46 protein-coding genes and 1 pseudogene (2 of these 47 running past the window's edge) are annotated in these 57,671 nt (G+C 62.4%); 33 read left to right on the plus strand and 14 right to left on the minus strand.

Going from position 1 to position 57,671, the window contains the following annotated elements; all coding sequences use genetic code 11:
- The 3 genes from OW493_RS06245 to OW493_RS06255 form a co-directional block, all read right to left on the minus strand.
- Positions 1 to 617, minus strand: partial view of a cytochrome c gene (locus OW493_RS06245; RefSeq protein ID WP_218015077.1) — the start only. Its footprint begins 925 nt before the window's first position; 617 of the gene's 1,542 nt are visible here — the first part of the coding sequence; the start codon lies at positions 615 to 617; its stop codon lies beyond the left edge, outside the window.
- 2 nt (positions 618 to 619) lie between these two features.
- Positions 620 to 2,233, minus strand: coding sequence for a GMC family oxidoreductase (locus OW493_RS06250; RefSeq protein ID WP_077376139.1), 1,614 nt, complete (start codon positions 2,231 to 2,233; stop codon positions 620 to 622).
- Positions 2,234 to 2,342: 109 nt separating this feature from the next.
- A complete protein-coding gene (locus OW493_RS06255; RefSeq protein ID WP_077376136.1) occupies positions 2,343 to 2,927 on the minus strand; it encodes a sugar dehydrogenase complex small subunit in 585 nt (194 codons plus the stop codon).
- 319 nt (positions 2,928 to 3,246) lie between these two features.
- Between OW493_RS06255 and OW493_RS06260 the strand changes: the two genes are divergently transcribed.
- The 4 genes from OW493_RS06260 (at position 3,247) to OW493_RS06275 (ending at position 7,173) form a co-directional block, all read left to right on the plus strand.
- A complete protein-coding gene (locus OW493_RS06260; RefSeq protein ID WP_271302535.1) occupies positions 3,247 to 3,789 on the plus strand; it encodes a carboxypeptidase regulatory-like domain-containing protein in 543 nt (180 codons plus the stop codon).
- Positions 3,790 to 3,863: 74 nt separating this feature from the next.
- The gene (locus tag OW493_RS06265; RefSeq protein ID WP_271302534.1) at positions 3,864 to 4,595 is read left to right on the plus strand and encodes an AraC family transcriptional regulator; all 732 of its coding nucleotides are present in this window, start codon (positions 3,864 to 3,866) and stop codon (positions 4,593 to 4,595) included.
- Positions 4,596 to 4,771: 176 nt separating this feature from the next.
- Positions 4,772 to 5,992, plus strand: a complete 1,221-nt coding sequence (locus OW493_RS06270) for a DMT family transporter (protein WP_289863613.1) — start codon at positions 4,772 to 4,774, stop codon at positions 5,990 to 5,992.
- Positions 5,993 to 6,192: 200 nt separating this feature from the next.
- Positions 6,193 to 7,173: an EamA family transporter gene (locus OW493_RS06275; RefSeq protein WP_289863614.1), complete on the plus strand. Its 981-nt coding sequence runs from the start codon at positions 6,193 to 6,195 to the stop codon at positions 7,171 to 7,173.
- Positions 7,174 to 7,297: 124 nt separating this feature from the next.
- Here OW493_RS06275 and OW493_RS06280 read toward each other — a convergent pair whose 3' ends face one another.
- From OW493_RS06280 to OW493_RS06295, 4 genes are all read right to left on the minus strand, one after another.
- Positions 7,298 to 7,627, minus strand: a complete 330-nt coding sequence (locus tag OW493_RS06280) for a HigA family addiction module antitoxin (protein WP_077376121.1) — start codon at positions 7,625 to 7,627, stop codon at positions 7,298 to 7,300.
- 14 nt (positions 7,628 to 7,641) lie between these two features.
- A complete protein-coding gene (locus OW493_RS06285; RefSeq protein ID WP_289863615.1) occupies positions 7,642 to 7,935 on the minus strand; it encodes a type II toxin-antitoxin system RelE/ParE family toxin in 294 nt (97 codons plus the stop codon).
- A 170-nt stretch (positions 7,936 to 8,105) separates the two neighbouring features.
- Complete coding sequence (gene codB / locus OW493_RS06290) at positions 8,106 to 9,407, minus strand: cytosine permease (RefSeq protein WP_289863616.1); 1,302 nt, start codon at positions 9,405 to 9,407, stop codon at positions 8,106 to 8,108.
- Positions 9,408 to 9,954: 547 nt separating this feature from the next.
- A complete protein-coding gene (locus OW493_RS06295) occupies positions 9,955 to 12,405 on the minus strand; it encodes an FdhF/YdeP family oxidoreductase (RefSeq protein ID WP_289863617.1) in 2,451 nt (816 codons plus the stop codon).
- A gap of 341 nt (positions 12,406 to 12,746) precedes the next feature.
- Here OW493_RS06295 and OW493_RS06300 point away from each other — a divergent pair, with 341 nt between their 5' ends.
- Positions 12,747 to 13,187 carry a hemerythrin domain-containing protein gene (locus OW493_RS06300; protein ID WP_077376112.1) on the plus strand — a complete coding sequence of 147 codons (441 nt, stop codon included), beginning with the start codon at positions 12,747 to 12,749 and terminating at the stop codon, positions 13,185 to 13,187.
- A gap of 268 nt (positions 13,188 to 13,455) precedes the next feature.
- Here OW493_RS06300 and OW493_RS06305 read toward each other — a convergent pair.
- Positions 13,456 to 14,136 (minus strand): annotated as a pseudogene (locus OW493_RS06305) (hypothetical protein); the annotation flags it as partial.
- Between the two features lie 658 nt (positions 14,137 to 14,794).
- Between OW493_RS06305 and OW493_RS06310 the strand changes: the two are divergent.
- The 4 genes from OW493_RS06310 to OW493_RS06325 all read left to right on the plus strand — a co-directional run bounded on the left by OW493_RS06310 (position 14,795) and on the right by OW493_RS06325 (position 18,886).
- Entirely contained in the window at positions 14,795 to 15,154 is a 360-nt protein-coding gene (locus OW493_RS06310; protein WP_077376109.1) for a hypothetical protein, read from the plus strand.
- A gap of 222 nt (positions 15,155 to 15,376) precedes the next feature.
- Positions 15,377 to 16,231 carry an SDR family oxidoreductase gene (locus OW493_RS06315; protein ID WP_289863618.1) on the plus strand — a complete coding sequence of 285 codons (855 nt, stop codon included), beginning with the start codon at positions 15,377 to 15,379 and terminating at the stop codon, positions 16,229 to 16,231.
- 333 nt (positions 16,232 to 16,564) lie between these two features.
- Positions 16,565 to 17,587, plus strand: a complete 1,023-nt coding sequence (locus OW493_RS06320) for a patatin-like phospholipase family protein (protein ID WP_289863619.1) — start codon at positions 16,565 to 16,567, stop codon at positions 17,585 to 17,587.
- Between the two features lie 90 nt (positions 17,588 to 17,677).
- Positions 17,678 to 18,886, plus strand: a complete 1,209-nt coding sequence (locus tag OW493_RS06325; protein WP_289863620.1) for a hypothetical protein — start codon at positions 17,678 to 17,680, stop codon at positions 18,884 to 18,886.
- Between the two features lie 80 nt (positions 18,887 to 18,966).
- Here the strand turns inward: OW493_RS06325 and OW493_RS06330 are convergent, their stop codons facing one another.
- Positions 18,967 to 20,433, minus strand: a complete 1,467-nt coding sequence (locus OW493_RS06330; RefSeq protein WP_289863621.1) for a PLP-dependent aminotransferase family protein — start codon at positions 20,431 to 20,433, stop codon at positions 18,967 to 18,969.
- 416 nt (positions 20,434 to 20,849) lie between these two features.
- Between OW493_RS06330 and OW493_RS06335 the strand changes: the two genes are divergently transcribed.
- The 9 genes from OW493_RS06335 to OW493_RS06375 all read left to right on the plus strand — a co-directional run bounded on the left by OW493_RS06335 (position 20,850) and on the right by OW493_RS06375 (position 32,205).
- Entirely contained in the window at positions 20,850 to 22,274 is a 1,425-nt protein-coding gene (locus OW493_RS06335; protein WP_084208603.1) for an APC family permease, read from the plus strand.
- Positions 22,275 to 22,432: 158 nt separating this feature from the next.
- Positions 22,433 to 23,926 carry an NAD-dependent succinate-semialdehyde dehydrogenase gene (locus OW493_RS06340; RefSeq protein ID WP_084208602.1) on the plus strand — a complete coding sequence of 498 codons (1,494 nt, stop codon included), beginning with the start codon at positions 22,433 to 22,435 and terminating at the stop codon, positions 23,924 to 23,926.
- 152 nt (positions 23,927 to 24,078) lie between these two features.
- Positions 24,079 to 25,350 (plus strand): 4-aminobutyrate--2-oxoglutarate transaminase, encoded by a 1,272-nt coding sequence (gene gabT, locus OW493_RS06345; RefSeq protein ID WP_084209701.1) that lies wholly within the window; start codon positions 24,079 to 24,081, stop codon positions 25,348 to 25,350.
- A 308-nt stretch (positions 25,351 to 25,658) separates the two neighbouring features.
- Positions 25,659 to 27,083, plus strand: a complete 1,425-nt coding sequence (locus tag OW493_RS06350; RefSeq protein WP_289863622.1) for an amino acid permease — start codon at positions 25,659 to 25,661, stop codon at positions 27,081 to 27,083.
- Positions 27,073 to 28,068, plus strand: coding sequence for a homocysteine S-methyltransferase (gene mmuM, locus OW493_RS06355; protein ID WP_289863623.1), 996 nt, complete (start codon positions 27,073 to 27,075; stop codon positions 28,066 to 28,068). The genes OW493_RS06350 and mmuM overlap by 11 nt, the downstream gene beginning before the upstream one ends.
- Before the next feature lie 280 nt (positions 28,069 to 28,348).
- Positions 28,349 to 29,002, plus strand: coding sequence for a DsbA family oxidoreductase (locus tag OW493_RS06360; RefSeq protein WP_289863624.1), 654 nt, complete (start codon positions 28,349 to 28,351; stop codon positions 29,000 to 29,002).
- Positions 29,003 to 29,167: 165 nt separating this feature from the next.
- Positions 29,168 to 30,103, plus strand: coding sequence for a pyrimidine-specific ribonucleoside hydrolase RihA (gene rihA / locus OW493_RS06365; protein WP_289863625.1), 936 nt, complete (start codon positions 29,168 to 29,170; stop codon positions 30,101 to 30,103).
- 16 nt (positions 30,104 to 30,119) lie between these two features.
- Positions 30,120 to 31,805: a GMC family oxidoreductase gene (locus OW493_RS06370; protein WP_289863626.1), complete on the plus strand. Its 1,686-nt coding sequence runs from the start codon at positions 30,120 to 30,122 to the stop codon at positions 31,803 to 31,805.
- 172 nt (positions 31,806 to 31,977) lie between these two features.
- On the plus strand, positions 31,978 to 32,205 hold the full coding sequence (locus OW493_RS06375; protein ID WP_289863627.1) for a glutaredoxin family protein: 228 nt from the start codon (positions 31,978 to 31,980) through the stop codon (positions 32,203 to 32,205).
- Between the two features lie 309 nt (positions 32,206 to 32,514).
- On the opposite strand, the gene OW493_RS06380 is transcribed toward OW493_RS06375, so the two are convergent.
- Both OW493_RS06380 and OW493_RS06385 read right to left on the minus strand, forming a co-directional pair.
- Positions 32,515 to 34,011, minus strand: a complete 1,497-nt coding sequence (locus OW493_RS06380) for a hypothetical protein (protein ID WP_289863628.1) — start codon at positions 34,009 to 34,011, stop codon at positions 32,515 to 32,517.
- A gap of 534 nt (positions 34,012 to 34,545) precedes the next feature.
- The gene (locus OW493_RS06385) at positions 34,546 to 35,211 is read right to left on the minus strand and encodes a GntR family transcriptional regulator (protein ID WP_289863629.1); all 666 of its coding nucleotides are present in this window, start codon (positions 35,209 to 35,211) and stop codon (positions 34,546 to 34,548) included.
- Here OW493_RS06385 and OW493_RS06390 point away from each other — a divergent pair.
- From OW493_RS06390 to madM, 5 genes are all read left to right on the plus strand, one after another.
- Positions 35,204 to 35,476, plus strand: coding sequence for a hypothetical protein (locus tag OW493_RS06390; protein WP_289863630.1), 273 nt, complete (start codon positions 35,204 to 35,206; stop codon positions 35,474 to 35,476). The genes OW493_RS06385 and OW493_RS06390 overlap by 8 nt on opposite strands.
- A 156-nt stretch (positions 35,477 to 35,632) precedes the next feature.
- Complete coding sequence (locus OW493_RS06395; protein WP_354670134.1) at positions 35,633 to 37,114, plus strand: malonyl-CoA decarboxylase family protein; 1,482 nt, start codon at positions 35,633 to 35,635, stop codon at positions 37,112 to 37,114.
- Positions 37,115 to 37,278: 164 nt separating this feature from the next.
- Positions 37,279 to 38,838: a malonyl-CoA synthase gene (locus tag OW493_RS06400; protein WP_289863631.1), complete on the plus strand. Its 1,560-nt coding sequence runs from the start codon at positions 37,279 to 37,281 to the stop codon at positions 38,836 to 38,838.
- A gap of 322 nt (positions 38,839 to 39,160) precedes the next feature.
- Positions 39,161 to 39,634: a malonate transporter subunit MadL gene (gene madL / locus OW493_RS06405; protein ID WP_077376063.1), complete on the plus strand. Its 474-nt coding sequence runs from the start codon at positions 39,161 to 39,163 to the stop codon at positions 39,632 to 39,634.
- A gap of 10 nt (positions 39,635 to 39,644) precedes the next feature.
- A complete protein-coding gene (madM, locus tag OW493_RS06410) occupies positions 39,645 to 40,406 on the plus strand; it encodes a malonate transporter subunit MadM (RefSeq protein ID WP_084208591.1) in 762 nt (253 codons plus the stop codon).
- A 142-nt stretch (positions 40,407 to 40,548) separates the two neighbouring features.
- Here madM and OW493_RS06415 read toward each other — a convergent pair whose 3' ends face one another.
- Entirely contained in the window at positions 40,549 to 41,424 is an 876-nt protein-coding gene (locus tag OW493_RS06415) for an alpha/beta hydrolase-fold protein (protein WP_289863633.1), read from the minus strand.
- 155 nt (positions 41,425 to 41,579) lie between these two features.
- On the minus strand, positions 41,580 to 43,751 hold the full coding sequence (locus OW493_RS06420; RefSeq protein WP_289863634.1) for a TonB-dependent siderophore receptor: 2,172 nt from the start codon (positions 43,749 to 43,751) through the stop codon (positions 41,580 to 41,582).
- Positions 43,752 to 43,885: 134 nt separating this feature from the next.
- On the opposite strand from OW493_RS06420, the gene OW493_RS06425 reads away from it, so the two are divergent.
- The 9 genes from OW493_RS06425 (at position 43,886) to OW493_RS06465 (ending at position 55,140) form a co-directional block, all read left to right on the plus strand.
- Positions 43,886 to 44,890 (plus strand): AraC family transcriptional regulator, encoded by a 1,005-nt coding sequence (locus tag OW493_RS06425; protein ID WP_289863635.1) that lies wholly within the window; start codon positions 43,886 to 43,888, stop codon positions 44,888 to 44,890.
- 190 nt (positions 44,891 to 45,080) lie between these two features.
- Positions 45,081 to 46,388: an aminotransferase class I/II-fold pyridoxal phosphate-dependent enzyme gene (locus OW493_RS06430; RefSeq protein WP_289863704.1), complete on the plus strand. Its 1,308-nt coding sequence runs from the start codon at positions 45,081 to 45,083 to the stop codon at positions 46,386 to 46,388.
- A gap of 364 nt (positions 46,389 to 46,752) precedes the next feature.
- Positions 46,753 to 47,745: a DctP family TRAP transporter solute-binding subunit gene (locus OW493_RS06435; protein WP_289863636.1), complete on the plus strand. Its 993-nt coding sequence runs from the start codon at positions 46,753 to 46,755 to the stop codon at positions 47,743 to 47,745.
- 2 nt (positions 47,746 to 47,747) lie between these two features.
- The gene (locus tag OW493_RS06440; RefSeq protein WP_289863637.1) at positions 47,748 to 48,341 is read left to right on the plus strand and encodes a TRAP transporter small permease; all 594 of its coding nucleotides are present in this window, start codon (positions 47,748 to 47,750) and stop codon (positions 48,339 to 48,341) included.
- Complete coding sequence (locus OW493_RS06445; RefSeq protein ID WP_084208586.1) at positions 48,338 to 49,627, plus strand: TRAP transporter large permease; 1,290 nt, start codon at positions 48,338 to 48,340, stop codon at positions 49,625 to 49,627. The genes OW493_RS06440 and OW493_RS06445 overlap by 4 nt, the downstream gene beginning before the upstream one ends.
- Positions 49,628 to 49,630: 3 nt before the next feature.
- Entirely contained in the window at positions 49,631 to 50,410 is a 780-nt protein-coding gene (locus OW493_RS06450; RefSeq protein WP_289863638.1) for an aldolase/citrate lyase family protein, read from the plus strand.
- Between the two features lie 125 nt (positions 50,411 to 50,535).
- Positions 50,536 to 52,272, plus strand: a complete 1,737-nt coding sequence (locus OW493_RS06455; protein WP_289863639.1) for a thiamine pyrophosphate-binding protein — start codon at positions 50,536 to 50,538, stop codon at positions 52,270 to 52,272.
- 1 nt (position 52,273) lies between these two features.
- Positions 52,274 to 53,611, plus strand: a complete 1,338-nt coding sequence (locus tag OW493_RS06460; RefSeq protein ID WP_289863640.1) for a Zn-dependent hydrolase — start codon at positions 52,274 to 52,276, stop codon at positions 53,609 to 53,611.
- Positions 53,608 to 55,140: an aldehyde dehydrogenase gene (locus OW493_RS06465; protein WP_289863642.1), complete on the plus strand. Its 1,533-nt coding sequence runs from the start codon at positions 53,608 to 53,610 to the stop codon at positions 55,138 to 55,140. Before OW493_RS06460 ends, OW493_RS06465 begins: the two co-directional genes overlap by 4 nt.
- Positions 55,141 to 55,301: 161 nt before the next feature.
- Here the strand turns inward: OW493_RS06465 and OW493_RS06470 are convergent, their stop codons facing one another.
- The gene (locus OW493_RS06470) at positions 55,302 to 56,306 is read right to left on the minus strand and encodes a LysR family transcriptional regulator (protein ID WP_289863643.1); all 1,005 of its coding nucleotides are present in this window, start codon (positions 56,304 to 56,306) and stop codon (positions 55,302 to 55,304) included.
- Positions 56,307 to 56,493: 187 nt separating this feature from the next.
- Between OW493_RS06470 and OW493_RS06475 the strand changes: the two genes are divergently transcribed.
- Positions 56,494 to 57,671, plus strand: the 5' portion of a protein-coding gene (locus OW493_RS06475) for a sodium:solute symporter family protein (protein WP_164850310.1). 250 nt of this gene lie beyond the right edge of the window; 1,178 of the gene's 1,428 nt are visible here — the first part of the coding sequence; the start codon lies at positions 56,494 to 56,496; its stop codon lies off the right edge, out of view.

The raw sequence follows: 57,671 nt of genomic DNA on the forward strand, positions 1-57,671 counted from the left end.
GGCGAGAAGATCTCTTCCCACAGCGCCATCGGCCAACGCATGTTGAGCGGGAACGGAATCTCGCTCTCACGGTTCGGCGTGGCGCTCGGCGTCACGTCATGCATGTTCCAGGCATAGAGTGACTTGATGTCGTCATCGGTCAGACGTGCATAGGATGGGAACGGCATCGCCGGATAGAGATTGTGGCCATCGGCCGCCTCGCCTTCGCGCAGTACACGGGTGTACTCCTCGAGGGTGTAGTTGCCGATGCCGTGTTCGGTGTCCGGGGTGATGTTGGTGGCGAAGATCTTGCCGACCGGCGTCTCGAAACCGAGGCCGCCGGCGTACTCTTCACCATCTTGCGTACTATGACAGGCAGCGCAATCACTGGCGCGTGCCATGTACAGGCCCTTCTCGATCAACGCCGGATCATTGGTGGCGGCCTTGTCGGCCTCCACCTGCCTGGCGTGCTCATCTTCACCACTGCCACAGGCGCTGAGCAACAGCGCACTGGAACCGGCAATGGCAGCAAGACGAATTGCACGGGCCAGACGCGCGGGACGGGCCGTGAGGCGGGCACCTCGGGCATTCTCATCAATGGCATCACGAATGCCAGCAGTACGGGCGTGCGGGACCATGCTTATATTTCCTGTTCGAGCAGATCGGCAATACGAAGAGACAAGGCGGCAATCGTCAGAGTGCAGTTGACCGAGCCGACTGTCGGCATGCTGCCGGAGCTGGCGACGAACAGATTGTCGTGGCCATGCACTCGGCAATCGCGGTCCACCACGGATTGCGTCGGGTCATCTCCCATCAGGGTCGTACCGCAGATATGCTGGTTGTTGGAGAACTCATCACGGAACGCGATGTCCGTGCCTCCCATCAGCTTGGCGATGCGTGCATATTGCTCCCGCGTATGCACGGCGCTGCGCTTGACGTAATCATCGATAGCATAACGGAATTCCGGGCGCGGCAGACCAAGTGCGTCACGTTTTTTTGACGGCGTGATGCGATTGGCTGGCTCGGGCAGCAGCTCATGGAAGCTGTCGAACTGCACATAACGGCTGGCACGATTGTCGATCTGCGCCTGCAGGTCCGCGCCCAGCCTCAGGGGTGTCTCCGCCAGCACCTCGGTGGTCATCTGCTGAGTCCGGGCGATGTTGGAAAGGTGCAGCTTCTTGGAGGCAAATTCACGGCGGAAATCCCCGTCACGCCAGGTGATGATGGACGTCATCTCCTGGGGGCCACGGCCGGCCCACAGTGCCTCATCGGCCAGAAAGCTCACACCGGTACCCGGGTGATCCATCAGATGCCGGCCGACCATGTCGTTCTGGTTGCCCACACCATCGGGGGTATGCGCATTCACCGACATCTGCATCAGCTTGGGCGTCTCGATGCCATTGGCCGCCAGCACCACTTTGGGTGCGCTCAGTCGATGCTGCTTGCCTTGCGGGTCGAGATAGCGCACCTCGCGAATCTTGCCGCTGGCATCGCTTTCCAGATGATGGACGATGGCATTGTCGATCAGTCGGGCACCGGCGCGCTCCGCCTTCTCGACGTGAATGATGCCGGAGTACATCGCCCCGATCGGGCAGATCGGCATGCAGTTGTTGTTGCCGCAGCAGGTCGGGCGGTCATCGTAGGGGCGGCTGTTGCGCGCCACCGGCTCGGTGACCATGTCAAAACCGTGGGGATTGATGCGCTCGCTGACCCGCCGTTCGTTCCACGACAGCGGCAGAGGCGCCATCGGATACTCGGCGCTGCGCGGGCTGCCGAGATCGACATCATTCGGCCCCCAGACACCCAGCGCCACCTCGGCCCGGAAGTAGTAGTCTTCCAGGTCCTCATAGGCGATCGGCCAGTCGAGACCTACTCCATATTCGCTCTTGAGACGGAAATCGCTGGGCAGGAAGCGCCAGGCCGAGGCCGCCCAATGCCAGGTGGTACCGCCGACGGCACGGATATACTGCGCGTCATAGGGCTGCTCACCCTTCTGGACGAGATAGTCGGCATTGTCGCCATGCAGCATGGGATGCGGTGCCGCCTTGCTGGCGGGATACGGCCCCATGAAGTCCATCTTGTCGGCCTGATTGCGAAAGCGCTCCACGATCTGCCAGCGCTCCAGGCGCGGGCCGGCTTCCAGCATGATGACCGCCTTGCCGGCTTCGGCCAGACGATGCGCGATCAGGGCACCGGCAACGCCGGAGCCCACCACGATCACGTCAGCGTCATACGTACGAGCTTCCTCAGCCATGCGGGGTTCTCCTCAAGGTGCTTTGCGTCACCACAGCGGGACTGCGATGTCGTCAGGGCATTCGTTGCCGCCCGCTCTCATGGCGATGCTGGCAGATGAACGAGTGGGTTCAGGCAGGACGCTCGGCCCAGAAACCGGGACGATTCGGGCAATAGGTCCGCACGACCTGGACATCGCGGGGGCCTGCATACATGCCGGCATGTTCAAAGGCGATCACCTCGGCCTGCGGGTCGGTGGCAGATTGCCCCACCGTCCCCAGCATCCAGGCCTGCAGCACGCGGCGCACCAGCGCCATCTCAGCTTCGCTCACGTCATCCTCGCGCAGATATTCACGCTGCTCCCCCAGGGCCAGGAGACGATCTCTCAGGTCCACCAGCGTGCCAAGGCCCGGCACGCCATCGACGGGCGTGCGCGCCAGTGCCTCGAAGAACCGCTGCCCGAGGCGCTCATTGAGGACTCTGTCACTCAAGAGCCATGCCGAGAGGGACATGAAGGCGGCAAAGGCGCCATCCTCATCCGTCTCCCGGGCACTGCTGGTGACCGTTTGCGCCAGCGCCGACAATGGCAGGCTGGTCAGTGTCGCGGCACCGACCCCGAGCAGACCACGCTTGAGCAGGCGACGCCGGGAAGCATCGACGCGTGCGATGTCATGAGTCGAATCAGGCAAGGCATCGGTCTCAGGCGAAGTCGTCATGGGGCTCTCCGGGCAATCATGGGAACAGATACGCACACTCGAGCACGCTGGCAGGCCAGCAGCAGGTCAAGCGGGAAACATTAACATTGGGTGAATGGTAACAATTGGCACCCCCTCATAGACGAAAGACTAATGAATCGTGCGTTCGCACTTGCGCAACCCTGTCATCGCGCTCGATGCAACCCGAGCGAACGCGGCAGGCCCCACCCCTCGCCCCGGGAGCGTGGCTTACGTCTTTCGCGGCGGCTGACGTTTTCAGTCATCTCGCGGCACAGTAGGATGTGGGCTTGATCCCTTCGTCATTCCAAGGATGGCCATCATGCTTCGCACCCTGCGTACCCCTCTCGCGTTGATTCTCACCACCACTCTGCTGGCAGGTTGCGAGAGCGCGTCCCGTATCGCCGACAGCATTTCCCTTCCGGACTTCGGCAGCACCACTGCCTCCGAGGACGGCGATCAGCGCGTCAAGCGGACAGTGGCCTTCCCGGAGGCGGAGTACGCCAAGCTCGACAAGACGGGAACCTCGGTCATCAAGGGCCGCATGTCCTATGACTGGCAGGGTCAGACGATCCATGCCAACCGAGCCGGCATCTCCATTGCCCCCGTCACCACCTACTCCGCGGAAGCCGCGGAACTGGCACTGGCCGGCAAGACGGCAGAGCGCGCCGACCCGCGTGCCCAGGCCTATACCCATATCGTGCGCACCGACAGCAATGGCTACTTCAATGCCACCGGCCTGCCCGCCGGCACCTTCTATGTCGCCGGCGTCATCAAACTGCCCGATGGCACCCGCAGCCCGCTCATCCTGAGCCAGGTCCAGGTCGGGCGTGGTCAGACACGCAACATCGAACTGAGCCGCTGAGCGTGCTGAGCCCAGACTCCCGCGAGCCCCGGGCCTGTCACCCTGAGGGATGATCGACGAATGACCACGACACCATGACGGCACTCTCGTTACGTTCCTACACGCCACGCGCCGATGTGCATGATCACGAATATCCGCAGCTGGTGCTGCCGATCCGGGGTCATCTCGACATCCAGGTCGGCGGCTACACCGGTACCGTGGTCACAGGCGAATGCGTGATCATCCGCTCGGGCGAGACCCATCAGTTCCAGGCCCATGACGCGGCACGCTTCATCGTCGCGGACCTGGATTACCTGCCCGACAATCTCGCCGCCACTCGGCGCGTGGTGTTCTCCATCAGCACCCTGCTGATGAACTACCTGCTGTTTCTCGAAGCCCAGCTGCAGGGCAAGGTCGATGCCCGGATCGACCGGCTGGCCATCGAGCTGTTTCTGGGCCTGCTGGAGCGGCAGACCTGCGACAAGCGTGTCGATCGGCGTCTGCTCAGAGTGCTGGATGTCATGAACGAGCAGCTGGATCAGCCGCATGACGTGGCATCACTGGCGGCCCTGGCGCATCTGAGCCCTACCCAGTTCCACAAGATCTTTCGTGACAACCTGGGCGTCAGCGTCAAGCAATACCTGACAGCGCGGCGCATGGAGCGCGCCCGTGCGCAGTTGATCCATTCCGACCTCAGTGTCCAGCAGGTCGCCGAGGCAGTGGGCTATCAGAACCTGTCGGCCTTCACGCGGCGCTTCTCTCACCATTTCGGCATGACGCCGCGCGAGATGACTCGCCAGTACTCCAGCCTGACCATCTCCAGCTGAGCGTCTTCCCCTGACCTTCTTCAGCACCTCTCCCGCCCTTGTCACGGCGTTTCAGACGCCTGCTGGCTCACTTGGCTGTCTCCAGCAGAACGAAGCGTAGTTTCAGCACAATATCGATTCGCAATGAAGCGTAATCTCGTGGTCACCGAATCACCTTTCATTGCGAGCCATCAACCATGCAACACCGCATCGCGAACGCTTCGCTCTCCCCGCTGCTCCAAGGTCAGACCGGCAACCTGTGCGTACTGCTGGCTGCCTGCCTGTGGGGAACCACCGGCACGGCCGCCCACTTCAATCAGGGTGTGAGCCCGCTGGCCACTGGCGCCTTCGCCATGGGGGTGGGCGGCGTACTCCAGGCCATCCTGTCACGCCGCCACCTTCGCGCCGAGGCACACAAGCTGCTCGCACAGAAACACCTGGTGGCCTGGGGCGCTTTGTTCATCCTCTGCTATCCCCTGGCCTTCTACTCGGCCATGGAATACACCGGGGTCGCGATGGGGACCGTCATCACCATCGCCACGGCCCCCTTGGCGGCCGCCGCACTGGAATATCTGCTGGACCGCAAGAAGGTCACTGCCAGCTGGTATGCCGCGCTGACGCTGGGAATGATCGGCGTCGCGCTGATGGCCATCGGCGAGACCGCGTTGCCTGAGGCCACGCCACTGCTGGAATCGCGTGGTGAGGGGGCGATGCTCATGGATGAGCGCAAGCTCATCGGCATCGCCCTGGGGATCGTGGCCGGCGCAAGCTACGCCACCTATTCGCTGCTCGCCAGACGCATGATGTTGCAAGGCACCCACGGGCGTGCGGCGATGGGCTGCCTGTTCGGCACCGCCGGTGTGGTGCTGCTGCTCGGCCTTGGAGCCGCCAGCCTCATCCACGACCCGCGACTGTTCGCCACGCCGGTGAATGCCAGTGTCGCCATCTACATGGCGCTGATTCCCATGCTGCTGGCCAGTCTGGTCTTCGGGCGTGGGCTGGCCAGCGTGCCCATCAGTCGCGTCACCATGCTGACCATGTTCGAGCCGCTGGTGGCAGGCGTTCTGGCGGTCGTGGTGGTCGGCGAGCAGTTCACCATGATGGGGGCGGTTGGCATGCTGTTGATCATGACCTGCCTGATGCTGCAGCTTCGCTCCCGCGCCCCCAGGACACCGACGGCCAGTCCGCAGCCAGCGCCCACCGCATGGGCAAGGTCCTCCCACGCATCACGACGCCCTGACCTTGAGGCAGAGCGGGCGTCTGATCTGGAGACTGACCTGGCGACGGGGCTCTGGACTGGCAGCGATAGCGGGCAGGAGTCCGTCTGCGAAAGCGTCGCAATGCTCGACTACCCCGCAGAGAGCCAGCACGGCTGGTCCCATGCGGCAGTGGAGTCCGGCGACAGGACACCACGTTGAACGGAACTCACTGAACGGATCTCACTGAACTGGCCTCACTGAGCCGGTTGCGCTGAGCTGACGACGGGGCGCAGACCGCAGTGACTCGCCGCGTTGTCGTGATCATGACAGAAAGTGGTTTCAGCACACTCTGCGTGCTCGCGGCATGCATGGCGAGCCGACGAGAAAGAGCGCACCTCTCACGCCAAAGGAATGCCTGGATGACAACGATCTCTCCTCTGACCACCCAACCCTCGAAGTCGGGAGTGCTGGGCAGCCTGGCGGTGCTGTTTGCGGCGCTGCTGTGGGGCACCACCGGCACGGCGGCCCACTTCAATCAGGATGTCAGTCCGCTGGCGACCGGTGCCTTCGCCATGGGGATCGGTGGGGTGTTGCAGGCGTGGGTGGCACGCCCGAACATCACTGATTGCCTGGGGCTTGTGTTGGCGCAGAAGCGCTGGGTATTGCTCGGCGCCGTATGTGTCGTCATCTACCCGCTGGCCTTCTACTCCTCGATGCACCTGGCCGGCGTTGCCATCGGCACGGTGATCACCATCGCCACGGCGCCCCTGGCGGCCGCGATACTGGAGCGCCTGTTCGGTCACCATCGACTCACGCCGAGCTGGTATCTCAGCCTCGCGCTGGGCATCGCCGGGGTGGTGATGATGGCATTGGGCGAAACGGGCCATCAGGGCATGACGACACCCCTCGCCGCGGGGCAGAGTGCTGACGGTCACCTTGCCTTCACTGATGAACTGGCGCGCCTGGCAGGTATCGCGCTGGGCATCATCGCCGGGGTGACCTACGCCGCCTACTCGCTGATCGCACGGCGCATGATGGAAGGTGGTATCCACGCTCGCGCGGCCATGGGCAGCCTGTTCGGCGTCGCCGGCATCGCGTTGATCGCAGGCCTGGGCCTCAGCATGCTGGTGGCAGACCCGCGCCTGTTCGCCACTGCCGGCAACGCAGGCGTAGCACTCTACATGGCACTGGTACCGATGTTCCTCGGCTATCTCGCCTTCGGCTATGGCCTCAAGACCATCGCCGCCAGCAAGGCCACCCTGCTCACGCTGTTCGAGCCGCTGGTCGCTGCCCTGCTCGCCGTCACCATCGTCGGCGAGCATATCGCCCCGCTCGGCTGGCTCGGCATGGTACTGATTACCGTCTGCCTGGTGATTCAGGTGAGGCCGAAAACGACCTGAGGAATGCCTGGAGCCTGAACAACAGAAAGCCCCAGCCTGAGGATCAGGCTGGGGCTTTCTGTGTTACTGGGCATGCACCCACGGGATTACGCCGTCTCGATCACTCGCCGTGAAGCGTGCGACGTCAATGCGAGGCAAGCTCGGCGGCATCAACTTGCGGCGTTATGCGGCGTACGCCCTTGGCATCCTGCGCGTAGGCACGATGGCGCACATCCCAAAGCTCCACAGCATGCTGGATGTTGAGCCAGAACTCCGGCGTATTGCCTAGCGCAGCCGCCAGCTTGATGGCCATCGGGGCCGTCAAGGTCCCCTTGTCATGTACGATACGGCTCAGGGTATTTCTGTGCACTCCCATCGCCTCGGCCAGTGTGCGGATGTCGATCTCCATCGGCTCCAGAAACTCTGCCGTCAACATCTCGCCTACCGTCAGTGGGCGCCGCTGGGTGTTTCTCATCGCTGCTACCTCCCCTAGCCCTTGTAAGCATGCGGGTCTAGATATGTTTGATGGGCAATCCCTGCCTCCCATCGAAAGATGAGTCGATACTGCTTGTTGACGCGAATCGAGCAATAACCTGCGAGATTGCCCTGCAGATACTCGAAACGATTGCCTGGCGGAATCCTCAAATCAGACTCCTGGCTTGCGGCATCGAGAATCTGCAACTTGCGATAGAGCGAACTTGAGAGCGCCGCAGGTATCTTGCGGTGACCAATATCTTGCTCGTAGAAGCTCTCGAGCCACACATCCCTGAATTCCACCGCCATGGCAGCACCTTTTCCCCTCATTCTATGCACAACCCCGTTGTGCATCAAGTGACTCTCCCCTGAGGTGGCTCTACCCTGACGTTTCTCTCCCCCATGAAAAACGCCCAACGAGTCCAGAACTCGTTGGGCGTGTCGTATTCCTCTGCCCTTCACATCAGGCGATCAGTCACTCATGCCGCCGTCTTGTCGGCCAGTTCGACCTTGGCAAGCTTGATCAGCCCGCCGTAGACGACGAAGGCGACCACGACACCCACGACCGGCGGCATGAAGGGGGAGCTCCAGGCACACAGGCAGGCGATGGCGTAGGCGGCGAGGCCCGGCCAGTGGAAATCCACCTTGGGCATCTCGGCGAGACGCGGATACTGGCCTCTGTGGCCGAGCCAGAAGTTGGCCATGATCACGCCGCCGATCGGTGGAATGAAGGTGCCGAGCAGAATCAGGAACGGAATCAGCCACTCATACATGCCGAGTACCGCCAGCACCGTGCCGATGGCCGCGCCGCCCAGGGTGACACGCTGACGATGCGGCGTGCGCAGCAGATTGCAGCCGGCGATGGCGAAGTTGTAGATGGTGTTGTCCTGGGTGGTCCAGATATTGAGAAACAGCATCAGCACCGCGAGGCTGACCAGCCCCTGGGCAATCATCACATCGACGATATCGGCCTGCTGATAGATCATCGCGCCGAGCGCACCGGTCAGCACCATCAGGCCATTGCCGACGAAGAAGGCCGCCAGGGTGGCGATCACGGCGATCTTCGGCGAGCGTGCGAAGCGACTCCAGTTGGTCGCCTGGGTGCCGCCACTGATGAAGGTACCAATCACCGCCGTGATGGCGGCTGTCCAGCTCATGGAATCCGTGGGCGTCAGTGCCGCGAGACCCGCCATGCCACCGACATCGACCATGCCGGTATAGAGACTGAACAGGATGAACAGCAGCATGGCCGGCACGGCAACCCGCGAGAGCATGTCCAGGCCGCGATAGCCGATCATCGCCGTCAGGCAGAAGGCGAAACCGAAGATGACCATCAGCGGCGTGGTCAGCCATTCCGGCAAGCCGAGTGTCTTGACCAGCACGATGGCGATGGTCGCGGTGCCCCAGGCGTACCAGCCGATCTGGGTGAAGCCGAGCACGAAGTCCGACAGACGGCTGCCCTTCTCGCCAAAGCACAGCCGGCCCATCAACACCGAGTTGAGGCCGCTCTTGCAGGCGATGTAGGCCAGCGCCGCCGCATAGCTCCCCAGCAGCAGATTGCCGATCACGATGATCCACATCAGCTCATTGAGTTCGAAGGCCGCGCCCAGTGACCCACCGGCCCACATGGTGGCGGTGAAGAAGGTGAAGCCGAGCAGCACCATTGAAGTGGAGAGCAGCCCACGTCGTGCCGAAGCGGGGACTTCGCTCAAGGGATAGTCATTGCCTGCGGCCGAAGCCAGCGGTGAGGTCTGTGAAGTTGATGAGCGGTCATCTGCCATGCGGGGTATCCCTCGGACTCGTGCATCGCGCCGAGTCTCTTCGTGTGAGGCCGTGTCAGCCGGAGTAAGGTGCCATGCTCTCTCGCCACCTGGCAGGTCGCTCTCATGGAACGCTGCGCTCGACGGGCAGCGCGTCGGTCGATGAGAGCCTGCCAACCGCTGGCGAAGTGCGGATGAGCGGGACTGGCGGTCGCCACCCTACCACCACGCAAGAAACGCGCCAGTCATTGAGATGCCCGCGTACCTGTCCGCGGACTGCCTGGCGCCATAACTTGTCCCTGGCGTCAGGATCTCGCGCTGGAGGGGGTGTGAGGCAGTCATTGGCGCAGCAATGCCCTCTCTGGCGTATCGCTTGCGTCACTTGGCCGGTGATGGCGCAAGATCCCCGTAAGATGCCCTCAATATGGCAGTGATCCACAAAAACGCCACGCGGCGCACTCTTTCAGTGCAGCGCGTGGCGTTGATCGCATCGTCCTTCCTCCACGCCATAACCTGACGCCAAGTGCAGGATGCAAATTTTTTCAGACATTCCCGGTCAGAGGCGTCCTCAAGCGCTTGCCAGCACTCCTTCACTGGCATTGACCTCTTCGCTGTCCATCAGACGCAATCTGACAGGCACCGATTTCGAGGCCGGCGTATTGCTGCGCGCATCACGGTGATCCAGCGGAATCAGGTCATTGGTTTCCGGGTAATACGCTGCCAGACAGCCGCTCGGGATATCGTAGGCCTTGAGCTTGAAGCCGGCCATGCTGCGCTCGACACCATCCTCACTCACGGTTTCCATACGCACGCGCTGGCCCTCGGACAGGCCGAGCGTTTCCAGATCCTGCGGGCTGATCATCACCACCATGCGCGTCCCGTAGACGTCCCGATAGCGGTCATCATTGGAATAGACGGTGGTGTTGAACTGGTCATGGCCCCGCATGGTGCTGAGCAGGAAGGTACTGTCCATGTCCAGCGTCTCGTGGGTGACCTTGTCGAGGCCCTGTTCATCGGTGCCAAGTCCCTCGGGGAACAGGAAGTTGGCGCGCCCGGAGTCGGTGTGCCAGATGCGCTCACGCGGGGCGATGCGGATGTGGAAGCCACCCTGCGCCAGGCGGGCATTGTAATCCGGGAAGATCTGCGGGAAGACCTGTTCGATACGGTCGCGAATGCGCGCGTAATCCGCCTGCAACCAGTCCCAGTCCAGGGTGGGATGCGCCGGCAGAGTGGCCTTGGCCAGCTGACAGGTGATGGCGATCTCGGAGTGCAGGCTGGCATCCGCCGGCGACATCACGCCGCGCGAGGGCGAGACGTTGCACATGCCGTCCTCGACACTGGTGGTCTGCTCCGCGCCCTCGCCATCGGCGCCGGCCTGCAGGTCCCGCTCGCTGTGACCCAGCGTCGGCAATACCCAGCCGTGCTTGCCGGGATGCAGATGGCTGCGATTGAGCTTGGTGGCGATATGCACCGTCATGTCCAGCTCGTGCACCTTCTCCACGATGCGCTTCTGGTCCGGAATCGCGCGGAAGAAGTTGCCGCCCATGCCGATGAAGGCCCGTGTCTCACCGCGCAGAATCGCTTCACAGCATTCGGCGACATCATGGCCGTTGTCCCGTGGGCACTGGATGTCGAAGACACGGTCGAAGGCATCCAGCATCGCGCCGTTGGGCAGGTTCTCGATACCGACGGTACGATCCCCCTGCACGTTGGAGTGGCCGCGCACCGGACAAGGCCCGGCGCCGGGCTTGCCGATATTGCCGCGCAACAGCAACAGATTGACGATCTGCTGGATGGTATCGCCGCCGCGGGCATGCTGAGTGATGCCCATCCCCCAGCAACAGATCACGCGCTCGGCCTCAAGATAGGTCTGCGCCGCCTGCTCCAGTGACTCCCGTGACAGGCCGGACATCTCGACCAGATCCTGCCAGTCGAGCTTGCGGCAGTGATCGGCGAAGGCCTCGAAGCCGTGGGTGTGCTGGGCGATGAAGTCATGATCCAGCAGCCCCACCGCATGAGGATTGCGCTCACGCAGCGCATCGTCGGCCTCGATCACGTACTTGCACATCGCCTGCACGGCAGCGAGGTCACCGCCGATGCGCAGCTGATGGTACTGGGTGCTGATCTCGACGCCCTTGCCGCTCAGCATGTCCCTGGGCGATTGCGGGTCGGCAAAGCTCACCAGCGCCCGCTCGCGCAGGGGATTGAAGCTCACCACCTCAGCACCACGGCCACGCGCCTCGTGGAGATCGCCCAGCATGCGGGGACTGTTGGTGCCGCTGTTCTGACCGAAGATGAAGATGGCATCGGCCTGCTTGAAGTCCTCGAGATTCACCGTGGCCTTGCCGATGCCGATGGACTCCGGCAAGGCCCGGGAGGTGGTCTCGTGACACATGTTCGAGCAGTCGGGGAAGTTGTTGGTGCCGTACATGCGCCCGAACAGCGAGAACAGGAAGGCCGCCTCGTTGGAGGTGCGCCCCGAGGTATAGAACTCGACCTGGTTCGGGTCGTCATACTGTTTGAGACGCTCACCGATCTCGGCGTAGGCCGCCTCCCAGCTGGTCACCTCGTAACGGTCCTGCTTGGCGTTGTAGCGCAGCGGGTGCGTCAGGCGCCCTTCCTTCTCCAGATGATGATCCGTCCACTCGCGAAGCTGGCTCACGGTGTTCTGAGCGAAGAGTTCATCGCTGACGCGCTCACGCGTCGCCTCCCACGCGAGCGCCTTGGCACCGTTCTCGCAGAAATTGGCCCCCTTGGGCTTGTCACCATTCGGCCAGGCGCAGCTCGGACAGATGAAGCCATCCGGCTTGTTCATCTTCATCAGGCTGACATGCCCGGCGATCGGCAGGTGCTCCTGCCAGAGGAAGGTCTCCACTGCCTTGAGCGATGGCCAGCCGCCGCCCGGCGGACGATCAAGCTGGCTGCCGGAAAGCTCGCGGGAAAGGTCAGGCGCATGGGACCCCTTGTGGCCGAAGGTGCTGGAAGAGGCGGGCCGGGACGTAGGCGCGTCGTGTGACATGTCAGAACTCCTGCGCGGTGCGTGCTCGATCAAGAAAGAGAAAGTAGCAGGCAAGATATGAGCGATACCTCATCTCTTGCTCTCGCGCGGGGGATTTTCAAGGGCAGCCGGCGTTGCGCCCTTGAAGTTCTTTCGATCCGCCACCAGAGTTGTACATACCTGACACAATGAGCTCGAGAAAATGCGCTGACACGGCGAGCCCCTGACAGACGTGAGCCGTCTTCTGGAATGCTGGAACTCCAAAAGCTTGAAGGGAGAAGCTGAGAGTCCGGCAAGAAGAGAGACAGGCCACGCGTCTCGCCCAGCCACTCGACAAGCTGACGCTGATGAGGAGCCCGAACATGACCATCTTTGAAGCCCTGCGCGAGACCCACGACGAACAACGCCGCCTGCTGGACATGCTGCTCAAGACCGAAGGTGACAGCGAGCCTCGCGATGACCTGTTCAAGCGCCTCAAGGAATCGCTCACCAACCATGCGGGAGCTGAGGAGCGCGCGCTCTACATCCCGATGATGGAACACGACATGACGCAGGAAAAGGCGCGTCACAGCGTGGCCGAGCACCATGAAATTGATGAGCTGGTCGAGAAACTCGAGACGACGGACTACAGCTCGCCGGGCTGGCTGGCCGCCGCCAAGCAGCTTGAGCATCTGGTGACTCACCATCTGGACGAGGAAGAGCAGGAAGTCTTCCAGCTGGCCGGTCGCGTCTTCGATGACGCCACCAAGCAGCGACTCGCCGATGAGTACCTGAAGGATATGAAGGCACGCGAAGCGGCCTGATATGTCGCCTGATGCCTGGCGCCTGACGCTCGACAATAGCCAGGCAGGAGATGACACGGGTTGGCCACATGACGTGGCCAGCCCGTTGTCGTTGATGGCGGTCGAGAAGTTGAGCGAAAGAGGCTGACGCCCCGGCCGCACGACATTACCGGCGGCGGCTGCCTTTCGCCCCGGCCCCCTTGAATGAACCGCCAGCACGCTTGCCCTTCTTCTCTCCCTTGCCCGCCCCTGGCCCGGACTCGGAGGTCGCGGAACGTCCGACATGACGTGCGATCCAGATCGTATGCCTGGCTCCGGACGTGCCATGGGCATACACCTGACGTGCCTCGGCCTTGAAACCGGCCCGCGACAGACGCTGAGAGAAGCGCGCATCGGCCGTGGCCGACCACACTGCCAGAATGCCGGCAGGACGCAGTGCCCTGGCGCATACCGCCAGCCCTTCCGCGCTGTAGAGCCAATCATTGTCGTCAGCGGTCAGCCCCTCCGGGCCATTGTCCACATCCAGCATGATGGCATCGAAACCGCCAGGTGCTTCGCGCAGCACCTCGGCCACATCGCGATTCTCGACGGTCGTGCGCGGATTGCGGATCGGATACCCCGCCTTGGCCCCCAGCGGGCCGTCATTCCAGGTGATCACGCCCGGCACCAGCTCGGCGACCACCACCTCGGCATCTGCCTTGAAGTGCGCAAGCGCCGAGGCCAGCGTGAAGCCCATGCCCAGACCGCCGATCAGGACACGCTGCGGCGCCGACGGCGTTCCGCGACTCTTCAGCAGGCCAGCAGGAATCTCTGCCAGCGCGTCTTCCGAGCCATGCATGCGGGTATTCATCAGCTGCCCCCCCTTGCCGCTCTCGATCTTGATGACGAAGTCCTCGCCATACTCGAACAGACAGAGCGAATCCGTGGTACCGGGGATCGGAGCGGTATCGAGCAGCACAAAACGTTTCATGGCATATCCAGGCTAGAAGAGATCACGCGACAATCGATACCTGCAGGCAACTCCAGCCGGGGCGACGCGCATTGACGCAATATCCCGCTGGCAGGCATCTGCATGATCCAGAGGAGCGTTATCCTACCAGCCATGCGCGTCATGGCGATAATGAGCCAGTCACTCCACAGGGATACCTGCCAGAAAGGACAACAGCAGTGGCAACGGTTGAGAGACAACAGAGCCTCTGCAACAGAACTGGCACATTCTCGTGGTATCTCTAATACTGGCTAGGTGGTTACGAAAATCCACAATCGTTAATCAATGGAAGTTGCATAATGCAAAACGCTGGCGCGAAGGTGCCAGACACGCGGCAGCGATGCTCTCTGGCTTGAGCGCCAGCCAGACCACGGCCTGCTCGGGAGATCGTGCCCGCCAAGCACGTCACTCGGATCATTGCCTGACCCCGCCTTGAGGCGACACACTATGGGGAAAGGCGGTCTGCGGGACAGGCGAGAGGGTGATTTCGCACGACGATTCACGCACGCAAACAACGACACCTATAACAGCGACGCCTGACAGAAAGACACTCTCACGTGGCGGCAGACGCCGTCATGACCAGCGAATGACACGCATCATCCGCACTCGGGACACCGAGTGCCATCTAGGGGAACCACCGATGCCACACACCAACCCAGAGCAACTGGCGACCATCAGTGCCGAAAAGGTAGAGGAACGCTTTCGCGGTCTGCATCCCATCGTCGCGCTGGTGTCAGCCACGCGACTGATGCAATACCTGGAGCGTGAGGGCCTGATGCTGCAGGCACACCGCCGCCTGTGTGCCTGCATCATCCGAGAGGCCCTGCCCACGCTGGAAGCCGGTCCGGGGCATGACCCCGAGAACCTGCCAGAGCTCAATGTCCAGGCCTCACCCCTGCAACGGGAGCAGGCGCTTGCCCCCGCCGTGGCCTCCGTCTCGCCCCAGGGGGCCCCCACCCCGGCGACCGTGCACGACAAGCCACAGGGCGTCGTTTCCTGAACCGCTGACACCTGGCCTGAGCCGAAGATGACACCCCCGCCCGTTGCTTTCCCCTGAGCAACGGGCGTTTTCATTGGTGGCATGACCCCGCCCCACATGAACATCAAGTTTTTTGAATGTAGGGGTTTGAATCCGCACGAAGATCCACATGTCATTCAGGTAGGCGTTCGCGTCTGAAGGCGATTGCGTCGTCATCATGATTCACGGACAAGGAGTGACAGCATGAGTCAACTACAACCCCCGCAGCATCAGGATCATCAACCGGGTGATGAACATCGCATGCAGCCTCGCCCCGAATATATCCGGGAAGTCTATCAGGGCAGCGGAAAGCTCAAGGGCAAGGTCGCCGTCATCACCGGAGGCGACAGCGGCATCGGGCGCGCCGCCGCCGTCCACTTCGCGCGCGAAGGGGCCGACTGCATGATCACCCACGTCGGCAGCGAGGAAAAGGACGCCGAGGAAACCCTCCGACTGATCGAGGCCGAAGGTCAGAAGGCCAGCCGCATCGCCGGTGACATCGGTGACCCGGCCTTCTGCCGCAAGGTGATAGAAGGCACGCTGGAGGAATTCGGCAAGCTCAACATCCTGGTCAACAACGCCGCCGAGCAGTACGACTGGAATGACGTGACCGAGATAGATGACGAGCAGCTCGAACGCACCTTCAAGACCAATCTCTTCAGTCACTTCTATCTGATCAAGGCCGCCGTCCCGCATCTTTCCAAGGGCGACTCCATCATCGCCACCTCCTCGGTCAACGCCTTCAAGGGCAATGACAGCCTGATCGATTACAGCGCCACCAAGGGGGCCATCCAGGGACTGGTACGCTCCCTGTCCGGCACGCTGATGGACCGCGGCATCCGCGTCAATGCCGTGGCCCCCGGCCCGGTCTGGACCCCGTTGATCCCCGCCAGCTTCGAGGATGACAAGGTCGCCGAATTCGGCAAGCAGGTGCCGATGGAGCGCCCCGGGCAACCCAGCGAGATGGGCCCGGCCTACGTCTATCTGGCCAGCGACGATTCAAGCTACATGTCGGGACAGACGATCCACCTCAATGGTGGCGTCGTGCTCAACACCTGATCACGATGCGTCCCTGAACGCTTCACTGCGCCAGTGGCTGGTGATCACTGCCCTGCCAGCGACGAGACGATCACCAGGCAGCAACACCAAAGGCCACCCGATCCGGGTGGCCTTTTTCACATTGCCATAGGGGTCTGCTCAAGGAATGCGTACCGCGTCCCAGCGCTTGTGCCGCGTTCGAATCACCTCTTCTTCCTGCCAGTATCAGGCCCTCCTGTCGGTCCGTATCAGGCATTTCACACGGCTGTAAAGCGTTGGCCTCTCTATTCTGGTAGCAGCCCAGGGAATGCCATGGGCAGGAAAGGAACGTCACTCGCGCTGCAGGAGGCCTGCATGTCCAAGCTGATTCTCTCGCTGGATGGTGGCGGCATACGTGGGGCGGCCACCGCCCGGTTTCTGATGCATGTCGATGCGTCACTCAAGCGCGACCACCAGACCACACTGCGCGACTGCGTCGATTTCTACGCAGGCACCTCTACCGGCAGCCTGATCGCGCTGGCGCTGGCTACCACCGACATGAGCCTCGAGGACATCAACGGGCTCTACAGCGCAACCAATGCCAGGAAGATCTTCGTCGACAACCGCGGCTGGTTCGAACTCGATGGCATCAATGCGCCCAGGTACGAGGCCAAGGGCAAGAGCGCGATGCTCAAGAAGCATCTCGGCCAGGCCAAGCTCCGGGATGTCCCTGACGGCAAGCAGGTCCTCGTCGTCACCTACGGGATCGAGAGACGCCGCCCGCATGTGCTGAAGTCCAGCAAGCGCGAGCATCACAAGCTGCTGGCCTGGCAGGTCGCGGATGCCTCGAGCGCCGCGCCGACCTACTTCCCGACCCGCGACATGAAGCTCGGGCCGGACAACGAGCAGACCTGGCTGATCGATGGCGGCGTCATCGCCAACAACCCCACCATGTGCGCCATCGCCGAAGCCTGTCGCCTGTGGCCGCATGAGCCGCGTCGCGTGCTGTCGATCGGCACCGGAACACGCACGCGCAAGATCAATGGCCCGGATTCGCAGCACTGGGGCGCAGTGCAGTGGGTACTGGAAGGCAGCCTGATCGACGTGCTCTCCGATGAGAAGGTGGTCGGCTATCAGGCCATCACCATCTCGCCGCCGGGCAGCTACATCCGCGTCAACGCCGAGATGCGTCCGCAACCGGGATTGCCCAAGGCGCCTGATGACGCGATGGACGACATCAGCGTCACCAATATCCAGCGCCTCAAGGGCATGGGCGACTTCTGGTTCGCGCAGTACGGCGAGGCAGCGGTGGCGCTGATCATGGACCACTATCGTGGCCCGTCGCTGGACCGCATCGACCCCGCCACCGGCAAGCCCGAGGCCTATGAGCCTCACTGAGCACGCCTTGCAAGACGCGAACTCGGAGACGCCTGTCAGCGATTTTGCTACTCTGCGCTGCCATGCTCCACGCCGACCCGAGTGTCCCCGATGCCCCAAGGTAGTTCGCCAGTGTCTCGCCGCCCCGCCACCCGCCTCCTGGCAGCGCTCAGTCTGTCATTGGCGACCCTCGCGCCCACCCTGACGCCGGGTCTCGCCCTGGCAGCCGATGACATGCACTTCGACCAGCCGGAAGCCTTCGCCACCTTGAAGAAGGCGGTCGGCTATTTCGATGAGATGGACACCTTGCCGGAAGAGGCCTGGATCAGCCGCGATCAGGCCTCCGCGCGCAGCGATATGGACGAGATGATCGAGGAAGCCATGCAGGCCCTCGACGTGCCACAACTCTCGACACTGCGCAGCACCTATCGACAGGTCGAGGACAAGATTCGTGAATCGCGCCGTGAGATTTCCGAGTTGAAGGAAAAGCGTATCCTGGCGCCCGACACCGAGGTCTCGACGCTGACGCGTTTCACGCCTACCGATACCCTGCGCGAATTCACCGCCAGCACACGCGGCGATTATGACCTGCTGATCACCGCGCATGAGAAGAACATCACCGCCTATCAAGGCGAGCTGACCACGCTGGAAGGCAAGCTGGCCGCGCGGCTCGAGGAGATCGGCATCATCCTGACGCCGGACCAGGTCCAGGTGTGGCTGTCCTCGGTGGTCGGCGACGACGTGCTGACCATGAGTGTCGTGTTCGCCAGCATCAAGTCAGTGGCCCAGCAGCTCGCGGAGCTGACCCGCGACAGTGGCGAGAATCTGGAGTACGCGCGTCGCTACTACGGCATGGTCGTCATGCTCCACCGCATGATCGTGACCATGCAGCAGGACTTCATCGCCCGCGTGGATGACGAGGTATTGCCGCAACTGCAAGGGTTCGCCGACGAAGCCCAAGCCACCACGCGCGAAGCCCGCACGCTGATCAAGCAAGGCGGCTCACGTGAGAGTCTGGAGAACAACATCCGCGCCAATGCGCTGACGCTCAAGACGATCAACCTGTATCGCTCGCTGGTGAGCGAGCAGCGCGACCGCGTCAAGACATCACTCACCAAGAGCCAACGCGAACTTGCGGTGGCGACCAATACCTATCGCACCGTCAAGCTCAGCGCGCATGTCGCCGACCTGATCCGCCAGGGCGTCAAGACCTTCGACACCCTCGCCGGCCTGCAGGTACCGGTCGCCACCAGCTTCGAGAACAGCGCCATGCGTGAGGAATTCCGCAAGCTGACCGAGCGCATGCAGCAGGCAAAGTAGCACTCGCGTTCAGTGTCGATACCACGCCTTCGCCCTACCGGGCGGAGGCGTTTTCAGTTCTGGCGCTGCTCAGTGCCGCCCTACCGGATGTCGCGCATGGTCAATATGCTCTCCAACGTGCGTCTGAGCCGGGCCACCTCACTGACCAGACTCTCGCCCGCCAGCATGCCGACCCCCAGCACCAGCCCGCGCCGCGAGTCCTCGCTGCTGCAGACCATGCTCAGTGGCCGCACGATCAGATGTTCCTTGACCATCAGTTGCGCGACACGCTTGTCATCGATCTCGGGGGCGAACTGCACGCACAGGCTGATGCCGCGCGAGGGCGGCGAGACGCTGATCACACCCTTCACCTGACACAGCTGGTCATGTACCACCTGCTGTCGGCCCAGATAATCGCGCTGGATGCGCTGATACCAGGCATCGAGATCCCCATCGGCGATGAACTGCGCCAGCACCGCCTGATCCAGCATGCGCCCCTCGCGAAACACCTCGCTGCGCAGCCGATTCATCGGCCCGGCCAGCGCGCGCGGTACCACCAGATAGCCCAGCCGCAGGCCAGGAAACATCAGCTTGGAGAACGAGCCGACCAGCAGGCGATTGTCGGCGTCCGGGTCAAACAGCAGCTGATCATGGTCATCGCCACTGAACTCGTAGTCATCCTCGAGGATATAGGCGGGCTGACAGGCCTCGCAGAGCGCCAGCTTGTCACGCCGTGAGGTAGGAACACTCAAGGGATAGTGATGCGAGCCGGTGAAATAGGCGATCTGCACCGGGCGACGCTCCAGCAGGGCGATCTCGTGGCCCGGGGCATCGGCGGTGTCATCCCGGGGCCGCCAGGGAATCAGCTGGGTCTCGAGTCCGGCGGCCAGAAAGACATTGCGTGCCCCCCAGTAGCAGGGAGACTCCATCACCACCTGCTGGCCGGCGTCCGCCAGCGCCAGCGCACACAGCTCGATGCCGTGGTGGGTGCCCTCGGTGATGATGATCTGCTGGGTATCGCAATCGATGTTGCGCCAGCGGCGCAGAAAATCCCGAATCTCCCGCTTGAGCGGGCCATAGCCACCGCTGGAATACGACAGCAGCAACGCGTTGTGGGGCACCGTGACGCTGGCATACAGCTGACGCCACTTGCGCATCGGAAAGCGCGCGATATCCGGAATGCCCGGCACGAAGGCGCCACTCTGGATCAGGCTGGCCCCCTGCCCGCCCAGCACCCGGCGTGCGCGAGTGGAGAGCGGCAGTGGCGCAGGTGCCTCGGGCGAGGCGCTGCCGGGTCTCGCGGCATGCGGGCGGCGCGTCCAGGTGCCCTGCCCCTGCCCGGTGTGCAGATAGCCTTCCTCGATCAGCGACTTGATGGCCAATGACAGGGTGTTGCGTGCCACGCCCAGCGCCTCGCACAGCTTGCGATGCGCAGGCAGCCGTACCCCCACCGGCCATTGCTCACGAATCATCTCGAGCAATGCCTGCTCCAGCCGCACCTGCTTGCCCAGGGCCTGCGACTGGCGGCGATAGCACTCGATCAATGGCTCAAGCGTGGCCAGTTCCATGCAGGTCTCCCGATATCGTTCATGTAGCACGTAACGTCCATACGCTGCATAGATCACGTGAGCAACCAGCCTGGCTGGCGGGGTACAGCGCCCATTCATCCCTGATTATCCGCAGTCCACCAAGATTGGTCCAGTCAAACGCTCAATTGGTCTATTCGCCTGAACAGTGGCCGCTGATAGCGTGTCCCTCAGGCGCTGCCTACTGACTGATGCTCACAGCCCACGATGGCTGGATCGCTCCTGCGATGTCGACAGGAGCGAATTTTTCCCACAAGCCTCAGCCAGCGACAGGACTAACCTTGCACCTGCCTACCCGCCAGAACGTTCGGCACAGGACAGCAGACGCACACGAAAGACATCAGCAGGTCCGGCACCGCCATATAACAAATTCCAAGATCGACTCGGACGCATCCCCCATGACCCAAACAACTCCCCCTGCAGAACAACTTGTCAGAGTCCTCGCCCGCGGCGACGTTCTGGCCCTCGCCTTCGGTGCCATGGTCGGCTGGGGCTGGATCGTCCTGACCGGCGGCATGATCCAGAATGCCGGCAGCATCGGCGCCATCATCGCCTTCATCATCGGCGGCATCGCCGTCGTGCTGATCGGCCTGACCTATGCCGAACTGGCCGCCGCCATGCCCAAGGTGGGTGGCGAACACGTCTACAGCTACCGTGCCATGGGACATTTCTCGTCCTTCCTGTGCACCTGGACCATCATTCTCGGCTACCTGAGCGTGGTGTCCTTCGAGGCGGTGGCCCTGCCGACCGTCATCGAGAACCTCGCACCCGGCTATGCCGTCGGTCACATGTGGACCATCGCCGGCTGGGACGTCAAGGCCACCTGGGTCGCCGTCGGTGTCGGCGGGTCTCTGGCGATGATGGCCATCAACTACGTCGGCATCACTACGGCAGCGCTGCTGCAGAAAGTCGTGACCGGGGTGATCCTGATCGCCGGTGTCCTGTTCGTGACCGGCGCCCTGTTTGAAGGCGATGTCGCCAACATGACGCCGCTGTTCACCCAATCCGAAGGTGGCGTGACGGCTGGCATCATCGCGGTGCTGGTGCTGGTGCCCTTCCTGTTCGTGGGCTTCGATGTCATCCCCCAGGCCGCCGAGGAGATCAATCTGCCCTACAACGCCATCGGCAAGGTGCTGATGATGTCTGTGGTACTGGCAGTGGTGTGGTATGCCCTGATCATCCTGGCCACCAGCCTGGCACTGGATCACGACTCCCTGCTGGCAAGTTCACTGAGCGTGCCGGATGCCATGCAGGCACTGTTCAACACGCCCTGGGCCAGCAAGCTGATGATCCTTGCAGGTATCGCCGGCATCATCACCAGCTGGAACGCCTTCTACATCGGTGGCTCACGCGCCATCTACGCCCTGGCGCATGCCGGCATGCTGCCGGCCGCCCTCGGCAAGCTGCACCCGAAACACAAGACACCGACCAACGCCGTACTGCTGATCGGCCTGCTGTCCTGCATCGCGCCCTTCTTCGGTCGTCCGGCACTGGTGTGGATCGTGGATGCCGGCGGGCTGGGTATCGTCATCGCCTATCTGTTCGTCGCGATCTCGTTCCTGATCCTGCGCATCCGCGAGCCGGACATGCCGCGCCCGTTCCGCGTACGTCACGGCAAGCTGTGCGGTGTGCTGGCCATCCTGCTGTCCTTCGCCATGGCCTGTCTGTACCTGCCGGGCAGCCCTTCCGCACTGACCGGCACCGAGTGGATGATCTTCGGCGCCTGGATGGCACTGGGCCTGGTGATGTACGCCATCGCCCTCAAGCAATTCGGCCGTGAATACAGCGACCGCATCATGGCACCGGCCTTCACCGCTCACTGAGCAAGGGCCTCGTCATGTGACCGCCGGGCAGGTCCGTCCGCCTGCCCGGCCCCATCGGACTCGACTACCGCGAGCCGATATCAGGACAGTCCGCGCGATTCTCCAGCGCTGTCCACTCAATGAATGCACTGCACGCCAGACCGCCATAGGAGCTCCACATGTCCCGTATTGCACTCCCGACCAGCGACTTCCTGAAGCGCTACGTCAACTCGGAGAACAGCCGCGACGTCTTCGTCCCTGCCTTGATCGGCAGCGAGCGCCGCGAGACCGGTACCACCTTCAACGTGACCAATCCTGCGACTGGCGAGCAACTGGCCCGTGTCGCGGAAGTCAGCGCCGAGGATACCCGTGACGCCGTCGCCGCCGCCGAGATCGCCGGCAACGCCTGGAAGAAGGTGCCGGTGAAGGAGCGTTCTGCGCTGCTGCGCCGCTGGTTCGACCTGGTGCTTGAGCACCGGGAAGACCTCGCCCAGCTGATGACTCTGGAACAGGGCAAGCCGCTGGCGGAATCGCGTGGCGAGGTGACCTATGGCGCCTCCTTCATCGAATTCTTCGCCGAAGAAGCCAAGCGCATGGCCGGTGAGACCCTGCCGTCCCACGGTGCCGACAAGCGCCTGATGGTACTGCGCGAGCCCATCGGTGTGGTGGCAGCCATCACGCCGTGGAACTTCCCGCTGGCGATGATCACCCGCAAGTGCGCGCCGGCGATCGCCGCAGGCTGTGCCGTGGTCATCAAGCCGGCCGAAGCGACGCCGCTGACCGCGCTGGCACTGGCGGATCTGGCACTGGAAGCCGGCCTGCCAGCAGGTCTGATCAGTGTCGTCACCGCCATGAAGCCGATCGCCATCGGCGAAGTGCTGACCACCGACCCGCGCATCCGCAAGGTCTCCTTCACCGGCTCCACCCCGGTGGGCAAGACGCTGATGGCGCAGTGTGCCTCCACCGTCAAGAAGACCGCCATGGAGCTGGGCGGCAACGCGCCGTTCATCGTCTTCGATGATGCCGATGTCGATGCCGCCGTCGACGGTGCCATCGCCTCCAAGTTCCGCAATGCCGGCCAGACCTGCGTATGCACCAACCGCTTCCTCGTCCAGGACGGCGTCTACGATGCCTTCGTCGAGAAGCTCGCGGCGCGGGTCGCCGCCATGCAGGTCGGCGATGGGCTGGTCGATGGCAACACCATCGGTCCGCTGATCAACGGCGCTGCCGTCAGCAAGGTGCAGAGCCACGTCGATGACGCCATCGGCAAGGGCGCGCGCCTGGTCACCGGTGGCAAGCCGCACGCCCTGGGCCACAGCTTCTTCGAGCCCACCGTGCTGGCCGATGTCACCACCGAGATGGTGGTGGCGGATGAGGAGACCTTCGGGCCGCTGGCACCGGTGTTCCGCTTCCACAAGGATGAAGACGCCATCGCGATGGCCAATGACACGCCCTTCGGCCTGGCCGCCTACTTCTACGCCACCGACTACCGTCGCATCTGGCACACGCTGGAAGCGCTGGAATACGGCATGGTCGGGGTCAATGAGGGCATGATCTCCACCGAGCTGGCGCCCTTCGGCGGCATCAAGGAATCCGGTCTGGGTCGTGAAGGCTCCCATCACGGTCTGGAAGAGTTCACCGAGCTGAAGTACGTCTGCATCGGCGGTCTCTGATTTTGTGTGGACGCCTCGCTAGGACGCCTCGCGACAATGCCTCGAGAGGACGTCTCACAACGTTATCCCACCACGTTTACTAGACAACGGTGGCATGGCTCGCGCCATGCCACCGGCAACAAGAAAAGGAACCTGACATGAGCCACTCCCAGCTGAGCAACGAACAACTCGACGTCCTCAAGCACAAGTACGTCGCCAAGGGTGCCGTCACCGCCACGCCGCAGTTCGCCGACACCGCGCTGAACGCCGAGATCTGGGATGCGGACGGCAACCGCTGGATCGACTTCGCCGGCGGCATCGGCGTGCTCAACCTGGGTCACCGTCACCCGAAGGTCGTCGCCGCCGTCAAGGCACAGCTCGACAAGGTCATGCACACCGCCGCGGGCGTCATCTCCTACGCCCCGTACGTGCAACTGAGCCAGAAGCTGGCCGAGCTGACGCCGGTACGTGGCCCGGAACGCAAGACCCTGCTGGTCAACTCCGGCGCGGAAGCGGTCGAGAACGCCATCAAGATCGCACGTGCCGCCACCGGCCGCAGCGGTGTCATCACCTTCGACGGCGCCTTCCACGGCCGCACCATGATGACCCTGGCGATGACCGGCAAGGTGCTGCCGTACAAGAACGACTTCGGCCCGATGCCGGGTGACATCTTCCGTGCGCCCTACCCGAACCCGATTCACGGCATCAGCGAAGAGCAGTCCCTGAACGCCATCCGCACCCTGTTCAAGACTGACATCGCACCGCATCGCACCGCCGCCATCGTCATCGAGCCGGTGCAGGGCGAAGGCGGCTTCTACATCGCCTCGCCGAGCTTCCTCACCGCGCTGCGTGAGCTGTGTGACGAGCACGGCATCCTGCTGATCGCCGATGAAGTGCAGTCCGGCTTCGCGCGTACCGGCAAGCTGTTCGCGATGGAGCACAGCGGCGTCGAAGCCGACATCATGACCATGGCCAAGAGTCTGGCCAACGGCATGCCGCTGTCGGCTGTCGTCGGTACCGCCGAGGTGATGGATTCCTCCGGCCCGGGCTCTCTGGGCGGCACCTACAGCGGCAACCCGCTGTCCTGCGCCGCGGCCCTGGCCGTCATCGACGTCATCCGCGAAGAGAACATCCTGGAGCGCAGCACCCAGATGGGCGAGCAACTCGCCGCGCGTTTCGCCCAGTGGGAAGAACGCTTCGCGCATGTCGCGCACTCACGCAACCAGGGTTCCATGGCGGCCTTCGAGCTGGTGGATGCCGATGGCAAGCCGGACCCCGCCGCGACGGCGGCCGTATGTGCCAAGGCCAAGGAGCTGGGGCTGATCCTGCTGTCCTGTGGCTTCTACTCCAACTCCATCCGCGTGCTGGTGCCGTTGACGGTCGAGCCGGAAGTGCTGGAAGAAGGTCTCGACATCGTCGAGAAGGCGCTGGAAAGCCTCGTCTAATTCACGGCCTGTCATGAGACAGGCAAGCCAACCAACGGCCACCTTCGGGTGGCCGTTGTCGTTACCAGCGCCACTCGCTGCGCTGGAGGGAAACCCTGGGCCGAGAAATGAATCGCAAGCTCATTACCCATCTAACCATATAGCCAATCAACCCAAGCAGCCTTTTGTGGCAACTAATTGATTAAATTATGATATTCGCTGCATTTCTGCGTATTCCCGACCGATTCTCGCCATGCCACACGCCATCGTGAACGACGGCTGCCAGAGAGAGACCTTTCTCATCGGCAGCACCTCGAGTGACCCCTACCATGACTGACAGCAACGCCCACGACTTCAAACGCAGCATGCAGCAGCGCCACCTGGTGATGTTGTCCCTCGGCGGTGTCATCGGCACCGGCCTGTTTCTCAGCTCCGGCTATACCATTCAACAGGCCGGTCCGGCGGGGGCGGTGCTCGCCTATCTGATCGGCGGACTGGTGGTCTATCTGGTGATGATGTGTCTCGGCGAGCTGGCCGTGCACCACCCGGAACCCGGCGCCTTCAGCGCCCATGCCACCCGCTATCTTGGCCCGGCCACCGGCTATACCGTCGCCTGGCTCTACTGGCTGACCTGGGCCGTGGCACTGGGCTCGGAATTCACCGCCTCCGCCGTGTTCATGGGGCGCTGGTTCCCCGGTGTCGAACCCTGGATCTGGTGCGGGCTCTTCTCGCTGATCGTGTTCGGCATGAACATCGTCTCGGCACGCTTCTTCGCCGAATCCGAATTCTGGCTGTCGTTGATCAAGGTCGCCGCGGTGATCGTGTTCATCGCCGTGGGCGCCGCCGCCATGTTCGGCTTCACGTCACTCTCGGGCAACACCGAGGCGCCGGGCGTCACGCGCATCCTGCAGGAGGGGGTGTTCGATCACGGCGTGATGCCGATCCTGATGACACTGCTGGCCGTCAGCTTCGCCTTCTCCGGCACCGAGCTGATCGGCATCGCCGCCGGCGAAAGCGAGAACCCCGATAAGAACGTGCCCCTGGCGATCCGCGCCACCCTGTGGCGGCTGATCATCTTCTTCATCGGCACCATCATCGTCATCGCCGCCCTGCTGCCGCAGGACAGCGCCGGTCTCAAGGAAAGCCCCTTCGTGGCGGTCTTCCAGCTCACCGGCATCCCCTACGCGGCGGACATCATGAACTTCGTGATCATCACCGCGCTGCTGTCGGCGGCCAATTCCGGTCTCTACGCCGCCTCGCGCATGCTGTGGACCCTGGCGGACCAGAAGACGCTGCCCCGCGTGTTCAGTCGCGTCAATCAACGCGGCATTCCAGTGCCCGCACTGCTGATCACCATGCTCGGCGGCCTGCTGTCGCTGCTCTCGAGCGTCTATGCCGAAGACACCCTGTATCTGGCGCTGGTGTCGATTTCCGGGCTTGCCGTGGTACTGGTGTGGATGGCGATCGCCGCCAGTCAGTTCAGCTTTCGCCGCCAGTGGCTGAAGGCCGGCCACAGCGCCAGCGAGCTGACCTACCGCGCGCCGCTGTACCCCATCGTGCCGATTGCCGCCTTCCTGTTCTGCGCGCTGGCCTGCATCGGCATCGCCTTTGACCCCAACCAGCGAATCGCGCTCTACTTCGGCGTGCCCTTCGTGGCGCTGTGCTATCTGGTCCACTCTCTGACCCATCGCTCGTCTACCGACGCCGCCAATTCCCCGACTCCGACCCCGCAGGAGGCCCTCGATGCCCGCTGAAGCCACCCGCAATCCGCTGAGCGCCATCACCGCCCAGCAGCCCTTCCTGATCGTCGATGGCGCCCTGGCCACCGAGCTTGAGCGTGCCGGATTCGATCTCAACGACTCACTGTGGTCGGCCAGGGTGCTGGCCGATGAGCCGCAGGCGATCGTCGATGTGCACCGCGCCTACTTCGAGGCCGGTGCCGATGTCGCCACCACCGCGAGCTACCAGGCCACGCTCGAGGGCCTGATGGCGCGCAGCCTGAGCGAGACCCAGGCCAGCGCGCTGATCCAGCGCTCTGTCACCCTGGCCGCCCAGGCCCGCAGCGAGTACCTGGCCACGCACCCGGAGCGTCTGGACTGCCCGCCGCTGGTCGCGGCCTCCGTCGGCCCCTATGGCGCATATCTCGCCGATGGCAGCGAATACCGTGGTGGCTACGCGCTGGACCGCGCCGGCCTGCGCGACTTCCACCGTGCCCGCCTCGCCACGCTACTCGATGCCAAACCGGACGTGCTCGCCGTCGAGACGCTGCCGTGTGCCGAGGAAGCACTGGCCGTGTGTGACCTCCTGCGCGATGACTTCCCCACAGCGCGTGCCTGGATCGCCTTCAGCGCGCGCAACGCCACCGAATTGAGCGACGGCACGCCGATCCGAGAGGCCGTGCGCGCCATCGCCGACTGCGAGCAGGTGGTCGCCATCGGCGTCAACTGCACCGCGCTTGAGCACATCGAATCGCTGGTGCGCGAGATTCGCGGCGAGACGGACAAGGACATCGTCATCTACCCGAACTCCGGCGAGGTCTATGACCCGGTCACCAAGACCTGGTCTGCCGCCTGCGCCGTCTCGGTTGAGTCTGATGGCGACGGCTCTGACCACGACCATGACCTCGCCGGCTGGACACCGCGCTGGCTGGCCGCAGGCGCCACGGCCATCGGTGGCTGCTGCCGCACCGGCCCGGACGATATCCGCGCGCTGGCGGATCTGCGCAAGGCGCTGAGTTGATTGAGTTGCTGAGTCCGGTGCAGTGAATACGCAGCACTGAACTCCAAGCACTGAGCTCCAAGCGCTGAACTCCAAGTACTGAATTATTAGCGCTGTACACGAACGCCCTGCCCGGTCATGACACATGATCGGACAGGGCGTTTTCGGTAGCGTCCCAGGCCCAAAATCTCTAGGATGGCAGGACACTGATGAGCGATTGCTCAAAATCATTCCGACGTGCTCTCACAGCGGCCTTCAAGCTGCAATGAGGAGCGCGTGAGATATCAGCAGGAGAATCCCCATGTCACAGCTCGATATCCAGGTCGCCTACGACGTGGTCTGCCCCTGGTGCTGGATCGGCAAGCGCCATCTTGATGACGCCATCGCGCAACTCGACTTCAAGGATGAGGTGCGCGTCAGCTACCTGCCCTTCCAGCTCAATCCGTGGGTGCCACGTGAAGGCATGGCGCGCGCCGACTACCGCGCGCAGAAGTTCGGCAGTGTCGAGCGTGGCGCGGAGCTGGATGCCCAGGTGGCCCAGTCTGGCGCGCAGAGCGGCGTCACCTTCCGCCACGCCCTGATGGAGCGCACGCCCAACTCCACCGATGCCCAGCGCATCGTCTGGCGTCAGCAGTCCGCGGGCCTGGTGGAGCGCCCGTTGCTGGAAGCGCTGTTCACCGCCTACTTCCACGATGGCAAGGATGTGGGAGACCGTCAGGTGCTGGCCGAGATCGCAAGCCAGCACGATGACGACCTGAGCATCGAGCAGGCGCTGGACTTCCTTGATTCCGACGCGGGCGAACAGGAAGTCGCCGCCCAGCAGGAGGCGCTGCGCAACGCCGGTATCCAGTCGGTGCCCAGCACCATTGTCGGCCAGTACTACGTGCCCGGCGCCCAGCCGGTGGAAGTGCTGGTGCAGATGCTCAATGAGGCGCGTGCCCAGCAGACGGATTGATCTGCCACGCACTGACGCCACGCACTGACGCCAAGCGCGAATGCCATGAACGGACAGACGACACACCTTTCGCAAGGATGGCGTGTCGTTTTGCGTTCAGGCATAAAGGAAAGGCTGATTGAAGCAAGTCACGACAACAATACGACTCACGACAAGGACTGCTGCATGCCGCGCCCCATCATTCTCGATTGTGATCCCGGCCACGACGATGCCATCTCGCTGATTCTGGCCCTGAGTTCAGACGCGCTCGACGTGCTGGCCGTCACCACCAGCGCCGGCAATCAGACCCCCGACAAGACCCTCAACAACGCGCTGCGGGTACTCACCCTGCTGGGGCGGCATGACATTCCGGTCGCCGGTGGTGCGCCCAAGCCGCTGGCGCGTGAGCTGATCATCGCCGACAACGTGCATGGCGAAAGTGGCCTGGATGGCCCCAAACTGCCGGCCCCCGCCTTCGCCCCCGTCACCCAGAGCGCCATCGAGCTGATGGCCGAGAAGGTCCGTGCCTGTGAGCAGAAGGTCACGCTGGTGCCCTCCGGCCCGCTGACCAATATCGCGCTGTTTCTCTCAGCCCATCCGGAGCTACACCACAAGATCGACAGCATCGTGCTGATGGGGGGCGCGGCAGGTGTCGGCAACTGGACCCCCACCGCCGAGTTCAACATCTTCGTCGACCCCGAAGCCGCCGACATGGTGTTCAAGTCCGGGCTGCCCATCGTGATGTGCGGGCTGGATGTCACCCATCAGGCGCAGATCATGGATGAGGACATCGAGCGCATTCGCGCCATCGACAACCCCGTCGCCCAGTGTGTCGCCGAGCTGCTCGACTTCTTCATGATCTACCACCGTGACCCCAAGTGGGGCTTCAGCGGTGCACCATTGCATGACCCCTGCACCATCGCCTGGCTGCTGAAGCCTGAGCTGTTCACCGCTGTCGAGTGCTGGGTCGGGGTCGAGACACAGGGCGAGCATACCCAGGGCATGACGGTGGTCGATCGTTACCAGCTCACCGGCAAGCCGCACAACGCCAGGGTATTGTTCGATATCGACCGCCAGGGTTTCGTTGACCTGATCGCGCAACAGCTCAAGCACTATCAATGACTACCGATGACTATCGATGACTACCGCTGATCGCCACGCCAGTGCCACTGCGCCACAAGAGCACGGCTATGGCTTCGACTACGACTACGACTACCTGATCGTGGGCTCGGGCTTTGGCGGCTCGGTGTGCGCGCATCGCCTGACCGAGAAAGGCTATCGCGTGGCTGTCATGGAACAGGGCAAGCGCTGGACGCCGGACAACATGCCCCGCTCCAACTGGCGTCTGAGCCGCTGGCTGTGGCGGCCGATGCTGGGACTGCGCGGCTTCTTCACCATGAGCTTCTTCCGTCACGTCATCGTGCTGCATGGCAACGCGGTGGGCGGCGGCTCCATCACCTATGCGCAGACACTGCTGGTGCCGCCTGCCAAGATCTGGGACAACGGCCAGTGGGCGGGGCTCAATGACTGGCATGCGGTGATGCCTGAGCACTACGCCACGGCGCAGAAGATGCTCGGCGTGACGACCAATCGAATCATCGCGCCGGCGGATGACGCCCTGAAACGCATGGCGGAAGTCGCCGGCTGCGAGGACACCTGGTACCCCACCGAGGTCGGCATCTTCTTCGGCCCCGAGGGCGAAAGCGGCACGCCCGACGCCGGTAGCACTCATCCAGACCCCTACTTCGCTGGCGAAGGGCCTGAACGAAAAAGCTGCATCGGCTGTGGCGGCTGCATGATGGGTTGCCGTCATGGCGCCAAGAACACACTCGACAGGAACTATCTGTATCTGGCCGAAAAGCACGGTGCCCAGGTGCACGCCGAGACCAAGGTGATCGACGTCGTGCCGCTCAATGGCAAGACGGATGGTGCCGATGGCTATGCGGTGACGACGGTGCCCTCCACCTTCGCCGGGCTGTATCTTGGCCTGGGCAAGCGCCGCGTCACCTGTCAGTCCATCGTCTTTGCAGGCTCGTCGCTCGGCACCCAGGAGTTGCTGTTCCGCCTCAAGGACAAGGGCTCATTGCCGAACCTCTCGGATGCGCTGGGCAAGCGGGTGCGCACCAATGCGGAGTCCTTGATCAGCTGCCGCATGCCGGGAAGTCGCGATGACATGTCCAAGGGCATCGCCATCGGCTCCGGCATCCATATCGATGAGCACACCCATATCGAAGCCACGCGCTATCCGGCGGGCTCCGATTTCATGGGGCTGCTGTTCACCGCGATGGCCAGGGGCAAGCCCGGCTGGACACGCCCCTTTTCCTGGCTGAGCGCGATGGCGAAGCTCTTCCTCGCCAATCCACTGCGCGCGCTGAGATTCCAGCTGCCGTGGGGCTTCGCGAAGGAGACCATCATCTTCCTGTGCATGCAGACGGCGGAGGGCCACCTGGACATGACGCTCAAACGCCTGTGGTACTGGCCATTTCGCAAGGCGCTGGTCACCGAAGGCAAGCGCATTCCCACCTTCATCCCCGAGGCGAATGACTTTGTCACGCGTGGCGCCAAGGCTATCGGCGCCATCCCCGGCAGCAGTATCCCCGAGATACTCTTCAACATCCCGACCACGGCGCACTGCATGGGCGGTGCCGCCATGGCGGCCTCCCCCGAGGACGGCGTCTGCGATGGGCAGAATCGCGTCTTCCATTACCGCAACATGCTGATCTGTGACAGCTCGATGCTCGCCGCCAATCTGGGCGTCAATCCCAGCCTGACCATCACCGCCCTGGCGGAACATGCAATGAGCCATATCCCGCGCAAGGACTGATCTTCACAACGCCCGGTGTGGAAAGTGCTGGTGCAGGAAGTACTGGTGCAAGAGGTGCTGGCGCAGGAAGTGCTGGTGTAGAGAGAATGCGACGGCTGGTATCATTGCCCGCCAGAATTCTCAGGCTATGTGCCTACAACGCGCGGGATCGATCAACACGGGAGCAACAGCAATGAAACGGGTGTCACTCTTCACCATGGCGAACTGCCCACACTGCAAGACAGCCAAGCAGTATCTCGAGCAGCAGAAGATCGGCTTCCGCCTGGTGGATGTCCGCTCCCCCGCGGGACAGAAGGAATTCGCCAAGACAGGCTTTCGCAGCGTGCCTGTCCTGAAGATTGGTGATCAGTTCTTGAAGGGTTTCAGCGTAAAGGGCTTCAATGAGTTTTATAAGGATTGAATTGGGTGCTCTCTATCTTAACCACCTCGGAAACTCTCAATTATTCTTCTAACAACACTTCAATATACAATAATAAGCAACTAGCAATTCACAACTTTATCTTTCAACACTACAGAACACTTGATTCGATAATTCGGCTCACACCACTTACTGGCTGACAGACTTCTTGACGACATAATATATAACAAAAACTTAGATATACAAAACCACCTTAGACTGCACCATGATATATACCTCTGGCTAAAAATTACGGCCTACTTTCTAGAGAGTAGCCAGAGATATATCATCTACACTCTTACAAATCAAACTTCATGAGTTTGACCTTTGGCTTGGCCTGCTCTCCAATAGACTAAGCTTATGCTTTAAGGACGGGTGAGTTTTAAAATCTTTACTTTGGTTCATGAGCAATCTTAAATTATTATATCTGAAAACCCAGCGACCATGATGCTTTTGTCCGATAATTGAATTTTCAAATAGGAACTTTAAGCTTTTCATCATATCAGCAGCAGATGATTCCGGAAAAGCAACTCTATATTGCTTTTCAAAAGCAGCTTTATCGAAAGTCTCATATTCTATTAGCTGAAGAACTCCAAGCAAGTCTTCAATTTCCGGATAGAGGGCTGACCATTCATCTATCAGCTCATTATAAATACTCGTTGATGCTTCTATTTCTGCCGAATAAAGCTCAGCGGAGCTATATAAACCAGCTCCTTTATTTTCTTCCCGTACGGCTCTCAGCTTATTAAAGTAAACAATAATATCTCGTGGCCTATTAAAAGACCTTTTAATAATATGCTTAAAAGGTGGTGTCTTCTGTCTAGCCATCTTGAAGCTAAAAACACAATTTGACTTCAATGTTTCGTCTAGCCCAGAGCTAGGTGGAGCATATTTTCTGATTCTCTCATAGAACATATCATTTAATGAATCATGATCCCATTCAATAGTTACAGATGGGCCTTGGATCAACTTATTTTTATCATTGAACTTTAAGGTTTGATATATATCAGTTCGCAAGAACACAACCACCTTGAGATTACTATTTAAGTCCGGATCCAACGACAGGGAGCTACATACGTTAAGGAGATTTACGAGCATTCTACTATACTCTTCGATCTCTCCCTCTAGCCAATTTTCATCAAGTTGATCCAATGCAATCAATATTTTATAGTCTCCACTGTTATTCCTAAAAACAGATTCAAAATATTCCAATAAGGTGAAAGCATTCGTCCTAAGTCTAGACTGCAATTCTTCACTAGATGCAATATCATCAATAGTGAATTCTCCTGCCTCTAACGTTAAATCATCCAGGCCTGCACTAGGGCCTCTAACAGACTTTAAACGAATCACTTTCGATAGCAATACTTCTTTTAAAGTTGGATTAGGACTCCCATATATCTTCTCGATATAAGATTTAGCTTTAACGAGCTCTTTGGACAGCTTTTTACCATCTCTACTTTTAAGCTCAATAAGTTTAGAAAGAGCTTTAACTGTAATTAGGTAACTCCAGCTTTTCTGATAAGCTGTATTCAGACTGCCTAATGCTTCTTTATAAATCTGATGTGCCGGCCATGGATAATGTCTAAAGTTAATGCAGAGAGACTCTTGATTGTCAATATTTTCAGATTCAGTAGACTTAAGATATTCATGGATAGCCGTCTTGCCAGAGCCTTTTTTCCCTAATACCAGCCATGCCTTACCAAACACCACTTTGTTGATTTCAGGACGTTGGATAAAATATTTTAAAAGCTCGCCATCCGTTTCAGCAGAAATCTCAAACTCTGGAAGCCAGTCTACGACATTGTGCATTAAATCCCCCTTAAATATAAAATATTACCGCCTCGTACAAATGCAACATACAACCCTCAAGCAATGTTAGAAATCACCATAGATATTGACCTTTAACATCCCTATCCTTTCTGGAGTATTAGATGGATACCCCATTCAAGACTGAGAAAGCCAACATCAGGTATTAAAACTACCTTTGAGAGGCTACTCCACATCACCAAACCCACATTAGTACGACAAGATTCTGTTATTCGCAAGAAAAATGTGGGACTCGGGAAAGGCCGGTAGGCGTACAGACTAAACTTAGTGTGTAGTAATAGTGGAGGGCATTAGATAACAGCCATCGATAGAAATTAAGTAGTTTGTCATTGTCACTGGAGCGCTTCAATAAAACCAGTATGGCTGCAAGCGCTAGCCAGTAATCGGATACTTGAGCCTCAATCTCTCTTCAAAGACACTCCTCCTTGCTAAAACTCACCCTCACCGAATCTCATCTTCAACACAATTCAGCCTCTCAATCAAGAACATCACGTCATATCGGCCGATGTAGAATGCTCATGCAGAATTATGCAACCTCTCAATATTCGCCACTAGATCGGTAAATCTCTCTCCCTGGATATGCACATGATCCTTCAATGCCTGCTCGGCAGCAGCGGCGTCGCCGGCTTCGATGGCGGCGACGATGGCTTCGTGTTCGGCGTAGGAGCTGTGCATGCGGTGGCGGACGTGGAGTTGCAGGCGGCGATAGGGCTTGAGGATGGCGTGCAGGCGCGTGGCTTCTTCGGTGAGGAAGGCGTTGTGGCTGGCGCGGTAGAGACAGTGATGAAAGAGGCCGTTCTCGTAGTAGTAGCCATTGGCGTCGTCGGCTTCCAGGCGTTCTCGGCAGGCGGCGTGGGCGTCCTTGAGTTCCGAAAGCTCCTGCGTGGTGATGCGCCGCGCGGCGAGTCGGCCGCACATGGCTTCCAGTTCCGCCATGACTTCAAAGCGTTCCACCAGCTCCGAGACACCCAGCTGCGTCACGAAGGTGCCACGCTTGGGCACCACCTTCACCATGCCGGAGGCCGCCAGCTGCTGCAGCGCCTCGCGGATCGGCGTGCGGGAACACTGATACTCGCGGCCTAGCGCTTCGGGGTCGAGCTTGGTGCCCGGCGGGAAGCGCCCTTCGACGATGGCATCTTCCAGCAGGTCTCGCAGGCGTTGCGCATGAGACATCTTGATCATCATCGTCGTCCTTGTGCTGTGGCCTGACGGCGCTTCTCTCGAAAGCGGCCCCTTGAATCCCTGTGAGCCTGAGCGCTGGAAAACTGAAGAGCCTGAGAGCTCGAGAGCCTACAAGCTCGAGCGCGACGGTCTCGTCATTGCGATGATGCTTGATGAGCCGTCATTGATTCACCGCAACCCCGCCCAGCACCACGCCGTTCTCGCAGCATTCTGCCCTCGCTCTCCTGCCTTCATTGAACAGGGAAGTGGCCGTGCAGGAAACTGACTTTAGTCTAGTCATGCATGGGATTCCTTGACGCTACCACACGATGCGCCTATCTGTTGTATACAACAAGACGACGCAAATATTTAAGCCTCAGACGCCATACTGAGAGCTTGAGCAGTGAACACGTCGCTTCGTCCCGCGCCTTGAGGAACCGCCATGAACATCAATCTGAGTTTTCTGCAGGATCTGCTGACCCATGTCGGCCAGCGTGCCCGTCAGCAGGTTGGCCTCTCGCCCGGCGCCGGCAATGAAGACACCGCCCTCGCCCGCCTGACCGAGAGCTGCCACAGCCTCACCGAGAGCAGCGGTGAAGCCTCGCGCATCATGATGGCCCAGCGGGCGCTGGAGGATTATCAGCAGCTGGATCACGAGCAGCGCCTCGCCTTCTTCCAGCTGCTGGCCGAGCATTACGCCGCCGATGAAGACCGTATCCACGCTGCCTACGCGGCCTATCGCGACTCCCCGGACAACGCTAATCTCAGTGCGCTGTTCGCCGCCAGTGAACCCAGACGCCAATCGTTGCTGCGCCGCCTGAACCTGTGCCCCGGCGGCACCTATGAAATCGTGCGCATGCGTGCCGACCTGCTCAAGCTCATCAAGCAGCATCCGGAATTGAAGCCGCTGGATGCCGACTTCGCGCATCTGTTCGCCTCCTGGTTCAATCGCGGCTTCCTGATGCTGGAGGCCATCGACTGGAACACCCCCGCGGCGGTGCTGGAGAAGATCATCCGCTACGAGGCGGTGCATGCCATCCAGGACTGGAGCGATCTGCGCGGGCGCCTCGACCCCGAGGACCGCCGCTGCTACGCCTTCTTCCACCCGGCCATCGGCGATGAGCCGCTGATCTTCGTCGAGGTGGCGCTGTGCAAGGGCGTGCCCAACAACATCCAGCATCTGCTCGCCAACAGCGGCCAGACCACCGAACGCGAGGCGGACACCGCCGTCTTCTACAGCATCAGCAATTGCCAGAAGGGCCTGAAAGGCATCTCGTTCGGCAACTTCCTGATCAAGCAGGTGGTGCAGGAGCTGCAACGCGAACTGCCCAATCTCAGCCGCTTCGTCACCCTCTCGCCGGTGCCCGGTTTCAGTCAGTGGCTGACACGCGCGCGTGATGAGGAAGGCCTGGAAGTCTCCGACCTGCTGGCCCATCACCTGCAGCACGATGACTGGATGAATGACGAGGAGGCCCAGCAGAAGATGGCACCGGAACTGCGCGCCCTCGCCGCCCACTATCTGGTCAACGTCAAGCACCGCAGCGGCCAGCCGATGGACCCGGTCGCCCGCTTCCACCTCGGCAACGGTGCCAGCCTGCATCGCCTCAACTGGCCGGGTGACACCTCCCCCAATGGCCGCCAGCAGGCCCACGGCCTGATGGTCAACTACCTCTATGAGCCACACCGCATCGAGCAGAACCACGAGGCCTTCAGCCGCAACGACAGCGTGGTATGCAGCAGTGAGGTCAAGAAGGAATCGAAAGCCAACAAGGAGCTGGCCAAGGCACCGAAGCGTGAGGCCAGGAAGGAAAGCGATACCCTGTCCAGTTCGCCCCTGCCATCAAAAACAGCCGAACAGCCACCCACACCGAAATCGGCCTCGGATGCCAGCGACAGCAAGCCAACGCCGTCACTCGAGAAATAAGTCACTCGAGGAAAGAGTCACACAAGGAATGAGCCACTCGGCAGGCACGCCACCTGCCGGAGCACGCCGGATCAGAACGTCGCCTTGCGTCAACGCCTCATGACAAGACAAGGCTCATGACAAGACAACGCCTCACGATAAAAACAACGCCATTGGAGCCAACGATGTCTCACGCCAACCACGACAACCTCTATCTGCAATTCGCGCGCAACTTCGATGAGCGCCCGGATGCCACCTTCCTCGATACCATCGAAGGCCACGGCTACACCTTCGCCGAGGCACGCAGCGCCGCCGGTCAGATGGCCACTGCGCTACGCGAGCTGGGCGTGGCACCGGGCGACCGCGTCGCAGTGCAGATCGACAAGAGCTGCGAGACCGTCATCCTGTATCTGGCCTGCCTGCAGGTCGGCGCGGTCTATCTGCCGCTGAATACCGCCTACACCGGCGAGGAGATCCGCTACTTCCTGGGCGACGCCGGGCCGCACCTGTACGTCTGCCAGCCCAAGGTGCTGGAGACGGCACGCGCGCTGGGCAAGGAATGTGATGTGCCGCGTGTCGAGAGTCTGGGCACCGAGCAGGACGGCACCCTGATGGAGCAGGCCCGCCAGTGCAGCGCAAGCAGTGAAGTCGAGCCACGCGCCGCCGATGATCTCGCCGCTATCCTCTATACCTCCGGCACCACCGGGCGCAGCAAGGGCGCGATGCTGACCCACGCCAATCTGGCCTCCAACTGTCAGGCGCTGGCCGAGACCTGGCGCTTCACCCGTGATGACCATCTGATCCACGCCCTGCCCATCTTCCATACCCACGGCCTGTTCGTGGCCTGCAACATCGTGCTGACGGTGGGCGCCTCGATGACCTTCCTGCCGAAGTTCGATGCCGAGCAGATTCTGGATCTGATGGCGCGCTCCAGCGTGCTGATGGGCGTGCCGACCTTCTACACGCGCCTGCTGGAATCCGAGCGCCTCAATCGCGAGACGACCGCCGGCATGCGGCTGTTCGTCTCCGGCTCCGCGCCGCTGCTCAGCGAGACCCACAGTGAGTTCAGTGCACGTACCGGCCACGCGATTCTCGAACGCTACGGGATGACCGAGACCAACATGAACACCTCCAACCCCTACGACGGCGAGCGTCGTCCCGGCACGGTGGGCATGGCGCTGCCCGGCAGCGAAGTGCGCATCACCGACCGTGAGACAGGTGCCACCTTGCCGCGTGGCGAGACAGGGCTGATCGAGGTGCGCGGTGCCAACGTCTTCAAGGGCTACTGGAAGATGCCGGAGAAGACCGCCAGCGAGTTCCGCGAGGATGGCTTCTTCATCACCGGGGATCTCGGTCATATCGATGCCGATGGCTACCTGTGCATCAGCGGCCGTGACAAGGACCTGATCATCTCCGGCGGCTACAATATCTACCCGAAGGAGGTGGAGCTGCTGATCGATGACATGCCCGGCGTCAATGAATCGGCGGTATTCGGCGTGCCCCACCCGGACTTCGGCGAAGGTGTCTGCGCGGTGGTGGTCATGCAGGCCGGCCACCAGGGCAGTCTCGATGAAGCGGCGGTGCTTGCCGCCCTCAGCGACAAGCTCGCCCGCTACAAGCAGCCCAAGCGCGTGTTCTTCATCGAAAGCCTGCCGCGCAACGTGATGGGCAAGGTGCAGAAGAAACAGCTGCGCGAGGAATATGCACAGCTGTTCGCCCCTGAGCCGGCCCGCTCACACGCCTGAACGACAGCCACCGGAGCGTCTATCTCGTCATTCATCAAGACGCTCATCGAGACAACCGGCTTGAGGTATCAAGCAACATGAACCTGCCGGCAGCCGATCACGCCAATCGTCGCTGCCGGTAGCCCCTCTCACCCTTGAACTGACGAGTGATATTGACCCGCAAGACCCTGACATGTCGGCAGGGGATGGACACTCGCTGTTCGCCCATCTGCCGACAAGGATTCACGCCTGCAACACTCTTGAATTCTCGCGGTACCTGAAACGCCACAACACAAGCAACGCCAAAAAAACGCGACAGACAACAACAAGAAGGTAATACGCCATGGTGATCTACGGAGTTGCCCTGCTGGCAGGGTGCATGATGGCCGGTCTCGTGATCGGTGATCTGCTCGGAGAAATGCTCAATATCGATTCCAATCTCGGCGGTGTCGGCATCGCCATGCTGCTGCTCATCTTCATCACCGGTGTGCTGAAGGACCGCGGCAAGATGGCCGACAGCACCTCCAGCGGCATCAATTTCTGGAACGCGATGTACATCCCCATCGTGGTCGCGATGGCCGCCAGCCAGAACGTGGTCGCGGCCTTCAGCGGCGGCATGGTCGCGCTGGTCGCGGGCGTGCTGGCGGTGGTGCTGGGTCTGGCACTCGTTCCTCTGCTGACCGGCAAGCGGCCGGAAACCGCACTGGAAGAGGCTCCCCTGCCCGACGAGAACCGCCCCAGAACCTCAGTGACGACAGGCGCCCCGGTGCTGGATCGCAGTCGCCATGCCTCCCCCACTCCTGCTCACAAACACTGAGGGCTGACCCATGATCGAGTCACTCGTCCACCTGTTCGACAAGTATCATCTGGTCGCTGCCTTCGCCGTGATCGGACTGGCGATGTATGTCGCCTACTGGATCAGCAACAACCTGACACGCGGCAAGCTGCACGGCTCCGCCATCGCCATCATCCTCGGCCTGGTGCTGGCCTACGTGGGTGGCGCGACCACCGGCGGCAGCAAGGGGCTCTCGGATGTCACGCTGTTCTCGGGACTCGGCCTGATGGGGGGCGGCATGCTGCGTGATCTCGCGATCATCGCCACCGCCTACGGGGTCAATCTCAAGGAAATCCGTCAGACCGGCTTTCGGGGTGTCATCGCACTGTTCGTCGGCGTGCTGATCTCCTTCGTCGCCGGTGGTGGCGTCGCCATCGCCTTCGGCTATACCGATCCTGTCGATATCACCACCATCGGTGCGGGCGCGGTCACCTACATCGTCGGCCCGGTCACCGGTGCCACGCTCGGGGCCAGTTCCGAAGTGGTCGCGCTGTCGATCGCCGCCGGCCTGGTGAAGTCGATCCTGACCATGGTCGCCACGCCGATGACGGCGCGCCTGATCGGGCTCGACAATCCGCGCTCCGCGATGATCTTCGGTGGCCTGATCGGCACCACCAGCGGTGTGGCGGCGGGCCTTGCCGCCACCGACGCCCGCCTGGTGCCCTACGGTGCCATGACCGCCACCTTCTACACTGGCCTAGGCATCCTGCTCGCCCCGACCGTGCTGTTCCTCGCGGTACGTGCGGTGATGTAAGCGCTGCTCTGACACAAGCAGCCCTGAAGCAAAACGACGGCGGCATCAGCCAGGACGAAGAATGTCCCATGCTGATGCCGCCGTTTGCTTTCACTCTCTACTCCATTTCACTGCTTACGTTGTTCAGCTCATGCATCCGCGATCAACGTGGCCTCATCAAGCGTTCCATCACTGCCCGCGCGGCGGGCCACATCACGCTGCCGTGGTCTTCGCCCTCGAACAGTCGCCACTGGACGGCTGCCTGCGGACAGTGCTCGCGCAGCTGGCGTGCATGCTCATGTGCGTTGTCGATCATCGCGCGCTGGACACGCAGCCTGTCACGCTCAGGGTCCTGCCGCCTGGGCTGCGGCGATTGCTCGCGTCCGCCAGCGGCGATGTACACCGGGCCCGCCATCTCGGAGCAGGCAAGACGCAGCGGCCAGTTGGCCGGGTCATTCTCCTGCCGCCACCACAGCGAAGGGCTGATCGCGAAGATGGCCCCGAAGGCCTCGGGCGCCTTCTGCTGGGCATGGAGCGCGAACAGGCCGCCGAGTGAGTGGCCGACCAGCGCAGGCCGCTCGAGATCGAGCGGATAGCGTGAGGCCAGTTCAGGCAGCAGAGACTGGGTCAGGTAGGCGAGAAAATCCTCGCCACCGCCGGTACCCTCTGGCGCCGTGCCGGTGGTGAGCGGTGGCGTGAAATCCTTGAAGCGTGCTTTAGAGATAAAGGCTCTGTCAGGGCCGCGACCGTCACTCCCCGCATAACCGACCGCGACGATGGCGAGATCTGACGGCGCCTTGTCAAATCCACGGCGTCCCAATATGTCGCGCGCTGCCGTGAACAGATCAAGATGACGATTGCCATCCAGCACCAGCAGTACCGGATAGCCGCCCTGGGAAGGTGCGATCTGCGGCAGCGTCACCTGGATCAGGTAGTCATGTCCCGTGGCTGTTGAGTGCTGCGTGAATGCGGTCGTCGTTCCCTGCAGCACCCTGGCGTCTCCCATGTGGCTCATGACGGGGGCGGATGACAGCAGCACGCCTGACGTCACTCCTGCCATCACCCACCGGCGTCCCCAGCCACGCAGTCGGTCGTGCAATCGGTGGTGCCATCGGTCATGAAACGGTGGACGAGCGCGAGAAGGACGTCCCTGTCCTTCTCTCACTGCCGTTGTCGCCTTGATGAGTGTCATGCTCAGAACTCGTACTTGAGGGTCGCGACGGCACTGGCCGGACGTCCCACGAAGTTGAAGACACTGGCCGAACCGGCGCGCACGTAATATTCGCGGTCGAACAGGTTGTAGACGTTCAGCTGGCCGCTGAGGCGTGGCGTGAACTGGTAACCGAGCATGGCATCGAATACCGCATAGCCCGGTGCATGAATGGTGCCCTGGGTGCTGTCGAAGTCACTCAGCGCCGTCATGCCAGCACCGACGGATACGCCGTCCAGCAGGGTGCCTTCGAAGCGATACTGGGTCCACAGATTGACCATGTTGTTGGGCATCAGCATCAGCAAGGTATCGGAGCTGCCGGCTTCCAGCACTTCGGAGTCCATGTAGGTGTAGCCGAAGATGACATCCCACTGCGGCGTGATATTGCCGGCCAGTTCAAGCTCCGCACCGGTGATGCGCATCTTGCCGGAATCCACCGAGTAACTGACGCTACCGTCGGTCGAGGAGGCAGCGCGGTGGCTATCGGTCAGCTGGAAGCCGCTGATGCGCGCATTCAGTGCCCCATCCAGATAGCTGCCCTTGATCCCGATCTCGTATTGCTCGCCTTCGCGCGGGTCGATCAGCTCGCCATCCTCGCCTTCGCGGGTCTGCGGCTCGAAGACTCTGGAGTAGCTGGCATAGAGGGAGTGGTCGGCGTCCAGGTCATAGACGAGTCCGCCGTAGGGCGTGACGGCGGTGTCCTGCATGTCGCTGCTGCCGCCATTGAGCTTGTCTTCGGTCTCGGCCGAGAATTGGCTGACGCGCGCGCCCAGTATCACTGCCAGCGGTGCCACGGGACGCAGCGTCACCTTGCCGTACAGGCCCTGCTCTTCCAGGGTGGTCTCGGTGCGCGACAGGCTGTAACCGCTCACGCCATCCCGGGCATTGCCGAGAATGTCGACATAGGCCAGGTTGTTAAGCTCGCTGATGCTGGCGCTGGAGCCGGTCAGGTTGCCGGTGCGCGCCGCGGTGGTGTCCGAGTCCGATGTCTTGTAATCGACCCCGACCACGAATTCGTTCTGGTTGCCGAAGGCATCGAAGCCCTGGGTGTAGCTGGCATCCACGCTCACCGAGGTCTCATCGGTGACACCGGCATAGCCCGCGACACTGCTCAAGTCGCCAGTATCACTCAGCGCAGAGCCGCTGTAGGCGTATTCGTAATCGGCATTGCGATCACTGTAACGCGCCGCCAGTCGACCATAGCCGCGTGAGCTGAAGCGGTGGGTCAGCTCGGCGATCACATCGGTGGCATCGCTCTCGAAGCTGTTCCAGTCCGCGCCGTAGAATGCCGAACGGCGACCATAGCTGAAGTTGTTGTCACCATCGACCGGCTGCCCCTGATTGACGCTGATGTCCTTGGTGTTGTGGATCACCCCCAGTGACAGCTCGGTATTCTCGTCGAGATCGATATCCAGCGCGCCATAGAAATCATTCAGCGTGTTGTCGTTGTCATCCACCCATTGCGCCTGCTCGGTGGAGCGGATCACCAGGCGCCCGCGGATACGGCCCTGCTCATCGATGGGCCCCGAGAGATCGACACTAACGCTTCGGTCTTCCAGCGTACCGACACTGCCGCTGATGGCGCCCTGGAAGGTATCGGTCGGGCGCTTGCGCACCAGATTGATGACCCCGCCCAGCTCACTGGTGCTGTTGAACAGGCCCGATGGCCCACGCATGACCTCAACCCGGTCGATGGCGGTCAAGGATGGCACCGAGCCCGTCAGACTCGACATCGGCGCGGACAGCCCATCGATGCTGTAGGCATCGTATTCATAGCCGCGCGCGAAGATCGAGGAGCGACCGCTGTCATTGTTCAGCACCCGCACGCCCGGCGTACGTGCCGCCAGCTGATCCAGGGTGATGAAGTTCTGGTCCTCGATGGCGTCATGGGTCACCACGCTCACCGACTGCGGAATGTCGCGCAGCGAGGCCGGCACCTTCGAGCCCACCGTGGCAGCGTCGACGCTGTAGCCGCCGCTCTGCTCACTGGACGCCATGTCATACAAACGCAGGCCCGTCACCCGCTGGGTATCCAGCACCATCGTCGCGTCTTCCGCCTGTGCCGGCAGACTGACCAGCACCACCCCCGCCCCGATCATCAAGCGACGCGTGCCTGCCCCGCACAGACCGCGTCCCCGTACCGTCACCTTCTTCATCGTGTCCCCTTGTCTCACCTGGCCATCCTACTAATGATAATTATTTGCATCTGTGTGACTGACGGGGCATTTTGGCACTCCATGACGACAAAAACCTTTGCGGAACCCTCCCTGATGTTTGCAGGTGCGACAAGATGAGCCTTACTCCCCCTCCCGGCCTCGCCAGCTCTCACACCTCGGCAGGCGCACGCCACCGGATCATCGAGCTCGATCACGTGCACCGCATGGCGCGCGCGCTGACCAGCGACCACCAATGCCAGCCCGCCGAGGGCCAGTCAGCCGATGGCGCGCTGATCGGCAACATGCAGCTGCAGGAAGTGCAGCCAGGCCTGTTCATGCGCCTCAACCGCATCCGCAAGCGGGCGGATCTGATGATTCGCTCCCGCATCGAGCCGTCCCTCAAGATCGCCGTGGTGTGGCGTGGGGAGCCAAAGGTCAGTTTCGGGCCAAAGCACCATGCGCTGAAGCCGGGACGAGCACTGTGCATCGCGCTCGATGAGCCCACCGAATTCCGACTGCAAAGCCCCAAGGGGGCTTATGAGCACAGCGCCATCCTGACGCTGACGCCGGCGTGGCTGACGTGGCATCTGGGGGTCTCAAGCGCCAGCGAGGTGATGCCCGAGGCGCGGCATCTGGCCCATTACCATTGGCAGCCATCTGCGCGTCTGGTCGAGCGCCTGGAGGAATTCAGTCGCCAACGGCCGGGAACGCTGGCGCTTAGACTCGGCATCGAGTCAGTGGCGCTTGAGGTGATCAGCGAGTGTCTGGCGGCCAGACCGCCCCTGGCGGATGACAGCGCACAGAGCCGCCTGCAGGGCACGTCAGAGTGGCAGGCGAGGCTCGAGGACGGGATCTCCAGCGGGGAAGTCGCCTATCTGAGTCAGGCGGAGATCGCCGCCCGGCTGGGCATGAGCGTGCGCCAGTTGCAGCGCCGCTATCGCGACGCCTACGGCCAGACCATGTCGCGGGACCTGAGACGGCGGCAGTTGCTCCGTGCCGCGCACCTGTTGCAGGACCGCAATGTCACGGTGGAGGCCGCCGCCGAGATGGCGGGGTATCGCAGCGCGGCCAATTTCGCCACCGCCTTTCGCCGCCAGTTCGGCGTGCCGCCCAGCCAGCGGCCTGTCGTGACGGCGTGAACGACGCATGGACCTGGAGATGCCCCGTTGCTAATGTTGAGCGGCATCGCGGCCCGCGCCATGCCTGCCGATTGCGGCAGCACCTGAACGGCACACGGCTCGCATGAAAACGGCACGCACGAAAACCGCACCCTACAACAAGATCTTCGCCACGCTCTCGCACAAGGACACTGCCATGTCAGTCGACAACATGAAGCTGGAATCGCTCGCCCTGCATCACGGCTACACCTCGGAAGCCACTACCAAGGCGGCGGCGGTGCCGATTTACCAGACCACCTCCTACACCTTCGACGACACCCAGCACGGCGCGGACCTGTTCGATCTCAAGGTGCCGGGCAACATCTATACCCGCATCATGAACCCGACCAATGACGTGCTGGAGCAGCGCATGGCCGCCGTCGAAGGCGGGATCGCGGCGCTGGCGGTGTCCTCCGGCATGGCGGCGATCACCTATGCCATCCAGGCGCTGGTGGAAGTCGGTGACAACATCGTCAGCACCAGTCAGCTGTATGGCGGCACCTACAACCTGTTCGCCCACAGCCTGCCGCGTCAGGGGGTCGAGGTGCGCATGGCGGCCTCTGATGACTTCGCCGCACTCGAAGCGCTGATCGATGACAAGACCAAAGCGGTGTTCTGCGAGTCCATCGGCAATCCTGCCGGCAACATCGTCGATCTCGAGCGTCTGGCCGAGATCGCCCACAGGCATGGCGTGCCGCTGATCGTCGACAACACCGTGGCCACCCCGGTGCTGTGTCGTGCCTTCGATCACGGCGCCGACATCGTGATCCACTCGCTGACCAAGTACATCGGCGGCCACGGCACCACCGTGGGCGGCATCATCATCGATTCCGGCAAGTTCGACTGGGTCGCCCACAAGGAGCGCTTCCCGATCCTCAACGAGCCAGACCCCTCCTATCACGGCGTCGTCTACACCGAAGCCTTCGGCCCGGCCGCCTATATCGGTCGCTGTCGCGTGGTGCCGCTGCGCAATACCGGCGCCGCGCTCGCCCCGCACAGTGCCTTCCTGCTGCTGCAGGGACTGGAGACACTCGCCCTGCGCATGGAACGCCACTGCAGCAATGCGCTCGCGCTGGCCGACTACCTCCAGCAGCATCCGAGCGTCAGCTGGGTCAACTACGGCGCCCTGCCGGACAGCCCCTATCACGCCACCTGCCAGAAGATCACCGGCGGCAAGGCCTCCGGCATCATCAGTTTCGGTATCAAGACGGACGCGACAGGGGCCGATCAGGCTGAAGCCGGGCGTATCGCCGGCGGCAAGTTCATCGATGCGCTGCAGATGATTCTGCGCCTGGTGAATATCGGTGACGCCAAGTCGCTGGCCTGCCACCCGGCCTCCACCACCCACCGCCAGCTCAACGAGGAAGAACTCGCCATGGCCGGTGTCTCGGCGGACCTGATTCGCATCTCGGTGGGGATCGAGCATATCGACGACATCATCGCCGATGTCAGCCAGGCACTGGACAAGGCAGTGGCCTGACCCGAGCGCGGCTCTTGAACGACAGTCAGGCGACATTCAGACGCCGACCAGGCCGCCTCAACGAACATCAGTGACATATCAGCGCCCGCGAAGACACGCCTCTTCGCGGGCGCCTTGCGTTGCGTGTCCCGATGACTGCTGCTTCTCTCAGGCTTGCCAGAACTGAAATGGGTACCAAAGAAGATAACGGTATATAAAAGAACTGGGCGGTCAGATGGGCGGGGCATCCAGACCCAGCATAAATCTGGTTAATACCAAGAATAAGAATTCGCAACTACCGAAATACACGAGCAGAACACACTCTTGGGTCAAGGCGTACACAGAGACGCCTGTCACGACCATAACAATTCCAAGAGGTGTCCCGATGAAATCCGTCCCGCTGAAGCCTGCCCTGCTGACTGCTGCCATCACGGCGGCCTGTGCCCTGCCGCTGAGCGCCGCCCAGGCCCAGGATATCAAGCTCGGCCACGTGCTGGCGCCGACCCATAGCTGGAACATCGCGGCCGAAGGCTTCGCCAAGGATGTCGCCAAAGCGACCGAGGGCCGCGTCAATTTCCAGGTCTTCCCCAGTGGTCAGCTTGGCAACGAGAAGACCGTCGTTGAAGGCATGCAGATCGGTAGCGTACCGGCCGGCGTGATCGGCTGTGGTTCCTTCCAGCCGCTGGATGCGCGCTTCGGCATCGTCGAACTGCCCTACTCCTGGCCGGACCGCGAACACGCCTACGCCGCCTATGACGGCAAGCTGGGCGATGCGCTCGAGGACATCGCCGACGAGCACAACATGAAGATCCTGTCGTGGTGGGAGAACGGCTTCCGTCACGTCACCAACAATCGCGGCCCCATCACCACCCCGGAAGACCTCGCCGGCCTGAAGATTCGCGTCACGCCGGACAAGATGCGCCTGGATACCTTCACCGCGCTGGGTTCAAGCCCGGCGCCGCTGTCCTTCGGTGAGCTCTACTCCGCATTGCAGCAGGGCGTGTTCGATGCCCAGGAAAACCCGCTGGCCATCATCTATTCCTCTTCCTTCAGCGAAGTGCAGGACTACGTCTCCCTCACCGGTCACGTCTGGGCACCGGCGTGTCTGACCATCTCCAACTTCACCTGGAATCAGCTCTCCGAGCAGGATCAGGCCGCTGTGCAGAAGAGCGCCGACGAATGGCGTGACAAGCAGCGCGCGATGACCCAGAAGGATGACGCCGAGCTGGTCGCCAAGCTGGAAGAAGCCGGCATGCAGGTCAACGAGGTCGATACCGCGCCCTTCAATGCCAAGGTGCAGGGTGTGTGGGCTGATTACGCCGACGTCTTCGGGCCTGAGCTGATGGGCCTGGTCGAGCAATACCGCAAGGGCGAGTGACGATGTCTTCCGCCTCTCCCTCCGTCAAGCCGCTGGCCGCGTTGTGTGCCGTGCGCACCTTGATGATCACTCTCTCACGTTGGTGCTGCCGGGGCTGTCTGGCCCTGGCAGCCAGTGGCGTGGCCGCGCTGTCGGCACTGGTGATCTGGACCGTCTTCATGCGCTGGGTGATGGGTCAGCCGCCGCACTGGGCAGAGGAATTGCCGCAGCTGGTGCTGGTATGGACCACCCTGCTGGCCGCGGTGTCCTGCACCCGCAACCGCACTCACCTGAGTGCGGGCCTGCTGCCGCTGCTGGTGCGCTCGGTGCGTGCCCAGCGCATCACCGGCCGTATTACCGACGCGATGATCCTGATCATGCTGCTGTTGCTGGCCAAGGCAGGCATGGACCTGAGCGCCATCACGATGCGCCAGACCACCACCGCGCTGCAGATTCCCGCCGGCATCGTCTACCTGTCCGTGCCGCTGTGCTGCACCGCGATGGCTCTGATCCAGCTTGAGCATCTGTTGAGCCCTTCGGCCATCGGAGCCGAGGTTCACGAGACGGATGCCACTGCGCCTGACAACGCTTCCTCTCGCCAAGGAGATACCCCATGACACTCGGCGCCCTGGCTCTGCTCGGCGTATTCGCGCTCGGCATCCTCATTGACATCCCCATCGCCTTCGCGCTGTTGATGTCGGCCCTCTTCTACCTGCTGGCCTTCGGTGCCGCGCCGATGATGGTCTCGGCGCAGCAGTTCGTGGCCGGGATGGAAAGCTTCACCCTGCTGGCGATTCCGCTGTTCGTGCTCGCCGCCCAGTTGATGAATCGCGCTGGCCTCACTGAGCGCCTGGTGCGCCTGTGCATGGCGATGGTCGGTGACATCCGCGGCGGCCTGGCGGTGGTCGCGGTGCTGGCCTGCATGATGTTCGGCGCGCTGTCGGGTTCCGGCGTGGCGGACGTGATCGCCATCGGCAGCATGCTGCTGCCCACCATGGCCCGCAACGGCTATGACAAGGGCTTCAGCAGTGCGCTGGTCGGAACCGCCAGCTCCATCGGCACCGTGATTCCGCCCAGCATCGTGATGATCGTCTACGGCACCACCTCCAACACCTCGGTGGGCCAGCTGTTCATGGGCGGCATCATCCCCGGCCTGATGCTGACCGTCGCGCTGGTCGGCGTCGCCCTCTACCTGTCACGCAAGCATGGCTGGTCCGGCGGTGTCGCGGCCCGTGTGCCCGGCGAGCGTCGCCGCGCGCTGCTCAGTGCCATGCCAGCGCTGATGGTGCCGGTGATGATCATCGGCGGTATCCGCTTCGGGGTGTTCACGCCCACCGAGGCCGCCGCCTCCGCGATTCTCTACGCCATCATCATCGGTACCTGTGTCTATCGCAGCCTCACCTGGCAGGGCTTTCTGGACAGTGTCCGCGCCACCGCCGAGACCACCGGCGCCATCCTGCTGATCATCGGCGCGGCCGGCATGTTCGCCTGGGGTCTGACCTACGAGCAGGTACCGCAGGCCATCGCCCAGTTGATCGGCGAATTCACCGACAGCCGCATCAGCGTCCTACTGCTGCTGACCGCCGTGCTGCTGGTGCTGGGCTCCTTCATGGAAAGCGTGGCGATCATCATCATCGTGACGCCCATCGTGATGCCGCTGCTGGCGCAATACGGCATCAGCCCGGTGCACTTCGGGGTGCTGCTGACCGTCAATCTGGCCATCGGCGCCAACACGCCACCGCTGGGGATCGACCTGATGGCCGCGTGTCGCATCGCCGGGATCAACGTCAGCGACTCGCTGCGTCCGCTGGGCCTGATGCTGGGCGCGATGCTGACCGTGCTGATGCTGATCACCTTCATCCCGGAACTCGTGCTGTTCCTGCCCAACCTGATGGAGGGCTGAGCAATGACCTCTCTTGCCACTCAGCCCCTCCCGCAGCGCTGGCTGTTCGTGCCCGGGGATGACGCCGCACGACTGGAAGCCGCGCTCACCAGCGGTGCCGATGCCATCGTGGTCGATCTCGAGGAATTCACCGCCCCCGAAGGCCGTGCACTGGCGATCAGTCGCTTCGCCGAGTTCGCCAGACGTGCCCGTCGCCTGCATCTGTGGCCGGCGGTACGCCTCAACCTGCTGGAGCACGGCGGTCGCGAGGAGCTGGCCGCCCTGCTGCAGACCGCACTGGGCGAACTGGCCGGCACACCTGCTGCGGTCTTTCTACCGGCGGTCGAGCAGCGCAGTCAGCTGGCCGCGCTGGATGAGGCGCTCGCCGAGCAGGAACGCCTGCATGCCCTGCCCGCGGGCTGTCTGAAGAGCATCGCGACCCTGGAAAGCGAGGCCGGCCTGGTGAACGCCGAGGCCTTGCTCGCACCGGGACGTGACACGTCACGCCTGCTGGGCGCACTGATCGGTACCGGGGACCTGGCCACTGACCTGGGCCTGATGCCAGACCAGCCCGCCGCCATCATCACCGAAACCCTGAAACCGTGGCGCCAGCGACTGGCCGTGGCCTGCAGGACACATCAGCGACTGGCCATCGATGGTCCGTGGCGCTGGCAGCACGGACTGGGCACCGACCAGCACTGGGCCAACCAGCAGGGACTGCATGCGCGGTGTGTCATCCACCCCGATCAGCTCGAAGCGCTCTACGACCTGATGCCCGCAGACAGTCACCGCCTGCGCCGCTGACGACATCGCTCCGGCCCACTCTTTCGCTCTGACAGCCTCTTTGCTCTGACAGCCTCTTTCGCTCTGACAGCTTTTATTGCACCGACAGCCTATTCACCTTACGCAACCACAACGAGAACCTTCCCATGACTCAGGCCGCTGACACCTACACTCACGAATCCACTCTGCCGCTGCGCAATGGCGGGCAGATCCTCGTCGACCAGATCCGACTGCACGGCACCAAGCGTGTCTTCCTGGTGCCCGGCGAAAGCTACCTGCCGTGCATCGATGCGCTCAATGAGCACAAGGGCGCCATCGACCCCATCGTCTGCCGCCAGGAAAGTGGCGCGGGCTACATGGCCGAAGCCTACGGCAAGCTGACCAACGAGCCGGGCGTGTGCTTCGTCACGCGTGGCCCGGGCGCCACCAACGCCTCCATCGCCGTGCACACCGCCTATCAGGATTCCACGCCGATGATCCTGTTCATCGGTCAGGTCGGTGGCGACTTCATCGAACGCGAAGCCTTCCAGGAAATCGACTACCGCCGCATGTTCGGCGAGATGACCAAGTGGGTCGCGCAGATCGACGACACCTCGCGCATTCCGGAATACATCGCCCGCGCCTATCAGGTGGCGCGCAGCGGTCGTCCGGGGCCGGTAGTGCTGGCACTGCCCGAAGACACCCTGTGGGGCGAGGCACAGGTCGCGGACGTCAAGCCGCACCCGCGTCTGGCCACCTATCCGGGGCAGCCGCAGCTGGATGAGCTCAAGGGCCTGCTCGCGACTGCCGAGCGTCCCTTCCTGCTGGTCGGTGGCAGCGGCTGGACCCGCGACGCCCAGGTCGCGCTGGAAGGCTTCGCCCAGCGCTTCGACATCCCCACCGGGGTCGCCTGGCGCCGTCTGGAATGTGTCGATGCGGAACTGCCGCAATTCGCCGGTCACGTCGGCATGGGCATGCACGCCGAGCTGCGCCAGCAACTCCTCGAGAGTGACCTGGTGATCGCCGTCGGTACCCGCATCGGCGAAGCCACCAGCGAAGGCTATAGCTGGATGCAGTCACCGGTGCCGACCCAGAAGCTGGTGCACATCTACGCCGACCCGGAGGAGCTGGGCCGTGTCTATCAGCCGACGCTGGCCATCAATACCGACGTCAACGGCTTCGCGCTGGCGCTCTCCACCCTGTCACCGGACAGCGCGCCACGCTGGTCCGGCATCACCCGCGAGGCGCGCGCCGCCTATCTGGCCACGCTGGAAGAACAGCCGTCGCCGGGACCGCTGAGCCTGGACAAGGTCAGCCTGACCGTCGACCGCATTCTCGATGGCAAGGGCTGCATCAGCGTCGGCGCCGGCAACTACGCGCTCTACGCCCACCGCTACGTGCGCTTCCGTGGCCTGGGCAGCTCGCTGGCCCCGACCGTCGGTTCCATGGGTTACGGTCTGCCCGCCGCCATTTCCAGCAAGCTCGAATTCCCGGAACGCCCCGCCGTCTGCTACGCCGGTGATGGCTGCTTCCAGATGAACCTGCAGGAACTGGGCGTGGCGCTGCAGTACCGCCTCGGCATCGTGGTGCTGGTGTTCAACAACGGCATGTGGGGCACCATCCGCGCCCACCAGGAAAACGACTTCCCGGGCCGCGAGATCGCCCTGACCTTCACCAACCCGGACTTCGCCGCACTGGTCACCGCCTACGGCGGCCTCGGTCAGGTGGTGGAGAAGGACGAGGACTTCGAGGCGAGCTTCACGCGCGCGCTGGAATTCGCCGACCGCGAGCGTCTGCCGGCCCTGATCGAGCTGCGCTATGACCCGGACGGCATCGCCCCGGGCAAGCTGCTCAGCGGCATCCGGGAAGACGCCCTGACACGCAACGACAAGGCAGGTATCTGACATGAGCACATCCTCAACTCAAGACGTGCTGGACTCCCTCGCCCTGCGCGTCGATGGCAAGCGTCTGTGGGACGCGCTGATGACACTGGCCGAGATCGGCGCCACGCCCAAGGGCGGCAACTGCCGTCTGGCACTCACCGAAGAAGACCGCGCCGGCCGCGAGCTGGTTACCGGCTGGCTGGAGGCCGCTGGCCTGACGCTGCGCGTCGACGAGATCGGCAACATCTTCGCCCGCCGTCCCGGCCGCGATGACAGCCTGCCGCCGGTCGCCACCGGCAGCCATATCGATACCCAGCCCACCGGCGGCAAGTTCGACGGCTGCTTCGGCGTGCTGGCTGGCCTGGAAGTCATGCGCGTACTGGATGAACACGGCATCGAGACCGAAGCGCCGCTGGAAGTGGTGATCTGGACCAACGAGGAAGGCAGCCGCTTCGTGCCGGTGATGATGGGGTCCGGCGTGCATGCGGGCCTGATTCCGCTGGAGAAGGCGCTGGCCGCCACCGACCGCGACGGCGACAGCGTTGCCGCGTCGCTTGAGCGCACCGGCTATGCCGGCGACGTGGCGGTGGGTAGCCATGATTTCGGCGCCTATTTCGAGGCGCACATCGAGCAGGGCCCGGTACTCGAGCAGGAGGAGATCACCATCGGCGCCGTCACCGGCTCCCTCGGCCTGCACTGGTTCGACGTGGTGGTCAGCGGTCAGGAAGCCCACGCCGGCCCGACGCCGATGCCTTACCGTCGCGATGCGCTCAAGACCGCCTGCGCGCTGGTCAGCGACATCCTGACGCTGGCCGATGACTACCAGCCCAACGGTCGCGTCACCTGTGGCGAATTCAATGTGCATCCCAACTCGCGCAACGTGATTCCGGGCCAGGTGCGCTTCAGTGTCGACCTGCGTCATCTGGAGCCGGCGGTGCTGGCCGAGATGCACGACCAGCTCAAGGCGCTGTGCCTCAAGTATCACGCGGCCAATCAGGCTGACAAGCAGCGCGTCGATGTCGAACTCATCGAAGTGCAGCACATTCCGCCGACGCCCTTCGCGCCGGAACTGATCGAGATGGTGCGCAGTGCAAGTCAGGCGCTGAACCTCAGCTTCCGCGACATGGAAACCGGTGCCGGTCACGACGCCGTGCAGATCGCCGGCATCAATCCGGTGGCGATGATCTTCGTGCCCTGCGAGGACGGCATCAGCCACAACGAGAGCGAGAACGCCGAACCTGCCGATCTCGGAGCCGGTGCCAACGTGCTGCTGCTGGCGATGCTCAAGCGCGCCGGTGTCGTCAGCCGCGGCTCTCTCGCCGACAGCGCCAACACCACGACCGCGGAGAACGCCCAATGAGCACTGCCACTGCTTCGACCACTGCCGCCCCACTGACCCATGCCGACTGGCAGCAGCGCGCGGCAGCGCTGACCTTCGAGACCCGTGCCTTCATTGACGGTGCCTATGTGGAAAGCACCGGCTGCGACACCTTCCCGGCCTGGAATCCGGCCACCGGAGACGTACTGGCGCATGTCACCGCCTGCACCGAGCAGGACATCGACCGCGCCGTGATGGCGGCGCGGCGTGCCTTCGACTCCGGCGTGTGGTCGCGCCAGTCACCCCAGGCGCGCAAGGCCGTTCTGCAGTGCTTTGCCCAGCTGATCCGCGAGCATGCCGAAGAGCTGGCGCTGCTGCAGACACTGGAGATGGGCAAGCCGATCGGCGACAGCCTGGGCTTTGATCTGGCGGAAACCGCGCGCGCGGTGGACTGGTATGCCGAGGCCATCGACAAGCATTACGACGAGATCGCGCCCACCGGCGAGAACGTGCACGCCACCATTACCCGTGAAGCGCTGGGAGTGGTCGCGGCGGTGGTGCCGTGGAACTTCCCGCTGATGATCGCGTCGTGGAAGTTCGCCCCGGCGCTGGCGCTGGGCAACAGCGTGGTACTCAAGCCGGCCGAATCCTCAAGCCTGAGCGCGCTGCGTCTGGCGGCACTCGCCGATGAAGCCGGCCTTCCGGCGGGCGTCTTCAACGTCACGCCGGGGCTGGGCGCGGTGGCGGGCCAGGCGCTTGGCCTGCACATGGAAGTCGATGCGCTGGCCTTCACCGGCTCCACCGCCACCGGCAAGCGCTTCATGCGCTACGCCAGCGACTCCAACTTGAAGCGTGTGTGGCTTGAGTGCGGCGGCAAGTCGCCGCATATCGTGTTCGCCGATTGCCCGGATCTCGACATGGCCGCACGCGCCGCGGCAGACGCCATCTTCATCAATCAGGGCGAAGTCTGCATCGCCGGTTCGCGCCTGTACGTCGATGAGGCCATCTTCGATGACTTCATTCCGCACCTGATCGCCTGCGCCCGCGCCATGCCGGCCGGTGATCCGCTCGATCCGGCCACGCGCATGGGCGCACTGGTCAGCGCGGACCACCACGAGAAGGTGCTCGGCTTCGTCGAGACAGCGCTCTCGGAAGGCATGACACTGCATCAGGGCGGCCGCGCCATCGCCCCCAGCGACGCCACTGCCGGCGGCTGGTATCTGGAGCCGACCATCGTGGAAGGCGGCCAGAACAGCACCGTGATGCGCGAGGAAATCTTCGGCCCTGTGCTGGGCGTGACCCGCTTCAACGGCGAGGAAGAGGCCATCGAACTGGCCAATGATTCCATCTACGGGCTGGGCGCTGGGCTGTGGACGCGGGATCTGGCGCGTGCCCATCGTGTCTCGCGGCGTTTGAAGGCGGGGCTGGTGTGGGTCAACTGCTACGCCGATGGCGATATCAGCGTGCCCTTCGGTGGCGTCAAGCAGTCCGGATTCGGGCGTGACAAGTCACTGCACGCGCTGGACAAGTACTCCGACCTGAAGACCACCTGGATCAATCTGGCCTATTGAGCCGGCGGTCGGCCCTCGAGGGTCGCCCCCGAAGCGCCGCTGCCACCCGGACTCTCTGGTGACAGCGGCGCGGGCCATTCAGGACGCGCTTCAGAACGGGCTTCAGGACGGGCTTGAGGACGGTCTTCACGACAAGGTCTTGATCGAGCGCCAGGGGTGACTCAAGTGGCGGGCGCGCCGTCACTGGCCAGCACGGCATTGGCGTCCGGCAGCTGCATTTCCAGACCGCGATGCAGACGCTCCTCCAGCGGCACCTTGGCCAGCGCGTTGTGCAGGAAGTCGACGAAGGTGGATTCGGCGGCGCTGAAACGCGCCTCACGGTGCCACATCAGGTGCAGGTCGATATCGGCCACGCCACCGTAGGGTGGCAAGGGCCACAGCTGCTGCTCCTCGACCTCACGCCGCACGATGTGCTCCGGCATGCAGCCGATGCCCCAGCCGGCCAGCACCATGCGGCGGATTTCCTGCAGGCTGCTGGATTGACCGATCACCGGGCCCTGCAAGCCCTCGCGGGCGCGGAACATCGCCAGCGGAGACAGCACGCCATCGAGCTGCTCGCTGCCGAAGGAGACATAACGCTCATTGCGCAGCGCCTCCAGCGGCAGATTCTGCTGACCGAAGAGCGGATGCATGCGACCACAGAAGTAGCGGTAATTCTGGCGCGCCAGCACCTGGGACATCAGTGGCTCCGGTGTCTGCTGCGCCAGGCAGATGCCCAGAGCGCCCTGGCGCTGCAACAGGCCCTGCTGCACCTCGTGACTGGACATCTCCTGGATCGAGAAGGTGACCTGGGGGAAACAGCGATGAAAGCGCGCGAACACGCTATCAAGGAATCGGCACTCGATGCCGGTAATGAAAAGGAGCGAGACATGCCCGGAAATCTCCGTATGACTGTTGCCCACCTCAGAGGCGAGACGCGCCACGTTGGCGTAGATCTCCACGGCCTCGCGATAGACCACCTGCCCCGCCCCTGTCACGCGAAAGCTGTGACTGTCTCGTTCAATCAACCGTTGCCCGAGACGCTCTTCCAGACGCTTGAGTGACAGACTCACCGCCGGCTGGGACAGATAGAGACGGGCTGCCGCTCGACTGACACTTTCCTCCTGAACGATGACGATGAAGGTTCTCAGCAGGTTCCAGTCCAGAGTGTCATGGATGGGTCGCATGGCGAGGATTCCTGTCCAGAAAATGACGCACCCGGCGTGGCAATGGCCACGCAACGTCTTCGTGACGAGCCAGGTAGCATGAAAGTCAGCACTGCCTCGCCATTGCCATCCACTTGAGTGATATATTGCCTTTCTCTCAAGCTGGCAATGACGATCAATACAACATCAACAATGCGGAAAAATGACAATGTTCGATAGCCGAGAAACCGAGATTCTCTCGATCATGATCATAGCATGTGGCCTATTTCTGATGGGGCTTTCGCTGTATTTCTTTCGCCGTATCAAGACCTATGATGACTACAATGTCGCCGGCCGTTCCACCGCGACCTTTCCGCTGATCTGCACGCTTGTCGGCACTGCCGTCGGCGGCTCCACCCTGCTGGGCTTCGTCTCCAAGGGCTACACCTTCGGCATGGGGCAGCTGTGGCTGCCGGTGGGCATGACCGTCGCCGGCATCGCGCTGTACTTCTTCATCGGCAAGATTCACGCCGAAGGCCGGCGCCTGGAGATGGTGACACTGGCCGACTTTCTGGTCAGCCGTTTCGGCGAGGGGGTCAGACTCCCCACTCTGCTGAGCATCCTGTGCGCCTACGCGGCCATCACCGGCATGCAGTTCGTGGCGGTGGCCACGGTGCTCAAGCTGGTATTCGGCCTGGCGCTGCCGGTGGGTATCCTGCTGACCTGGGCGCTGCTGACCGCCAAGACGTGGCTGGGCGGCCTGATGGCGGTCATCTGGTCGGATGCGATTCTCGGTACCCTGCAGACACTGGGCATCTTCTTCCTTCTGGTCACCGTCTACTACGCCAGCGGCAGCTGGGAGATCATCAGTGCATCGCCCACACCACAGGGCAGCCCTGACTTCCTGAGCCTGACCGGCATCTCCGGCCATGAACTGGCGGTCTACATGCTGACCATCGGCGCCTATCAGTTCGTGCGCCAGGACCTGTGGCAGCGCTTCTGGGCCGCGCGCAGCCTCAAGGCGGCACGTACCGGCTACGCCGTGGCCATCGTCTTCACGCTGCTGGTCGGTGGTGCCGTGGTGTTGATCGGTGCCTTCGCCAGGCTGGGCCTGGACATCGCGGTGGCCAATCCGGACCTGTCCTTCTACGCCATCATCAAGGCCACCCTGCCACTGCCGCTGATGGTCAGCATGGTCGTGGTGCTGCTGGCGACCATCATCTCGTGTGCGGATTCGTTCTTCATCGCCGGCGCCTCGTCGATTGCCAATGACGTGATCAAGCCGCGCATGAAGGGCCGTGATGATGCCTTCATGCTACGCATGAGCCGTCACTCGGTGATCGCCATGTCCTTGATTTCGCTGGGTCTGGCACTCTACGCCCCGCGCCTGCTGGATATCTGGATTCT

Origin of the sequence: Cobetia sp. 14N.309.X.WAT.E.A4 (genome assembly GCF_030397495.1) — a bacterium.
Lineage (GTDB): Bacteria > Pseudomonadota > Gammaproteobacteria > Pseudomonadales > Halomonadaceae > Cobetia > Cobetia marina.

Excerpts from the sequence above, each read along its gene's own strand:
- OW493_RS06250 (WP_077376139.1), bottom strand. The coding sequence starts at position 2,233 with ATGGCTGAGGAAGCTCGTACGTATGACGCTGACGTGATCGTGGTGGGC.
- OW493_RS06255 (WP_077376136.1), bottom strand. The coding sequence starts at position 2,927 with ATGACGACTTCGCCTGAGACCGATGCCTTGCCTGATTCGACTCATGAC.
- OW493_RS06260 (WP_271302535.1), top strand. The coding sequence starts at position 3,247 with ATGCTTCGCACCCTGCGTACCCCTCTCGCGTTGATTCTCACCACCACT.
- OW493_RS06265 (WP_271302534.1), top strand. The coding sequence starts at position 3,864 with ATGACGGCACTCTCGTTACGTTCCTACACGCCACGCGCCGATGTGCAT.
- OW493_RS06270 (WP_289863613.1), top strand. The coding sequence starts at position 4,772 with ATGCAACACCGCATCGCGAACGCTTCGCTCTCCCCGCTGCTCCAAGGT.
- OW493_RS06275 (WP_289863614.1), top strand. The coding sequence starts at position 6,193 with ATGACAACGATCTCTCCTCTGACCACCCAACCCTCGAAGTCGGGAGTG.
- OW493_RS06280 (WP_077376121.1), bottom strand. The coding sequence starts at position 7,627 with ATGAGAAACACCCAGCGGCGCCCACTGACGGTAGGCGAGATGTTGACG.
- OW493_RS06285 (WP_289863615.1), bottom strand. The coding sequence starts at position 7,935 with ATGGCGGTGGAATTCAGGGATGTGTGGCTCGAGAGCTTCTACGAGCAA.
- codB (WP_289863616.1), bottom strand. The coding sequence starts at position 9,407 with ATGGCAGATGACCGCTCATCAACTTCACAGACCTCACCGCTGGCTTCG.
- OW493_RS06295 (WP_289863617.1), bottom strand. The coding sequence starts at position 12,405 with ATGTCACACGACGCGCCTACGTCCCGGCCCGCCTCTTCCAGCACCTTC.
- OW493_RS06300 (WP_077376112.1), top strand. The coding sequence starts at position 12,747 with ATGACCATCTTTGAAGCCCTGCGCGAGACCCACGACGAACAACGCCGC.
- OW493_RS06310 (WP_077376109.1), top strand. The coding sequence starts at position 14,795 with ATGCCACACACCAACCCAGAGCAACTGGCGACCATCAGTGCCGAAAAG.
- OW493_RS06315 (WP_289863618.1), top strand. The coding sequence starts at position 15,377 with ATGAGTCAACTACAACCCCCGCAGCATCAGGATCATCAACCGGGTGAT.
- OW493_RS06320 (WP_289863619.1), top strand. The coding sequence starts at position 16,565 with ATGTCCAAGCTGATTCTCTCGCTGGATGGTGGCGGCATACGTGGGGCG.
- OW493_RS06325 (WP_289863620.1), top strand. The coding sequence starts at position 17,678 with ATGCCCCAAGGTAGTTCGCCAGTGTCTCGCCGCCCCGCCACCCGCCTC.
- OW493_RS06330 (WP_289863621.1), bottom strand. The coding sequence starts at position 20,433 with ATGGAACTGGCCACGCTTGAGCCATTGATCGAGTGCTATCGCCGCCAG.
- OW493_RS06335 (WP_084208603.1), top strand. The coding sequence starts at position 20,850 with ATGACCCAAACAACTCCCCCTGCAGAACAACTTGTCAGAGTCCTCGCC.
- OW493_RS06340 (WP_084208602.1), top strand. The coding sequence starts at position 22,433 with ATGTCCCGTATTGCACTCCCGACCAGCGACTTCCTGAAGCGCTACGTC.
- OW493_RS06350 (WP_289863622.1), top strand. The coding sequence starts at position 25,659 with ATGACTGACAGCAACGCCCACGACTTCAAACGCAGCATGCAGCAGCGC.
- mmuM (WP_289863623.1), top strand. The coding sequence starts at position 27,073 with ATGCCCGCTGAAGCCACCCGCAATCCGCTGAGCGCCATCACCGCCCAG.
- OW493_RS06360 (WP_289863624.1), top strand. The coding sequence starts at position 28,349 with ATGTCACAGCTCGATATCCAGGTCGCCTACGACGTGGTCTGCCCCTGG.
- rihA (WP_289863625.1), top strand. The coding sequence starts at position 29,168 with ATGCCGCGCCCCATCATTCTCGATTGTGATCCCGGCCACGACGATGCC.
- OW493_RS06370 (WP_289863626.1), top strand. The coding sequence starts at position 30,120 with ATGACTACCGCTGATCGCCACGCCAGTGCCACTGCGCCACAAGAGCAC.
- OW493_RS06375 (WP_289863627.1), top strand. The coding sequence starts at position 31,978 with ATGAAACGGGTGTCACTCTTCACCATGGCGAACTGCCCACACTGCAAG.
- OW493_RS06380 (WP_289863628.1), bottom strand. The coding sequence starts at position 34,011 with ATGCACAATGTCGTAGACTGGCTTCCAGAGTTTGAGATTTCTGCTGAA.
- OW493_RS06385 (WP_289863629.1), bottom strand. The coding sequence starts at position 35,211 with ATGATCAAGATGTCTCATGCGCAACGCCTGCGAGACCTGCTGGAAGAT.
- OW493_RS06395 (WP_354670134.1), top strand. The coding sequence starts at position 35,633 with ATGAACATCAATCTGAGTTTTCTGCAGGATCTGCTGACCCATGTCGGC.
- OW493_RS06400 (WP_289863631.1), top strand. The coding sequence starts at position 37,279 with ATGTCTCACGCCAACCACGACAACCTCTATCTGCAATTCGCGCGCAAC.
- madL (WP_077376063.1), top strand. The coding sequence starts at position 39,161 with ATGGTGATCTACGGAGTTGCCCTGCTGGCAGGGTGCATGATGGCCGGT.
- madM (WP_084208591.1), top strand. The coding sequence starts at position 39,645 with ATGATCGAGTCACTCGTCCACCTGTTCGACAAGTATCATCTGGTCGCT.
- OW493_RS06420 (WP_289863634.1), bottom strand. The coding sequence starts at position 43,751 with ATGAAGAAGGTGACGGTACGGGGACGCGGTCTGTGCGGGGCAGGCACG.
- OW493_RS06425 (WP_289863635.1), top strand. The coding sequence starts at position 43,886 with ATGAGCCTTACTCCCCCTCCCGGCCTCGCCAGCTCTCACACCTCGGCA.
- OW493_RS06430 (WP_289863704.1), top strand. The coding sequence starts at position 45,081 with ATGAAGCTGGAATCGCTCGCCCTGCATCACGGCTACACCTCGGAAGCC.
- OW493_RS06435 (WP_289863636.1), top strand. The coding sequence starts at position 46,753 with ATGAAATCCGTCCCGCTGAAGCCTGCCCTGCTGACTGCTGCCATCACG.
- OW493_RS06440 (WP_289863637.1), top strand. The coding sequence starts at position 47,748 with ATGTCTTCCGCCTCTCCCTCCGTCAAGCCGCTGGCCGCGTTGTGTGCC.
- OW493_RS06445 (WP_084208586.1), top strand. The coding sequence starts at position 48,338 with ATGACACTCGGCGCCCTGGCTCTGCTCGGCGTATTCGCGCTCGGCATC.
- OW493_RS06450 (WP_289863638.1), top strand. The coding sequence starts at position 49,631 with ATGACCTCTCTTGCCACTCAGCCCCTCCCGCAGCGCTGGCTGTTCGTG.
- OW493_RS06455 (WP_289863639.1), top strand. The coding sequence starts at position 50,536 with ATGACTCAGGCCGCTGACACCTACACTCACGAATCCACTCTGCCGCTG.
- OW493_RS06460 (WP_289863640.1), top strand. The coding sequence starts at position 52,274 with ATGAGCACATCCTCAACTCAAGACGTGCTGGACTCCCTCGCCCTGCGC.
- OW493_RS06465 (WP_289863642.1), top strand. The coding sequence starts at position 53,608 with ATGAGCACTGCCACTGCTTCGACCACTGCCGCCCCACTGACCCATGCC.
- OW493_RS06470 (WP_289863643.1), bottom strand. The coding sequence starts at position 56,306 with ATGCGACCCATCCATGACACTCTGGACTGGAACCTGCTGAGAACCTTC.